Origin of the sequence: Pseudomonas violetae (assembly GCF_023072615.1) — a bacterium.
Taxonomy (GTDB): Bacteria; Pseudomonadota; Gammaproteobacteria; order Pseudomonadales; family Pseudomonadaceae; genus Aquipseudomonas; species Aquipseudomonas violetae.
Genome location: NZ_JAKNRW010000020.1, coordinates 1 through 57671, shown reverse-complemented (window position 1 = coordinate 57671; position 57671 = coordinate 1). Strand labels below are relative to the sequence as shown.

General features: G+C 59.3%; 52 protein-coding genes and 1 pseudogene (1 of these 53 running past the window's edge). 25 read left to right on the top strand and 28 right to left on the bottom strand.

The window, feature by feature from the left end:
- Positions 1-1023, bottom strand: the 5' portion of a protein-coding gene (ettA, locus tag L9059_RS20405; protein WP_247292730.1) for an energy-dependent translational throttle protein EttA. The gene continues 642 nt to the left of window position 1, outside the view; the window shows 1023 of its 1665 coding nt (coding positions 1-1023); the start codon lies at positions 1021-1023; its stop codon lies off the left edge, out of view.
- 288 nt (positions 1024-1311) lie between these two features.
- Here ettA and L9059_RS20400 point away from each other — a divergent pair, with 288 nt between their 5' ends.
- The 6 genes from L9059_RS20400 (at position 1312) to L9059_RS20375 (ending at position 10485) form a co-directional block, all read left to right on the top strand.
- On the top strand, positions 1312-5160 hold the full coding sequence (locus L9059_RS20400; protein ID WP_247292729.1) for a sensor domain-containing protein: 3849 nt from the start codon (positions 1312-1314) through the stop codon (positions 5158-5160).
- A 211-nt stretch (positions 5161-5371) separates the two neighbouring features.
- Positions 5372-6625: a serine hydroxymethyltransferase gene (gene glyA, locus L9059_RS20395; RefSeq protein WP_059182128.1), complete on the top strand. Its 1254-nt coding sequence runs from the start codon at positions 5372-5374 to the stop codon at positions 6623-6625.
- A 246-nt stretch (positions 6626-6871) separates the two neighbouring features.
- On the top strand, positions 6872-7438 hold the full coding sequence (locus tag L9059_RS20390) for a hypothetical protein (RefSeq protein ID WP_247292728.1): 567 nt from the start codon (positions 6872-6874) through the stop codon (positions 7436-7438).
- Between the two features lie 246 nt (positions 7439-7684).
- Positions 7685-8998 (top strand): C4-dicarboxylate transporter DctA, encoded by a 1314-nt coding sequence (locus L9059_RS20385; protein ID WP_247292727.1) that lies wholly within the window; start codon positions 7685-7687, stop codon positions 8996-8998.
- A gap of 67 nt (positions 8999-9065) precedes the next feature.
- Positions 9066-9770, top strand: coding sequence for a FadR/GntR family transcriptional regulator (locus tag L9059_RS20380; protein ID WP_247292726.1), 705 nt, complete (start codon positions 9066-9068; stop codon positions 9768-9770).
- A 25-nt stretch (positions 9771-9795) separates the two neighbouring features.
- On the top strand, positions 9796-10485 hold the full coding sequence (locus tag L9059_RS20375; protein ID WP_247292725.1) for a GntR family transcriptional regulator: 690 nt from the start codon (positions 9796-9798) through the stop codon (positions 10483-10485).
- A gap of 100 nt (positions 10486-10585) precedes the next feature.
- Here the strand turns inward: L9059_RS20375 and yjiA are convergent, their stop codons facing one another.
- The 3 genes from yjiA to L9059_RS20360 form a co-directional block, all read right to left on the bottom strand.
- Complete coding sequence (gene yjiA, locus L9059_RS20370) at positions 10586-11557, bottom strand: GTPase (RefSeq protein ID WP_247292724.1); 972 nt, start codon at positions 11555-11557, stop codon at positions 10586-10588.
- A 136-nt stretch (positions 11558-11693) separates the two neighbouring features.
- Positions 11694-11891 (bottom strand): YbdD/YjiX family protein, encoded by a 198-nt coding sequence (locus L9059_RS20365; RefSeq protein ID WP_007895266.1) that lies wholly within the window; start codon positions 11889-11891, stop codon positions 11694-11696.
- Positions 11892-11906: 15 nt separating this feature from the next.
- The gene (locus L9059_RS20360; protein WP_247292723.1) at positions 11907-13973 is read right to left on the bottom strand and encodes a carbon starvation CstA family protein; all 2067 of its coding nucleotides are present in this window, start codon (positions 13971-13973) and stop codon (positions 11907-11909) included.
- A 159-nt stretch (positions 13974-14132) separates the two neighbouring features.
- On the opposite strand from L9059_RS20360, the gene L9059_RS20355 reads away from it, so the two are divergent.
- Positions 14133-14501, top strand: a complete 369-nt coding sequence (locus L9059_RS20355) for a PilZ domain-containing protein (protein ID WP_247292722.1) — start codon at positions 14133-14135, stop codon at positions 14499-14501.
- Positions 14502-14646: 145 nt separating this feature from the next.
- Here L9059_RS20355 and radA read toward each other — a convergent pair whose 3' ends face one another.
- On the bottom strand, positions 14647-16014 hold the full coding sequence (gene radA, locus L9059_RS20350) for a DNA repair protein RadA (protein WP_045059327.1): 1368 nt from the start codon (positions 16012-16014) through the stop codon (positions 14647-14649).
- Positions 16015-16439: 425 nt separating this feature from the next.
- Here radA and mscL point away from each other — a divergent pair, with 425 nt between their 5' ends.
- The gene (mscL, locus tag L9059_RS20345; RefSeq protein WP_247292721.1) at positions 16440-16865 is read left to right on the top strand and encodes a large-conductance mechanosensitive channel protein MscL; all 426 of its coding nucleotides are present in this window, start codon (positions 16440-16442) and stop codon (positions 16863-16865) included.
- A 33-nt stretch (positions 16866-16898) separates the two neighbouring features.
- Here mscL and L9059_RS20340 read toward each other — a convergent pair whose 3' ends face one another.
- Positions 16899-17675, bottom strand: coding sequence for a ferredoxin--NADP reductase (locus L9059_RS20340; RefSeq protein WP_247292720.1), 777 nt, complete (start codon positions 17673-17675; stop codon positions 16899-16901).
- Between the two features lie 311 nt (positions 17676-17986).
- On the opposite strand from L9059_RS20340, the gene L9059_RS20335 reads away from it, so the two are divergent.
- Both L9059_RS20335 and L9059_RS20330 read left to right on the top strand, forming a co-directional pair.
- Entirely contained in the window at positions 17987-18715 is a 729-nt protein-coding gene (locus tag L9059_RS20335; RefSeq protein WP_247292719.1) for a helix-turn-helix transcriptional regulator, read from the top strand.
- A 157-nt stretch (positions 18716-18872) separates the two neighbouring features.
- On the top strand, positions 18873-19997 hold the full coding sequence (locus L9059_RS20330) for a methyltransferase (RefSeq protein WP_247292718.1): 1125 nt from the start codon (positions 18873-18875) through the stop codon (positions 19995-19997).
- A 48-nt stretch (positions 19998-20045) separates the two neighbouring features.
- Here the strand turns inward: L9059_RS20330 and L9059_RS20325 are convergent, their stop codons facing one another.
- From L9059_RS20325 to L9059_RS20315, 3 genes are all read right to left on the bottom strand, one after another.
- Positions 20046-20213 carry a DUF2474 domain-containing protein gene (locus L9059_RS20325; RefSeq protein WP_247292717.1) on the bottom strand — a complete coding sequence of 56 codons (168 nt, stop codon included), beginning with the start codon at positions 20211-20213 and terminating at the stop codon, positions 20046-20048.
- Between the two features lie 75 nt (positions 20214-20288).
- Positions 20289-21296 (bottom strand): cytochrome d ubiquinol oxidase subunit II, encoded by a 1008-nt coding sequence (gene cydB, locus L9059_RS20320; protein WP_247292716.1) that lies wholly within the window; start codon positions 21294-21296, stop codon positions 20289-20291.
- A gap of 3 nt (positions 21297-21299) precedes the next feature.
- Positions 21300-22733, bottom strand: a complete 1434-nt coding sequence (locus L9059_RS20315) for a cytochrome ubiquinol oxidase subunit I (protein WP_247292715.1) — start codon at positions 22731-22733, stop codon at positions 21300-21302.
- Positions 22734-23214: 481 nt separating this feature from the next.
- Here L9059_RS20315 and L9059_RS20310 point away from each other — a divergent pair, with 481 nt between their 5' ends.
- Positions 23215-24453 carry an MFS transporter gene (locus tag L9059_RS20310; protein ID WP_247292714.1) on the top strand — a complete coding sequence of 413 codons (1239 nt, stop codon included), beginning with the start codon at positions 23215-23217 and terminating at the stop codon, positions 24451-24453.
- On the opposite strand, the gene L9059_RS20305 is transcribed toward L9059_RS20310, so the two are convergent.
- From L9059_RS20305 to L9059_RS20285, 5 genes are all read right to left on the bottom strand, one after another.
- Positions 24450-26651: a xanthine dehydrogenase family protein molybdopterin-binding subunit gene (locus L9059_RS20305; protein ID WP_247292713.1), complete on the bottom strand. Its 2202-nt coding sequence runs from the start codon at positions 26649-26651 to the stop codon at positions 24450-24452. The genes L9059_RS20310 and L9059_RS20305 overlap by 4 nt on opposite strands.
- Positions 26651-27637 (bottom strand): FAD binding domain-containing protein, encoded by a 987-nt coding sequence (locus L9059_RS20300; protein ID WP_247292712.1) that lies wholly within the window; start codon positions 27635-27637, stop codon positions 26651-26653. Before L9059_RS20300 ends, L9059_RS20305 begins: the two co-directional genes overlap by 1 nt.
- Positions 27634-28167: a (2Fe-2S)-binding protein gene (locus L9059_RS20295; protein WP_247292711.1), complete on the bottom strand. Its 534-nt coding sequence runs from the start codon at positions 28165-28167 to the stop codon at positions 27634-27636. The genes L9059_RS20300 and L9059_RS20295 overlap by 4 nt, the downstream gene beginning before the upstream one ends.
- Before the next feature lie 106 nt (positions 28168-28273).
- Entirely contained in the window at positions 28274-28825 is a 552-nt protein-coding gene (locus L9059_RS20290; RefSeq protein WP_247292710.1) for a DJ-1 family glyoxalase III, read from the bottom strand.
- Between the two features lie 66 nt (positions 28826-28891).
- Positions 28892-29338 carry a DUF4879 domain-containing protein gene (locus L9059_RS20285; protein ID WP_247292709.1) on the bottom strand — a complete coding sequence of 149 codons (447 nt, stop codon included), beginning with the start codon at positions 29336-29338 and terminating at the stop codon, positions 28892-28894.
- A gap of 224 nt (positions 29339-29562) precedes the next feature.
- Here L9059_RS20285 and L9059_RS20280 point away from each other — a divergent pair, with 224 nt between their 5' ends.
- From L9059_RS20280 to L9059_RS20260, 5 genes are all read left to right on the top strand, one after another.
- Positions 29563-30858 (top strand): NCS2 family permease, encoded by a 1296-nt coding sequence (locus L9059_RS20280; protein WP_247292708.1) that lies wholly within the window; start codon positions 29563-29565, stop codon positions 30856-30858.
- On the top strand, positions 30855-31934 hold the full coding sequence (gene trmA, locus L9059_RS20275) for a tRNA (uridine(54)-C5)-methyltransferase TrmA (protein ID WP_247292707.1): 1080 nt from the start codon (positions 30855-30857) through the stop codon (positions 31932-31934). The genes L9059_RS20280 and trmA overlap by 4 nt, the downstream gene beginning before the upstream one ends.
- A 117-nt stretch (positions 31935-32051) precedes the next feature.
- The gene (locus L9059_RS20270; protein ID WP_247292706.1) at positions 32052-32963 is read left to right on the top strand and encodes a LysR family transcriptional regulator; all 912 of its coding nucleotides are present in this window, start codon (positions 32052-32054) and stop codon (positions 32961-32963) included.
- A 131-nt stretch (positions 32964-33094) separates the two neighbouring features.
- A complete protein-coding gene (gene aroQ, locus L9059_RS20265) occupies positions 33095-33535 on the top strand; it encodes a type II 3-dehydroquinate dehydratase (protein ID WP_247292705.1) in 441 nt (146 codons plus the stop codon).
- A gap of 5 nt (positions 33536-33540) precedes the next feature.
- Entirely contained in the window at positions 33541-34395 is an 855-nt protein-coding gene (locus L9059_RS20260) for a shikimate dehydrogenase (RefSeq protein ID WP_247292704.1), read from the top strand.
- A gap of 52 nt (positions 34396-34447) precedes the next feature.
- Here L9059_RS20260 and L9059_RS20255 read toward each other — a convergent pair whose 3' ends face one another.
- Together L9059_RS20255 and quiC are read right to left on the bottom strand one after the other, a co-directional pair.
- Positions 34448-35125, bottom strand: coding sequence for a TetR/AcrR family transcriptional regulator (locus tag L9059_RS20255; protein ID WP_247292703.1), 678 nt, complete (start codon positions 35123-35125; stop codon positions 34448-34450).
- A 101-nt stretch (positions 35126-35226) separates the two neighbouring features.
- Positions 35227-37128 (bottom strand): 3-dehydroshikimate dehydratase QuiC, encoded by a 1902-nt coding sequence (gene quiC, locus L9059_RS20250; protein ID WP_247292702.1) that lies wholly within the window; start codon positions 37126-37128, stop codon positions 35227-35229.
- 289 nt (positions 37129-37417) lie between these two features.
- Here quiC and L9059_RS20245 point away from each other — a divergent pair, with 289 nt between their 5' ends.
- Positions 37418-38719 carry an MFS transporter gene (locus tag L9059_RS20245; protein ID WP_247292701.1) on the top strand — a complete coding sequence of 434 codons (1302 nt, stop codon included), beginning with the start codon at positions 37418-37420 and terminating at the stop codon, positions 38717-38719.
- A 41-nt stretch (positions 38720-38760) separates the two neighbouring features.
- Here L9059_RS20245 and L9059_RS20240 read toward each other — a convergent pair whose 3' ends face one another.
- Positions 38761-39645 (bottom strand): DMT family transporter, encoded by an 885-nt coding sequence (locus tag L9059_RS20240; protein ID WP_247292700.1) that lies wholly within the window; start codon positions 39643-39645, stop codon positions 38761-38763.
- A gap of 141 nt (positions 39646-39786) precedes the next feature.
- A complete protein-coding gene (locus L9059_RS20235) occupies positions 39787-40566 on the bottom strand; it encodes an IclR family transcriptional regulator (RefSeq protein ID WP_247292699.1) in 780 nt (259 codons plus the stop codon).
- 182 nt (positions 40567-40748) lie between these two features.
- Between L9059_RS20235 and ypfJ (L9059_RS20230) the strand changes: the two genes are divergently transcribed.
- From ypfJ (L9059_RS20230) to L9059_RS20220, 3 genes are all read left to right on the top strand, one after another.
- A complete protein-coding gene (gene ypfJ, locus L9059_RS20230) occupies positions 40749-41591 on the top strand; it encodes a KPN_02809 family neutral zinc metallopeptidase (protein ID WP_247292766.1) in 843 nt (280 codons plus the stop codon).
- Positions 41592-41741: 150 nt separating this feature from the next.
- Entirely contained in the window at positions 41742-42635 is an 894-nt protein-coding gene (ypfJ, locus tag L9059_RS20225) for a KPN_02809 family neutral zinc metallopeptidase (protein WP_247292698.1), read from the top strand.
- Entirely contained in the window at positions 42636-43595 is a 960-nt protein-coding gene (locus L9059_RS20220) for an alpha/beta hydrolase (protein WP_247292697.1), read from the top strand. It begins immediately after the preceding gene.
- A gap of 26 nt (positions 43596-43621) precedes the next feature.
- On the opposite strand, the gene L9059_RS20215 is transcribed toward L9059_RS20220, so the two are convergent.
- From L9059_RS20215 to L9059_RS20205, 3 genes are all read right to left on the bottom strand, one after another.
- On the bottom strand, positions 43622-44215 hold the full coding sequence (locus tag L9059_RS20215; protein WP_247292696.1) for an HAD family hydrolase: 594 nt from the start codon (positions 44213-44215) through the stop codon (positions 43622-43624).
- Positions 44212-45081 (bottom strand): acyl-CoA thioesterase II, encoded by an 870-nt coding sequence (tesB, locus tag L9059_RS20210; RefSeq protein WP_247292695.1) that lies wholly within the window; start codon positions 45079-45081, stop codon positions 44212-44214. Before tesB ends, L9059_RS20215 begins: the two co-directional genes overlap by 4 nt.
- A gap of 106 nt (positions 45082-45187) precedes the next feature.
- Positions 45188-45757, bottom strand: a complete 570-nt coding sequence (locus L9059_RS20205; RefSeq protein WP_247292694.1) for a GNAT family N-acetyltransferase — start codon at positions 45755-45757, stop codon at positions 45188-45190.
- A gap of 84 nt (positions 45758-45841) precedes the next feature.
- Between L9059_RS20205 and L9059_RS20200 the strand changes: the two genes are divergently transcribed.
- Together L9059_RS20200 and L9059_RS20195 are read left to right on the top strand one after the other, a co-directional pair.
- The gene (locus L9059_RS20200) at positions 45842-46762 is read left to right on the top strand and encodes a histone deacetylase family protein (RefSeq protein WP_247292693.1); all 921 of its coding nucleotides are present in this window, start codon (positions 45842-45844) and stop codon (positions 46760-46762) included.
- Positions 46763-47062: 300 nt separating this feature from the next.
- Positions 47063-48304 (top strand): TIGR03862 family flavoprotein, encoded by a 1242-nt coding sequence (locus tag L9059_RS20195; RefSeq protein WP_247292765.1) that lies wholly within the window; start codon positions 47063-47065, stop codon positions 48302-48304.
- Between the two features lie 128 nt (positions 48305-48432).
- On the opposite strand, the gene rhlE1 is transcribed toward L9059_RS20195, so the two are convergent.
- The 5 genes from rhlE1 to L9059_RS20170 all read right to left on the bottom strand — a co-directional run bounded on the left by rhlE1 (position 48433) and on the right by L9059_RS20170 (position 52958).
- Positions 48433-49767, bottom strand: a complete 1335-nt coding sequence (gene rhlE1 / locus L9059_RS20190) for an RNA helicase RhlE1 (protein ID WP_247292692.1) — start codon at positions 49765-49767, stop codon at positions 48433-48435.
- 65 nt (positions 49768-49832) lie between these two features.
- Positions 49833-50759, bottom strand: coding sequence for a drug/metabolite exporter YedA (gene yedA / locus L9059_RS20185; RefSeq protein ID WP_247292691.1), 927 nt, complete (start codon positions 50757-50759; stop codon positions 49833-49835).
- A 154-nt stretch (positions 50760-50913) separates the two neighbouring features.
- Complete coding sequence (locus tag L9059_RS20180) at positions 50914-51525, bottom strand: 3'-5' exonuclease (protein ID WP_122838954.1); 612 nt, start codon at positions 51523-51525, stop codon at positions 50914-50916.
- A 22-nt stretch (positions 51526-51547) separates the two neighbouring features.
- Positions 51548-52027, bottom strand: coding sequence for a LabA-like NYN domain-containing protein (locus tag L9059_RS20175; RefSeq protein WP_007946629.1), 480 nt, complete (start codon positions 52025-52027; stop codon positions 51548-51550).
- 190 nt (positions 52028-52217) lie between these two features.
- Entirely contained in the window at positions 52218-52958 is a 741-nt protein-coding gene (locus tag L9059_RS20170; RefSeq protein WP_247292690.1) for a DUF2076 domain-containing protein, read from the bottom strand.
- Between the two features lie 178 nt (positions 52959-53136).
- On the opposite strand from L9059_RS20170, the gene L9059_RS20165 reads away from it, so the two are divergent.
- Together L9059_RS20165 and L9059_RS20160 are read left to right on the top strand one after the other, a co-directional pair.
- Complete coding sequence (locus L9059_RS20165) at positions 53137-53811, top strand: YciC family protein (protein WP_247292689.1); 675 nt, start codon at positions 53137-53139, stop codon at positions 53809-53811.
- Between the two features lie 78 nt (positions 53812-53889).
- The gene (locus tag L9059_RS20160) at positions 53890-54966 is read left to right on the top strand and encodes an endonuclease/exonuclease/phosphatase family protein (RefSeq protein ID WP_247292688.1); all 1077 of its coding nucleotides are present in this window, start codon (positions 53890-53892) and stop codon (positions 54964-54966) included.
- 71 nt (positions 54967-55037) lie between these two features.
- On the opposite strand, the pseudogene L9059_RS20155 reads toward L9059_RS20160, so the two are convergent.
- Positions 55038-55502 (bottom strand): annotated as a pseudogene (locus tag L9059_RS20155) (aminotransferase class III-fold pyridoxal phosphate-dependent enzyme); the annotation flags it as partial.
- 369 nt (positions 55503-55871) lie between these two features.
- Between L9059_RS20155 and L9059_RS20150 the strand changes: the two are divergent.
- Positions 55872-56348 carry a hypothetical protein gene (locus tag L9059_RS20150; RefSeq protein WP_247292687.1) on the top strand — a complete coding sequence of 159 codons (477 nt, stop codon included), beginning with the start codon at positions 55872-55874 and terminating at the stop codon, positions 56346-56348.
- A gap of 226 nt (positions 56349-56574) precedes the next feature.
- On the opposite strand, the gene L9059_RS20145 is transcribed toward L9059_RS20150, so the two are convergent.
- On the bottom strand, positions 56575-57671 hold a 1097-nt coding region (locus tag L9059_RS20145), incomplete at its 5' end, for an ATP-dependent helicase C-terminal domain-containing protein (RefSeq protein WP_282615564.1).

Here is a 57671-nt window from a genome sequence, read left to right as displayed (position 1 = left end):
GTTGTCGATCAGCACGCGATCGCCGTAGCCCTTGCTGACGTTCTTGAATTCGATAACCTTGTCACCCAGGCGCGGACCGGCCGGGATGTAGATCTCGTTGGTTTCGCTGCGTTTCTGGAATTCCTGCGACTGCATTTCTTCGAAGCGTTGCAGACGAGCCTTGGATTTGGACTGGCGGGCCTTGGCGCCTTTGCGCACCCACTCCAGTTCTTCCTTCATGGCTTTTTCATGCGCCGACTGCTGCTTGGACTCTGCCGCCAGACGGTCGGACTTGGCTTCGAGCCAACCGGAATAATTGCCTTCGTACGGAATTCCTGCGCCGCGGTCGAGCTCGAGGATCCAGCCCGCCACGTTGTCCAGGAAGTACCGGTCGTGCGTGATCGCTACCACGGTGCCTGGGAAGTCATGGAGGAAGTGCTCCAGCCAGGCGACAGAATCGGCGTCCAGGTGGTTGGTCGGTTCGTCCAGCAGCAACATGTCCGGGGCAGACAACAGCAGGCGGCACAGGGCCACACGTCGTTTTTCACCACCTGAGAGGAATTCGACCTTGGCGTCCCAGGCTGGCAAACGCAGCGCATCGGCCGCCACTTCCAGTTGACGCTCCAGGTTGTGACCGTCGCTGGCCTGCAGGATCGCCTCAAGCTTGGCTTGTTCGGCGGCCAGTTTGTCGAAGTCGGCATCTTCCTCCGCGTAAGCGGCGTAGACCTCGTCCAGGCGAGCCTGGGCGTTCTTGATCACGCTGACCGCTTCCTCGACTACTTCACGCACGGTCTTGGTCGGATCCAGAATCGGTTCCTGCGGCAGGTAGCCGATGTTCAATTCCGGCATCGGCCGGGCTTCGCCCTCGAATTCGGTATCGACGCCAGCCATGATTTTCAGCAGCGTGGACTTACCCGAACCGTTGAGGCCCAGTACGCCGATCTTGGCGCCCGGAAAAAAAGACAGCGAAATGTTTTTCAGGATTTCCCGCTTCGGCGGAACAACTTTTCCCAGCCGATGCATGGTGAAGACGTATTGAGCCATGGAGAACCTTGGGTCAGTGACAGATGAGTGATTGGAGCGCGGGCGAGGCCCGGCCAGACCGTGCGCGCTGACCGCTTGATAGGGACCAATGCGTGCGCGCTGAAGAAAGTCTGATTCTAGGAGCTGGAACGCTCCCACGTAACCGGTAAAGCTACCTTAATGATGGGTGGCAGTCCAGCCGAGCGGGACTGGCACTTTGCCACAACTCAAGGCATGCTAGCCGCCCTCCGGGCGTCCGGCTTATAGTGCGCGTCGCGCCAGTCCAGCCCAACCGCAGGATTACATAGCTTGTCAAACGTGCCTCCACCGTCTTCTGTGAGCGATGCCCGTTCTGCGGCCGGCTCTCCCCTGCGCGGGACGTTGAAAGGCGCCCTGGCCACACTCGTGTTACTGCTGCTGGCCCTGCTGTTCTGGCAACTGCTGGACCAGTTGCGCGAAACTCAGAAAAACCAGCGTCAGTACACCATCGACTTCACCGCCGACCTGGCTTCGCAAGTCAGCCTGAACATGGCGCTGAACGCGCAGATCGCCCTTAACCTGCTACCGATCGTCGAGCAACCACAGACTGGCGAAGAACAGCAGGCCCTGCTGCGTAAAATCCAACAGTCGTTGCCGGATGTCCGCAGCCTGGCGCTGCTCAGTCCGTCTGGAAAAGTGCTCAGCGACAGTGCCGTGGACAGTAATGATGCCGACTACTTGAGCCGGCTGGTTCAGCGCAGCCGCGCCCAGGCGCACTATTTCAGCAATGCCGACGATGGCTCGGTGGTCCACCTGCTGCTGCACCAGGCCAGTGGCAGCACCCGCGGTTACTGGGCACTGCGCCTGTCTCCGACATTTTTCGCATCACTGGCCAAGCAGAATGAAGCCGGCATCCGCCCGCTGTGGCTGGTGGAAAACCGCATCAATCGGAAAATCGTCAGCCGCGATAACACCGTGCCGCTGTCGGAACCTAGTGAACTGACGCCAGAAGACCTGGCCAATAGCGTATTGACCGTGCCCCTGAGCAGCAGCGACTGGCAACTGCGCGGATTGTTCGACCGCCAGCGCGTGATCGAGCACCTGTTGCCGGCATTCATCGGCAAATGCCTGCTCGGGCTGGCCTTTTCCCTGCTGCCTTTCATTGCGCTGCTTAGCATGCGCCGCCGCCAGCGCCAGCTGCATGAAGGTCGTCGACGCTATCAGGACATCTTCGAAGGCACCGGTGTCGCCCTGTGCGTACTGGATCTGTCCGGGCTCAAGAGTGAATTCGATAAGGCACGCATCAACAACACCGAACAGCTGGAAAGCTGGCTGACAGTGCCGGCGCAGCGCGAGCAGCTGCTGCGTGAATTGCGCATCACCGAAGTTAACCTGGTTGCCCTGCAGTTGCTGGAAGTCAATGCCCCGGAGCAGGCCTGGAAGCGACTGATAGACGGCAACCCACTGAACGGCTCGGCCATCGGTACGCCGATACTCGAGGCAGTGTTGCAGCAGCAAAAACAGCTCGAACTGGAGATCCACCTGCAAGACGACAATGGCCGCGATCAGCACTTGTGGCTGGTGCTGCGCCTGCCGGAAGATCAGGGAGACTATAAAGCAGTGATCCTGAGCATTACCGACATCACCAGCCGCAAGCTGATCGAGCTGTCATTGCTGGAGCGTGAAGGTTTCTGGTCCGATGTGGTGCGCACAGTTCCAGATCACCTGTACGTGCAAGACGTCATCAGCCAGCGAATGATCTTCAGCAACCACCATCTGGGCCAGACCCTTGGCTACAACCGCACCGAACTGCACCAGATGGGCGATTACTTCTGGGAAATCCTGCTGCACCCCGATGATGCCGACTTTTATCATCGGTCGCGCCAGAATCAGCGCCAGGGCGGCTATAGCCAACTGATGCAATGCCAGTTGCGCTTTCGCCACCAGGACGGCAAATGGCGCAGGTTCGAGGTGCGCGAACAAGCCCTTGCACGGGACAAACACGACCAAGTGACGCGCATCATCGGCGTGGCCAAAGACATCACCGAGCAGATCGAAGCCAGCGAATCCCTGCGCGACAGTGAGCAGCGTTACCGCATGCTCGCCGAAAGCATCAGCGACGTGATTTTTTCCACCGACAGCACAATGGCACTCAATTACGTCAGCCCCTCGGTGCACGCCGTGCTGGGCTACGAAGTGGAATGGATTTTCCAGAATGGCTGGCAATCGACCATTGCCAACCCGCAACAGCTCACCGGCATCTACAGCCTGATGGACCGGGTCGGCAAAGCGCTGAACAAACCCGAGATGCTGTCGGTACTGCGCGACCAGGTGCAGACCCAACTGTTCCTGTTCGATTGCCTGCGCGCCGACGGCCGCAAGATTCCCATCGAGCTGCGCCTGGTCCTGGTCTGGGATGAACAGGGAGCCTTCGAAGGCGTGCTGGGTGTCGGTCGCGACATCAGTCAGCAACGCCGGGCCGAGAAAGATCTGCGCATGGCGGCCACGGTGTTCGAGCACTCGACCTCGGCGATCCTGATCACAGACCCCGCCGGTTATATCGTGCAGGCCAACGAAGCCTTCAGCCGCGTGAGCGGTTACGCGGTCGAACAAGTACTCGACCAGTTACCGAACATGCTGACCGTGGACGAGCAGCAGGACGCGCACCTGCGCTACGTGCTCAAACAGCTCCACCAGCACAGCACCTGGGAAGGCGAAGTGTGGCTCAAGCGGCGTAATGGTGAGCACTACCCGGCCTGGGTAGGCATCACCGCAGTGCTGGATGACGAAGGAGACCTGGCCAGCTATGTGTGCTTCTTCAGCGACATCAGCGAGCGCAAGGCCAGCGAACAGCGAATCCACCGCCTCGCCTACTACGACGCCCTGACTCACCTGCCCAACCGCACCCTGTTCCAGGATCGCCTGCACACGGCGCTGCAGTCGGCGGAACGGCAGAAAGGCTGGGTGGTGCTGATGTTTCTCGACCTCGACCGGTTCAAGCCAATCAACGACTCCCTGGGCCACGCTGCCGGCGATCGCATGCTCAAGGAGATGGCCACGCGCCTGCTCGGCTGCGTGGACGATGACGACACCGTGGCACGCATGGGTGGCGATGAGTTCACCTTGCTCCTGCAGCCGCGGGTCAACCGCGAGATGGCGTTGAACCGGGCGATTCATGTCGCCGAACAGATTCTTGGCAGCCTGGTGAAACCGTTCGTACTTGAAGGCCGGGAGTTTTTCGTCACCGCCAGTATCGGCATCGCCCTGAGCCCGCAAGACGGCAACGAGCTCAGTCAGCTGATGAAAAACGCCGACACGGCGATGTACCACGCCAAGGAGCGCGGCAAGAACAACTTCCAGTTCTATCAGGCGGACATGAACGCCAGCGCCCTGGAGCGCCTGGAACTTGAGAGCGATTTGCGTCATGCCCTGGAGCAAAACGAATTCGTGTTGTATTACCAACCGCAGTTCAGCGGCGACGGCAAACGACTGACGGGCGCCGAAGCCTTGTTGCGCTGGCGCCACCCTCGACGCGGACTGGTGCCGCCGGGTGATTTCATTCCGGTACTCGAGGAGCTGGGCCTGGTGGTGGATGTCGGCGACTGGGTAATCAGCGAAGCCTGCCGACAGCTCAAGACCTGGCACCAGGCCAAGGTCCGCGTACCGAAAGTGTCAGTGAACATCTCGGCGCGGCAGTTCTCCGATGGCCAATTAGGCACGCGTATCGCCAATATCCTCAGGGACACCGGCCTGCCCCCGGCGTGCCTGGAGTTGGAGCTGACCGAAAGTATCCTGATGCGCGAAGTCAGCGAGGCGATGCAGATCCTCGACGGATTAAAAAATCTCGGCCTGAGCATCGCGGTCGACGACTTCGGCACCGGTTATTCATCGCTCAACTACCTCAAGCAATTCCCAATCGACGTGCTGAAAATCGACCGCACCTTTGTCGATGGCCTGCCGTCCGGCGAACAGGACGCGCAGATTGCCCGGGCCATCATCGCCATGGCCCACAGCCTTAATCTGGCGGTGATCGCCGAGGGCGTGGAAACCCAGGAGCAGCTGGATTTCCTGCGTGAGCATGGTTGCGATGAGGTTCAAGGGTATTTGTTCGGGCGACCGATGCCTGCCAGCGGTTTTGAGGTGCAGTTCAGTCATGAGGCTCTTTTCATGCACGACTGACCAGGAGCTTAAAGCCCAATCAATCGCACATGAAAAGAGCAGCAAGCTTCAAGTGACAAATCGCAAGCCAAGGCATTTGCGCCTTCACTTGCCGCTTGTGGTTTGCATCGTGAAGCCCGCTTATCTACAACCTGACTGTGTTTCATATCCCTTCTAAAAGCGGTTGGGTTAGAATGCCCCCCTTTTCTGCCCCCGATCCTTGAGGACCGCCATGTTCAGCCGTGATTTGACTATTGCCAAGTACGACGCCGATCTCTTTGCCGCCATGGAGCAAGAAGCTCAGCGCCAGGAAGAGCACATTGAGCTGATCGCTTCGGAAAACTACACCAGCCCTGCGGTGATGGAAGCTCAAGGCTCGGTACTGACCAACAAGTATGCCGAAGGCTACCCGGGCAAGCGCTACTACGGTGGCTGCGAGTTCGTCGACGTGGTCGAGCAACTGGCTATCGATCGCGCCAAGGAACTGTTCGGCGCTGATTACGCCAACGTTCAGCCGCACGCCGGTTCCCAGGCCAACAGCGCGGTCTACCTGGCACTGCTGTCTGCTGGCGATACCATCCTGGGCATGAGCCTGGCCCACGGTGGTCACCTGACCCACGGCGCCAGCGTTTCGTCCTCCGGCAAGCTGTATAACGCCATCCAGTACGGCATCGACGCCAATGGCCTGATCGACTACGACGAAGTCGAGCGCCTGGCCGTTGAGCACAAGCCGAAAATGATCGTGGCCGGTTTCTCCGCGTACTCGCAGATCCTCGACTTCCCGCGTTTCCGCGAGATTGCCGACAAGGTTGGCGCCTACCTGTTCGTTGACATGGCCCACGTGGCCGGCCTGGTCGCCGCTGGCGTCTACCCTAACCCGGTGCCTTTCGCCGACGTCGTGACCACCACCACCCACAAGACCCTGCGCGGTCCACGTGGCGGCCTGATCCTGGCTCGCGCCAACGCCGACATCGAGAAGAAGCTCAACTCCGCAGTATTCCCCGGCGCCCAAGGTGGCCCGCTGGAGCACGTGATCGCCGCTAAAGCGATCTGCTTCAAAGAAGCGCTGCAGCCTGAATTCAAGACCTACCAGCAACAAGTGGTGAAAAACGCCAAGGCCATGGCCGGCGTGTTCATCGAGCGCGGTTTTGACGTGGTCTCGGGCGGTACTGAAAACCACCTGTTCCTGCTGTCGCTGATCAAGCAGGAAATCTCCGGTAAAGATGCCGACGCCGCTTTGGGCAAGGCTTTCATCACCGTGAACAAAAACTCCGTACCTAACGATCCACGCTCCCCGTTCGTCACTTCCGGTCTGCGCTTCGGCACTCCGGCCGTGACCACTCGCGGCTTCAAGGAAGCTGAGTGCAAGGAATTGGCCGGCTGGATCTGCGACATCCTGGCAGACCTGAACAACGAAGCGGTGATCGACGCCGTTCGTGAGAAGGTCAAGGCCATCTGCAAGAAGCTGCCGGTTTACGGCGCTTAATCGCGAAATCGTTACCCCGCTATACTGAAGCCCGACCAGAAATGGTTGGGCTTTTTTGTTATTTACGCACTGGATATCCAAGTAACTTATCCCAGCCCATAACAACCAACGCAACTCAGAAACAGCCTGAAAAGCAAGATCCCGCACACGCCACCTACAAGCCTCTATATATAAGAAACGCAAGAACACTACGGCACTACAACTGCCGTCAGAGAATTTCTTATCAGCCGAATATAGAGAAAAAACATGAGTACAAACAGACAAAAGTCCTTCACCGCAACAATTGGCACACCGGGTATGTCCTTGCACTTCTTGAACTTACTGCATGGAGAGAAAACGCTGGTTACCGATACTCTTGGCAGTGGGGGCATGTTTACCGGCAGGCCGCAACAGAGGGACCACTCTCATTTTGTAGGCTTGCGCTCCGGGGCTGAAGTCGAAGCCAGGTCTCGCCTTCAGCTGTACTTCCGGTACACCGGCAGAGACTACCAACTGTATATTCGTACGCTGGGCCCTTACTTCGGAAAATGCCTGAGTATTAGTGAAACGGGTTTACTGGGTGCCTTCCCAAGCCAAGGGGCAGTCACTTTTAACCTGCTCGGTAAAGGCCGCAACATTTTAACCTTGGACGCGATCAGCGACGACAACCCCGAAGTGTACATTCAAGTCAGGGATTCATGGCTACTGCACAAGTACAAAACTCAAAATTCAAAATATACTTATATTGCTGACAAAAATGAAACGCCCTTATTATTCAGTTTGATGATTGATCAAAGAAATGCACCTTATTTGGATTCACCTAACGAAATATAAGACACCACATGCATTTGCATGGACCGACCAGCAATGGTCGGTTTTTCCTGAGTACGCCGCTCTGACACTCGCTTCGCGCCACTGGTCAGACCGGTCTTGCCAATTTCCATGTTGACGCTTGAAATTCAGGAAAAACCCAGCGTAGACTGAGCCTGCACTGGACATACCGGTAAGACCACAATAATTAAGTCCTGAATCTGATGTGCTCACCGCACACCAGCCAGGACACCGACCAGGATTCCTCCCATGCTCAGATGGTGCTCGCGTTCAATCTTCCTCCAAGTGGTTCTCGGACTGGTGCTCGGCATCGTCTGCGGGCTGACCCTCCCTGAATACTCTGCACAGCTCAAACCCTTGGGCGATGGTTTCATCAAACTGATCAAGATGCTCATCGGCTTGATCGTATTCTGCGTGGTTGTCAGTGGCATCAGCGGTGCCGGCGACCTGAAGAAGGTCGGGCGCATTGGCCTGAAATCGGTGATTTACTTTGAAATCCTGACCACCATCGCCCTCGTGATCGGCCTGGTATTCGCCTTTAGCACCGGTATCGGCAGCGGCGCGAACATTCATCTGGATCAGCTTTCCGCCGCCGACATGGGCGATATCGCTCAGCGCGGCCAGCATCTGCACACCACCACGCAGTTCCTGATGGACCTGATTCCCTCCTCGGTGATCGGCGCCTTTGCCGACAACAACATCCTGCAAGTCCTGCTGTTCTCGGTGTTGTTCGGTAGCGCACTCAACCTGGTGGGAGAAGCGGCGTCGGGCATCTCCCGGCTCATCAACGAACTGAGCCATGTGATCTTTCGCATCATGGGCATGATCGTACGCCTGGCACCTATTGGTGTGTTCGGCGCCATCGCGTTCACGACCAGCAAATACGGCCTGGACTCCCTGCAGCATCTGGGCAGCCTGGTGGGTTTGTTCTACCTGACCTGCGTGGCCTTCGTCTCGCTTATTCTCGGCCTGGTGATGCGCGTGTCCGGCCTGCGGATGTGGCCGCTGCTCAAGTACCTGCGTGAAGAACTGATGATCGTCATGGGTACCGCCTCCTCCGACGCCGTGCTGCCACAGATTATGCGCAAGTTGGAGCACCTGGGCATTGGCAGTTCCACGGTCGGCCTGGTGATCCCTACGGGCTACTCGTTCAACCTCGACGGTTTCTCGATCTACCTGACCCTCGCCATCGTCTTCATCGCCAATGCCACCGGCACGCCACTGGCCATGACCGACCTACTGACGATCCTGTTGGTTTCGCTGATCACCTCCAAAGGTGCCCACGGCATTCCCGGCTCGGCGCTGGTGATCCTGGCGGCGACACTCACGGCGATCCCGGCGATTCCGGTGGTGGGCCTGGTACTGGTGCTGGCGGTGGACTGGTTCATGGGGATCGGACGGGCGCTGACCAATCTGATCGGCAATTGCGTCGCGACAGTGGCCATCGCCCGCTGGGAAAAAGACATCGACATCCAGCGCGCAAACAAGGTGCTTTCCGGTCAGGTGGGTTATACCTTCCAGCCGAGAAAACCAGGCGTTCCCTCGCACCAGCAGGAATTTTGAATCGCCGCCGTGCCTGCCAAATGGCGGGCACGGTCATCAACCGTTTTGAATGCTCATGGAGCGAACAGTGATTACCTCGTCGACCGTTGTGAACTCAGTCGTGGAAAAACTTCGGGCCGCTCTGGCCCGCGGCCAGTGGCGCTCTGGCGAAATGCTGCCTGGGCAACGGGAACTGGCCGAACAATTGGGCATCAGCCGCCCGAGCCTGCGTGAAGCAGTAATCGTCCTGGAAACACTCGGGCTGGTGCGTTCCATGCCGGGCAAGGGCGTAGTGGTCCTGGAGGCCAATCTCAGCGACAGCCAGTCCCACGACAGTGCTGTGGCGGGGGCGAGCCTGGAGGATGTGCTACAGCTGCGCTACACCCTTGAGCCGTTCATTGTCGGGCTGGTGGCGCAGTCCATCAGCAGCAAGGAAGTCGGGCAGTTGCGCCTTACGCTTATGGACATGCGCGAAGCCCTGGAAGCGAACGACAGCGAAGCCGGGGTTAATGCCTACATCGCGTTCCACGAAGAACTGTTCACCCTGACCTCGAATCCGATTTTTCAGAGCGTGGTGCAGCAAACCAGCAACGCTCTCAAGCAAAGCGCCGAGGTGCTGCGCAATTCCCCGGAACACCTGGCTGAACGTCTCGAAGAAAACGAAGCCGTGGTGCGAGCAATCCGCAGCAAGAATAGCGCCCAGGCCAGTGCAGAAATGCGTCGTCACATTCTTCGCGAAGGTCAGCGCACGGGCATCGAATTGAATATTCCAGACGACAATCTTCGCGGTTGAACACTCTTGGAACTGGAGACAGGCCATGAACAGCTTCGCTTCACCTCAGACTCTTGCTGCCCTGCCCTACACCCTGCCGATGAATGATCTTTATGCGCGGGTGTTCGATGCCATTCTCGACCAGCGAATCAATGCGGGTAGTCGGTTTACTGAAGACAGCCTGACGCAAATGTTTGGTGCCCGTCGCAGCGACATTCGTGGTGTGCTGGGCTGCCTTTCTCACCAGCAGATCATTATTCTGCGGGCCAACCATCGGCCCCGGGTTGCTGTGCTCGATCGCGAGCAGATCCAGCAGACCTTGCATGCACGACGCTTGACAGAAACCACGCTGGTGCAACTCGCCTGTCAGAACGGTGGCCGCCAGGATTTTGAACGGCTGCGCGCGTTGATTGAACAGGAGCAAGGCTGTACCGAACAGGGTCGGGCCATTCGGTTGTCCGGGGAGTTTCATTTGCAATTGGCAGAAATGGCGGGGAATGCACCGCTGGCGCATTTCCTGGGTAGCTTGGTGCCCTTGACCTCGCTGGCGATTGCGCAGCAGGAAGCGCATCCAGGGGATAGTTGCGAGTGGACTGTGCATGAGGCAATCGTGAATGCAGTGGAGCGTGGTGACGCAGTGGCTGCCCAGGCATTGCTGAATCAGCACCTGGATCACCTGGATGCGGTGCTGCTGAACTCCCAGCCCAACTCGCGAAAGAACCGCGCGGTGGGGTAGATTGCTATCGCGAGCAGGCTCGCTCCCACAAGGGCTGCGCACATGACGCGGCCCCGCCTGCTCGCGATGACGGCATCAGCCCCCGAAAAACTTCCTGAAGCTACTCCGCCGCCACCCGCGCAAACCCTTCCCGAATTTTCTCTTCTGGCAGATCATCCGCGATAAAAACGATGACGCTTTCCCGCGGCTCCTCAGGCGCCCACTCGGTGTCCCAGTCGAAGCCGTATAACTTCAACACCCCCTGAAACACCATCCGCCGCGGTTCGCCCGCAATGTTCAACACACCTTTGTAGCGCAGCAATTGCTTGCCATGATCTTCCAGCAGTTCATTCATGAACTCACTGAGCTTGTCGATATCCAGCGGCTGGTCAGTGCGCAACACCAGGCTGGAAATGCGGTCGATGGAGGGAGCCTTGCTGACCGGGCGCAGGTTCAAGCCACTGCCGAGGTCGGCGTTGAGATTGAAGCCTCGAACGTCGAGCAGTTCCGCCAGGTCAATCCTGCCATGGTCGACCACGCGAATCGGTGCGCGACGATTGATGCGGGTCAGGCGTTCGCTCAACCCGGTGAAAGTGGCCTCGTCCACCAGGTCTCGCTTGCTCACCAGCAGGCGGTCGGCAAAACCGATTTGCGCCTGGGCGATAGTCTGGGCCAGGTGAGTATCGGCATGTGCGGCATCCACCAACGTGATGATGCCGTCGAGAATGTAGCGCTCGCGCAGTTCCTCATCGATGAAAAAGGTTTGGGCGACGGGCGCCGGATCGGCCAGGCCGGTGCATTCGATCACCAGGCGGTCGAAGGCGATCTCGCCGCTGTCCAGGCGTTCGAGCAGCAGGAACAAGGCTTTGGTCAGGTCAGTATGAATAGTGCAGCAGACGCAGCCGTTGGACAGCGTCATCACTTGCACTGGCTCGTCGCCCAACAACTGGGTGTCGATGCCGGCATCGCTGAATTCGTTCTCGATCACGGCGATTTTCAGGCCGTGCTCGGTTTTGAGCAGGTGGCGCAACAGCGTGGTCTTCCCCGCGCCAAGGAAGCCGCTGAGGATTGTGACTGGAATGGGAGAGGACAACTGGAACCTCCTGTTTCACGAAATTGGGAAAGCCATACAAAACAAATGTGGGAACGAACCTGTGTGGGAGCGGGCTTGCTCCCACACAGGTTCGCTCCCACAAGTTTTCCTTCACATCATGATCTGATAACCCAGATCAACAGCACTTTGGCCCACCCTTGCCGCCGTAACGCGCTTCCTGACGCTCCCTGAAGAACATCTCGTAGCTCATCACCGGCTTGTCCGGGTGTTTGGTTTGCATATGCTCTACGTAGTTGTCGTAGTCGGGCATGCCGACCATCAGGCGCGCGGCCTGACCGAGGTATTTACCGAGGCGACTCAGGTCATTGAACATGCTTGCAATCCTCGATTACGCATCCGGCACTGCCTGGAATGGCGCTTCTTTATCCGTACGTTCCTTTTTACCCCAGGCGGCAATACCGACCTTGATGGCATAGAACAGGATGCTGAATACCACGAACAGGAACAACGCCGTCAGTGTTGCGTTGGTGTACGCGTTGTAGATCACGTGCTGCATCTGGTTGATGTCCTTGGCCGGAGCGAGGATCTGCCCATTGGCCAGCGCATCGCTGTATTTTTTCGCCAGGGACAGGAAACCGATTGCAGGGTTGGCATCGAACAGTTTGATGAAACCAGCGGTCACGGTGCAGATCAGCAGCCAAACCGCTGGCAGCATGGTCACCCAGATGTAGCGTTGACGTTTCATTTTAATCAGCACGACCGTCGCCAGCATCAGCGCGATACCCGCCAGCATCTGGTTGGAGATGCCGAACAGCGGCCACAAGGTATTGATGCCACCCAACGGATCAATCACGCCCTGATACAGCAGATAACCCCACATCGCCACGCAACCGGCGGTGGCAACCAGGTTCGCGGTCCAGGACTCTGTACGTTTCAATGCTGGCACGAAGGAACCCAGCAAATCCTGCAGCATGAAGCGTCCGGCACGGGTGCCGGCATCGACGGCCGTCAGGATGAACAGCGCCTCGAACAGAATCGCGAAGTGGTACCAGAACGCCATGGTGTCTTCACCTGGCAGCACACTGTGCAGGATTTGCGCGATACCGACCGCGAGGGTCGGCGCACCACCGGCACGTGCCAGGATGGTGGTTTCACCAATGTCCTTAGCCACCGCCTGCAAGGCTTCCGGGGTGATCGCAAAACCCCAGCTGCTGACCGTCTGCGCAACCGTCACCACATCCCCGCCGACGATTGCCGCCGGGCTGTTCATGGCGAAGTACACACCCGGTTCAATCACCGAAGCAGCCACCATCGCCATGATCGCTACGAAGGACTCCATCAGCATGCCGCCGTAGCCGATGTAACGGGCATGGCTTTCATTGGCCAACAGCTTCGGCGTGGTGCCGGAAGAAATCAGCGCATGGAAACCGGAGACCGCACCACAGGCGATGGTGATGAACAGGAACGGGAACAGACCGCCCTTCCACACCGGGCCGGTGCCATCGATGAACTGGGTCAATGCGGGCATTTTCAGATCAGGCATAGTGACCAGGATGCCGATCGCCAAGGCAATGATGGTGCCGATTTTCAGGAAGGTCGACAGGTAGTCACGGGGTGCGAGAATTAGCCATACCGGCAAGACGGCCGCGACAAAACCATAGCCGATCAACATCCAGGTGATCTGGATCCCGGTAAAGGTAAAGGTTTTGGCCCAGAACGGATCGGCAGCAATCTGCCCGCCGAGCCAGATCGACCCCAGCAGCAACAGCACACCGATGATGGAAATTTCACCGATACGCCCGGGGCGGATATAGCGCATGTAGATGCCCATGAACATCGCAATCGGGATGGTCGCCATTACCGTGAAGATGCCCCACGGGCTCTCGGCCAAGGCTTTCACCACGATCAGCGCCAGCACCGCGAGGATGATGATCATGATCAGGAAGCAGCCGAACAGCGCAATAGTCCCAGGGATGCGGCCCATTTCTTCACGGACCATGTCGCCCAGGGAGCGCCCATTGCGACGGGTGGACAGGAACAGGATCATGAAGTCCTGCACCGCACCGGCCAGCACCACACCGGCGATCAGCCACAGCGTACCGGGCAAATAGCCCATCTGCGCCGCCAGTACCGGACCGACCAGAGGCCCCGCGCCAGCAATGGCTGCGAAGTGGTGACCGAACAGGATGTGTTTGTTGGTAGGGACGTAGTCCAACCCGTCATTGTTGAGTACGGCGGGGGTGGCCCTCCGCGGGTCAAGCTGCATCACATTGTCAGCGATGAACAGGCTGTAGTAACGGTACGCAACCAGATAGATGGCCACTGCCGCGACCACAATCCACAAGGCGTTGATCGCCTCGCCTCGGCGTAATGCCACTACGCCCAGGGCGCACGCTCCTACGATCGCCAGCAGTAGCCAGGGGACGTGGCGTAACAGGCTATTATTATTTTTCATTTTATGATCCCAGCCAGGGTGGACAAGAAAGACAGCCACCCCGAGTTTAGCTGTCCTGACGGCAAAGGCCATACCCGGACATTGGTGTAGAAGCATGTGCCGGCTGGCGGCCGAACACCATGCGGGTCTATAGTCAGCGAACAATTCGAGGATCGCGCCATGAGCCAGCAACCAGCCGAACGCCGCCGCTTCACACGTATTGCGTTCGACGCCAGAACCGAGCTAGGCCAAGGGCAGTCCATCTGGCCGGTGAAGCTGATCGATCTTTCACTCAAGGGATTGCTGATCGAGCGTCCGGAGCCTTGGCTGGGTGATTCGCAACAGGATTTCTTCGTTGAAATTCATCTGAACGATGACGTCGAGATCAAGATGGATGTGCAGCTCACCCATGAAGAGCGCGGGCAACTGGGTTTTGTCTGCCGCCACATCAGCCTGGAATCCATCGAGCGCCTGCGGCGGTTGATCGAGTTCAACCTGGGAGATCCGCAGGAGCTGGAGCGAGAGCTGGGCGCACTGATCGAAGTCTGACGCCCCCCTTTAGGAGCGAGCTTGCTCCGGGCGGCGTTCGGGCGATGGACTTCTACGATTACGCGAGGTGCCTGGATAACTGCAATGTTGTGAAGTTTTTCCTGAGCCGGCTCGCTCCCACAGGGAAGTCCCTAATTCCGAAAGATCACTCGAACAAAGCGTCCAACGCCTGTTCCAGCCGAGTCACTGCGATAATCTGCAACCCAGCCGGTGCCTCCTTGGGTGCATTACCCTTGGGCACGATGGCGCGTTTAAAGCCGTGCTTGGCCGCTTCCTTCAAGCGCTCCTGACCGCTGGGCACCGGACGCACTTCACCGGACAGCCCCACCTCACCGAATACCAACAGGTCATGGGGCAACGGGCGATTGCGCAAGCTGGACATGACCGCCGCCATTAACGCCAGGTCGGATGCGGTTTCCAGCACTTTCACGCCGCCTACCACATTGAGGAACACATCCTGATCGTGGGTTGGAATACCGCCATGGCGGTGCAGCACGGCGAGCAACATCGCGAGCCTGTTCTGATCCAGGCCCAGGGTCACCCGGCGCGGGTTGGCCAGATGGCTATCGTCTACCAGCGCCTGGACTTCCACCAGCATCGGCCGAGTCCCTTCCCATGTCGCCATGACCACGCTGCCCGGCACTTCTTCCTGGGCGCGTGTCAGAAAAATCGCCGAAGGGTTGGAGACTTCCTTGAGGCCCTTGTCAGTCATGCCGAAGACGCCCAACTCGTTGACTGCGCCAAAGCGGTTTTTCACCGCTCGCAACAGGCGCAGGCGCCCATCGGATTCACCCTCGAAATACAGTACGGTGTCGACCATGTGCTCCAGCACACGCGGACCAGCCAGCGCGCCTTCTTTGGTGACGTGGCCAACCAGGAAAATCGCCGTGCCACTCTGCTTGGCATAACGGACCAGCAATGCCGCGCTCTCCCGGACCTGGGACACACCGCCCGGGGCCGACTGCAGTTGCTCGGTGAAAATCGTCTGGATCGAGTCAATCACCATGACCTTGGGTTTTTCCACCCGGGCCGTGGCGATGATGGTTTCGATGCAGGTCTCGGTCATCACGCGTAACTGATCCTGAGGCAATCCCAGGCGCCGGGCACGCATGGCCACTTGCTGCTGCGATTCCTCGCCGGTGACGTACAGCGCCGGCATGCTCTTGGCGAGATTGCACAGGGTCTGCAGGAGGATGGTCGACTTGCCGATACCCGGATCACCGCCGATCAACACCACTGAACCATCGACCAGTCCACCGCCCAGGACTCGATCGAGCTCGCTGGACGCAGTGGAGAATCGCGGGATTTCTTCAACACTGACTTCCGCCAGCGTCTTGATTTGCGCTTGCTGGCCAGTCCACCCGGTGCGACCGCTGGGTGGTGCCGCCCCACCGCTCTCGACCATGGTTTCAGTCAGGGTGTTCCACGCGCCGCACTCGCCGCACTGTCCGGCCCACTTGGGGAAAGTTGAGCCGCACTCGGTGCAGCCGTACATGCGTTTGGCCTTGGCCATCTTGACTCCCGGCAAAAACCGGGATGATAGCGCAGCTGGAACCCATAAGCGCGCGACAATATTGAACAGGTGACCGCCTAAGTTGCCTACGGACAAGTCGTCCTAATGTCATTCAATTGCAATCTACCAACTTGTACAAAACCTTTTTATTAGCATGTTCCGTGTACAACTTAACACTCTAACAACAGTACGAACGCCAACAAGGCAAATGACCATCTATTAGCTCAATCTGCACGTTGAGAAATAGCTCGCTGGGACAGTACTAAGCACCAACAGGTTGGCTGCCCAGCAATCGGGGCTTTTTGTAAACTTTTCGCCAGCGCTCGGGTCGACTACTGGCAAGCTCTAAAGCAGCCGTTTCGAGCAAAATCCGTATGGCTGAATTACACTGCGGCTACCAACCAATCTGTACAAGGAATCAACCAATGGGCGTGATCAGTGAGTTCAAGGCCTTCGCGGTCAAGGGAAATGTGGTCGACATGGCGGTCGGCATCATCATCGGCGCGGCCTTTGGCAAGATAGTTTCGTCGTTCGTCGGCGATGTGATCATGCCGCCGCTCGGCCTGTTGATCGGAGGTGTTGATTTCAGTGACCTGGCCGTCACCCTCAAGGCTGCCGTCGGTGACGCCCCCGCCGTGATGCTGGCGTATGGCAAGTTCATTCAGAGCGTGATCGACTTCATCATCGTCGCCTTCGCGATCTTCATGGGCGTAAAAGCCATCAACCGCCTGAAGCGCGAAGAAGCCGTTGCCCCGTCCCTGCCGCCTGTTCCGAGCAAGGAAGAAATGTTGCTCGGGGAGATTCGTGATCTGTTGAAATTACAGAACGAGCGGCCGCGGAACCTGGAATAAATAGAAAAACGGCGCCCTTTCGGCGCCGTTCTATTACCAGTAGGTTTCCACCGCCACTTGCCCGGGGCGCCGGCTCAGGCTCAGATGCATGCCTCTGTGTTTGAGTAGTTGACGCGTGTCATCAATCATTTGCGGGTTGCCGCAAAGCATCACCCTCGAGTGTTCCGGCTTGAGAGTCAGCCCCGCCGCGCCCTCAAGTTCTCCACTTTCGATCAGTGTCGTGATTCGCCCATTCAGAGCGCCCGCGTGGGACTCACGCGTGACAATGGGGATGAACTGCAGCTTGTGCGCATATTCCGCCAAGTAGTCACGCTGCGCCAACCCGGCGATCAGCTCCTGATACGCCAGCTCTGCGGCTTCTCGTACGCTATAGACCAGGACGATTCGTTCAAACTTCTCCCACACCTCAAAGTCCTGCAGGATCGACAGGAACGGCGCGACGCCGGTGCCGGTTGCCAGTAACCAGAGGTCTCGCCCGTCGACAAAACGATCGAGTGTCAGGTAGCCGAACGCCTGGCGGTCGATCAACAGCGAGTCCCCTTCTACAAGCCGGCTCAGCTCACTGGTGAATTCGCCATTGGGCACCACGATGGAAAAAAATTCGAGAAACTCGTCGTGGGGCGAGGACACCATCGAATACGCACGCCACACCGTGCTGCCGTCGGCCTTAGTCACGCCAAGGCGGGCGAACTGCCCCGCTCCAAAGCGGAACCCGGGATCCCTCGTGGTGCGCAAGGTGAACAGATTCGGAGTCAGGGGTTGAACACTGAGCAAGGTCTGGCGGGTAAATTTTTCTGCACTGGCAGTCATGTGTCGCTCCATTCCACAGAGAGCTTCAGTTTCCCGCAAAGCGGCGCAATTAAACACCGACGATTTGCAATGACTTTAAACGGAACACTAGCAATGTGTTTAACCCGCTGGTTAAACACTCTTCACATGAGGCATGACATTTAATTAACTTGAGAAAACTCCAAACTGTATTAGAACCAATCTAGTTAAATTATGGTCTAATCGCGTCAAAATATTATCGGCATCTCTGAAGGAATAATCCTACACTCTGCAACGTGCCGGATCTCGGATCCAAAAGCCCCCCCTATCCGACTTGTGCCCGGAGATTCACTATGGAACCGTGGAAAGAGTCCCAACTGAAACGACTTACACTGACAACTGAAACCCGGACTGCGTATGACTTGTCGCTGCAATTCATCAACAACATCGGTTTCAAATTTTGTGCCTTTTCAGTCAGTTACTTGAATAGCAAGGCGCCGTCGCAACTGGCCGGCTTTGACAACTATCCAACGAGCTGGAACTTGAGATGCGATCAGGAAGGTGGTGAACATCGCGATCCAATAGTGGCTCATTGCAATCATACAATGTTACCCATGGTCTGGACTGAAGAGCTTTTTTCCCGGACTCCATGGGTATGGGACGCGCTTGAGCACCATGGCCTTCAGCACGGCTGGTCACAGTCGTTCATTGATGAAGAGAACGGACTGTGCAGCACCTTGAGCATGACCCGTAGCCATTACCCCCTCACGGCTTTCGAGCTATACGAGAAAGTTGGCTTCTCGATGTTCATTGGGCGTCATCTGCATACGCTGGTCGCGCAAACCCTCCCAAAGCAGTCTAAGCCGTCATTGCCGCATTTGTCGGTCCGTGAGATCGATGTCCTGCGCCTGGCTGCGGCGGGCAAGACCGCAGGAGAAACCGCACGAATCCTCAACGTGACTGCTCGAACGGTCAATTTTCACGTACAGGCCGCAATGACAAAGCTGGGTGTCAGCAACAAGATTTCCGCAGTGATTGCCGCAATCACAGCGGGGTTCCTCGCGCCTTCAACCGTTAGCTGAAAAATGCCACGAGTAATTCTGAAGAAAAAAAAGTACCATTTGCGGTCCTTCCTGAGTGATGACGTGCAGACCCGCATGGCGCAGTACACTCGGCCGGATCAGCCCGCAACAGGCCCTTGGCGGCGGGAACCCCGTTGATCACCAAGAGCCACGCCCCATGCCTTTGCTCGAAACACCTTTCGCCCGCCTCGACCTGATCCGCCAGCCCGAACAGTCGAACGAACCGTTGCAGGCATTTGATGCCGCTGACGAGTACCTGCTCAATCACTTGGCGCAACTGCAACCGGCTGCGCAGGCGCGGGTCCTGGTACTCAACGACAGCTTCGGGGCGCTGGCTGCAAGCCTGATCGGTAACGTTCAGGTCACCAGCAGCGGCGACTCGTTCCTGGCGTTTCAGGGCCTGGAAAAAAATCTGCTCCGCAATGGTCATGCCTTTGATGCGGTGCCGAAAGTACCGGCCCATCAACCATTTGCCGGCCCGTTCGATCAGGTGCTGATCCGGGTCCCGAAAACCCTGGCCCTGCTGGAAGAGCAACTGATCCGTCTTCAAGGACAGCTGGCACCTGGCGCCCAGGTGGTGGCCGCCGCCATGATCAAGCATCTACCCCGCGCGGCGGGTGATCTGCTCGAACGTTACATTGGCCCGGTACAGGCTTCGTTGGCGGTCAAGAAGGCCCGGCTGCTGGTCGCTACCGCAGAACCCAAGCCACCGGCTGTGTCGCCCTACCCGACCCGTTATCAGATGGATGCGCCGGCTATCGAGCTGCTCAACCACGCCAACGTGTTCTGCCGCGAAGGCCTCGACATCGGTACCCGTGCCTTTCTTGCGCATTTGCCGACGAATCTCGGGACAGCGCGGGTCGCGGACCTGGGCTGTGGCAACGGCGTGTTGGCCATCGCAAGCGCACTGCAAAACCCTGAAGCGCATTACACGCTGGTCGACGAGTCGTTCATGGCAGTGCAATCGGCGAACGAAAACTGGCGTGCGGCGCTGGGTGATCGAGAAGTGATAGTGCGCGCCGGCGATGGCTTGGCCGAACAGGCACCGCAGTCGCTTGATGTGGTGCTGTGCAATCCCCCTTTTCACCAGCAACAAGTCGTCGGGGATTTCCTCGCCTGGCGCATGTTCCAGCAGGCCCGGGAGGCGCTGGTGGTGGGTGGCGCGTTGTACATCGTGGGCAATCGTCACCTGAGCTATCACAGCAAACTGGCGCGGCTGTTCCGCGGAGTCGAACAGGTGGCAGCGACGCCAAAGTTCGTGATTCTCAAAGCGCGCAAATAATCCGGGCAAAAAAAACCTCCACATCAGGAGGTTTTTTTATGCGACGTATCAATGCGTGCTCAAGCCGGCAGCGTTCATGAACATGCGCATCAGGCTTGCGACGATGAACAATGCACCCACGCTACCGACCCAGATCATTGCCAGCCAGCCCAACCTCTGCCATAGCGGCTTCTTCTCCGCCGCTTCGATTTCCTGCAATGAATGTTTACCCGTCATGACTTTAACCCTCCTTCTCAAGGTTGATGGCGCCTTAAACGACGCCATCGCGAGCAAGCTCTGCTCCCACAAGCCCTAGTGATAGCCATCCTCGTGGGTGACCTTGCCGCGGAACACGTAATAGCTCCAGAAGGTGTAGCCCAGGATAAACGGAATGATGAACAGTGTACCCACCAGCATGAAGCCCTGGCTCTGCGGCGGTGCGGCAGCGTCCCAGATCGAGATCGACGGCGGCACGATGTTCGGCCACAGGCTGATTCCCAGACCGCTGTAGCCAAGGAAAATCAGCACCAGCGTCAGCAGGAACGGCATGTAGTTGGCGTTGCGCGCCACAGCACGAATCAATCCGTACATCGTCACCAGTACCAGGATCGGCACCGGCAGGAACCAGAACAGGTTCGGCAAAGTGAACCAGCGCGAGGCGATCTCGGGATGCGCCAGCGGAGTCCAGATGCTGACGATACCGATCACCGCCAGCAGCACGAAAGCCAAGGGGCGCGCGAGGTTGTGCATCTGTTCCTGCAACTTGCCTTCGGTCTTCATGATCAGCCAGGTGCAACCGAGCAGCGCATAAGCGACTACCAGTGCCGCGCCGCAGAACAGGGTGAACGGTGTCAGCCAATCCAGCGAGCCACCGGCGAATTGCCGGTTGACCACCGGCAAACCATCGATGAACGCGCCGAGTGCAACCCCCTGGAAAAACGTTGCCGCCACCGACCCGCCGATGAACGCCTTGTCCCACAGGTGGCGCTTGTGATCCTTGGCCTTGAAACGGAATTCGAACGCTACTCCGCGGAAGATCAGGCCCATCAGCATGAAAATCAGCGGCAGGTACAACGCCGATAACACCACCGAATAGGCCAGTGGAAACGCGCCGAACAACGCTGCGCCGCCCAGAACCAGCCAGGTTTCGTTGCCGTCCCAGACCGGCGCGACGGTGTTCATCATCACGTCGCGGTCGACCTTGCCCGGGATGAAGGGGAAGAGGATGCCGATGCCCAGGTCAAAACCGTCCATGACCACGTACATCATGATGCCGAAGATGATGATCACGGCCCAGATCAGCGGAAGATCAATACCCATGACTCAAATCTCCTTGGTCAGGCTGTGGTCGTTGTCGGCACTGTCGTCAGCTGCCGACAGCGGACGCGCTGGTGTGCGTTGCTTGCCAGGACCACCGTCGTTGGTTTCCTTGCCTTCGTCGATCTTCGGTCCTTTGCGCACCAGGCGCATCATGTAGCCAAGGCCGGCACCGAACAGGGCGAAATACACCACGACGAACATGATCAGGGTGATGCTCATCTGTATGAAGCTGTGGTTTGAGGAGGCATCGGCGGTGCGCATCAAGCCGTAGACCACCCACGGCTGACGGCCAATTTCCGTAGTGAACCAGCCCGCAAGGATCGCGATCAGGCCGGACGGCCCCATCCACAACGCCAGGTAGAGGAACGGACGTGAGGTGTACAGCTTGTCGCGCTTGCGTAACCACAGGCTCCACAAACCGGTGAAGATCATCAGGAAGCCCAGGCCGACCATGATCCGGAACGACCAGAAGACGATGGTTGAATTGGGCCGATCCTCAGGCGGGAAATCCTTGAGCGCCGGGACCTGTTTGTCCAGCGAGTGCGTAAGGATAAGGCTGCCCAGGTAGGGAATCTCGACCGCATATTTGGTTTTCTCGGCTTTCATGTCGGGCCAGCCGAACAGGATCAACGGGGTCGGCTCATCGCCATGGTTTTCCCAGTGTCCTTCAATCGCTGCGATTTTCGCCGGCTGGTGCTTGAGGGTATTGAGGCCATGGAAATCGCCGATCACCGCCTGGATTGGCGCCACGATCAACGCCATCCACATGGCCATCGACAGCATGGTCCGAATGGCCGGGTTGTCCTTGCCGCGCAGCAAATGCCAGGCTGCCGAGGAGCCGACGAAGAAGGCCGTTGCAACGAATGCCGCCGTTGCCATGTGCATCAGGCGGTACGGGAATGACGGGTTGAAGATGACCGCAAACCAGTCGGTAGGAATGACTTGGCCGTTGATGATCTCGAAGCCCTGGGGCGTCTGCATCCAGCTATTGGAGGCGAGGATCCAGAAAGTCGAGATCAGCGTGCCGATGGCCACCATCACCGTCGAGAAGAAGTGCAGGTTGCGCCCGACCTTGTTCCAGCCGAACAGCATCACACCGAGGAACCCGGCTTCGAGGAAGAAGGCGGTGAGCACCTCGTACGTCAGCAAGGGGCCGGTCACGGCACCGGCGAAGTCGGAGAACCGGCTCCAGTTGGTGCCGAACTGATAAGCCATGACCAGCCCGGAGACCACGCCCATACCGAAGTTGACGGCAAATATCTTCGACCAGAAGTGGTACAGATCGCGGTAGGTGTCGTTTTTGGTCTTCAGCCACAAGCCTTCGAGCACCGCCAGGTAACTCGCCAGGCCAATGGTGATGGCCGGGAACAGGATGTGGAATGAGATGGTGAACGCGAACTGAATTCGGGCGAGATCAAGCGCCTCCAAACCGAACATAAGTCTTCCTCTGTCTGGTAATTCCGGCTGAAGGCCTGCGGCCTGCACCCACTGCCCCCACGGATATGGAGTGTGGCGAATTCAAATTCGTTCTTTTTTTACCTGCATCACACGTAGGGAGTCTGGCCAATTGGCCGCCGGATCATTTCCACGAGGGGTTTTGATCTGGATCAAGCATGGTTGAAAGAGTAGTCCCATTTTTGCGGGTGACCGGTGTGGTCTTTTGCCGCGTGACAGGTTGCCTCACCGGCGCTGGTCATGGGTTGTAACAATCCACTGTGTGCAGGCTTGCTTGCGAAAGGGATCCGCCTGTCACCTTGCGGGGGCCTGTGCTGATGCCTTCGCGAGCAAGCCCGCTCCCACAGGGAATATCGGTACTCACGAGATCGGTGTCTAGCTAACAGAATTTTTTAACCCTGCAACTTCTGGTTACATGTTGGTGGTAGTCTCGACGTTCTCCCCGCTCAAGATCCGCCTCCAGATGCCCAGTCAACCGCCTTTGCTGTTACGTCACCATCGCCCTTTCATCGCGTTCTGGCTGGCCCGGATCTTCACCGCCAGCGGCTTCCAGATGCTGACCGTTGCCATCGGCTGGAATCTCTACCAGCTCACCGACAACGTACTTGACCTGGGCCTCGTAGGCTTGGTGGAATTTGCCCCGCGGGTGCTGTTCATGTTGCACACTGGCCATGTGGCCGATCGCTACGACCGTCGCAAGGTAGCTGCCATCTGTCAGTCTCTGCAGGCATTGATCGCCCTGGCGCTGGTCATTGGCAGCGCGACCGAGCATGTCACCCGGGAAATGATCTTTATCCTCGCATTCCTTCTGGGCGCTGCGCGCTCGTTCGAGATGCCCACGACCCAGGCCTTGCTGCCAAGCATCGTGCCCAGCGCGCTGTTTCCCCGCGCGGTGGCCGCAGCCCAGTCGGCGCAACAATCGGCGACCATCGTTGCTCCCGCGCTCGGCGGTTTGCTGTACGCCTTCGGCAGCGCCTGGGTTTATGGTCCCACGGTCATTCTGTACATCGTTGCCTGCTGCCTGATGCTCAACCTGCCGGCCCGGCAGACTCCGCTGAACAAAGGCAAGGCCACGCTGGACTCGCTGTTGGCGGGTATCCGCTTCATTCGCAGTCGACCGGACATCCTCGGGGCTATTTCCCTGGATCTGTTTGCCGTGTTGCTCGGAGGCGCGACCGCGTTGCTGCCGGTATTTGCCAAGGACATCTTGCTGACCGGGCCCTGGGGACTGGGCCTATTGCGTTCGGCGCCGGCGGTCGGCGCACTGCTGATGTCGCTTTGGCTCGCGCGGTTTTCCGTGGATCGCAACGTCGGCCGGGTGATGTTCACTGCGGTGGGAGTATTCGGGGTCGCCACCATCGCCTTCGGCCTGTCTACGTCGTTCTGGTTCTCCCTGGCAGTCCTGGTGGTACTGGGCGCAGCGGACATGATCAGCATGGTCATCAGGGCCTCCTTCGTACAACTTGAAACCCCTGACGAAATGCGCGGCCGGGTCAGCGCCGTGAACGGATTGTTCATCGGCGCCTCGAACCAGCTGGGCGAGTTCGAATCCGGCCTCACCGCTCACTGGTTCGGCACTGTCCCCGCCGTGGTCATGGGCGGAATCGGCACCCTGGTGGTGACCGGGGTCTGGATCAAATTGTTCCCGACCCTGGCCAACCGCGACCGCATGCATGTACCGGCGGAAGAAGCCAAGGCCTAAAGCAGCTTGTCGAGGGTGATGGGAAAGTCCCGCACCCTTTTTCCCGTGGCGTGGTATATCGCGTTGGCCACCGCTGCGGCGACACCCACGATACCGATCTCGCCCACACCCTTAGAACCCAGGGCATTGACGATCTCGTCGCGCTCTTCGACGAACAGCACGTCGATGTCACCGATGTCCGCATTTACCGGGATGTGATATTCGGCGAGGCTGTGGTTCATGTGCCGACCGAGTGCATGATCGGTCTGGGTTTCCTCGTGCAGCGCCATGCCAATTCCCCAGACCACCCCGCCGAGAATCTGGCTGCGGGCCATCTTCGGGTTCACCACCCGGCCGGCGGCGATGGCACTGACCACGCGATTGACCTTCACGGTGCCCAGGTCTTCATCGACCAGCACCTCGACGAACACCGCCGAGTGTGTGGCGGTGGCGTACGCTTCGCGTTTTTTGTCAGGCTCGGCATCCACCTGGACTTCCAGGGTCGCTTCGCCGCTGCTGCGGGCCAGCTCGGCCAGAGACACCCGCAAGTCACCTGAACACAACTGCCCGCCTTCGAACACAGCCTGTTCCGAGGTGACTGCAGCGAATGCCGGATGGGTTTGCCGGGCAACCGCCAACAGTTTTTCCTTCAGCGCTGCACACGCCTGCTGGACCGCTGTGCCGACCGAGGAAACGGTAAAGGAGCCGCCCTGCAGTGGCGCAGTGGGTAGCGACGAGTCACCGAGCACAAAGGTGACGTCCTGCACCGAAACACCGGAGGCCTGGGCGGCAATCTGCGTCATGACGGTGTAGGTCCCGGTACCGATGTCAGTCGTTGCGCTGCTGACCGTCAGTTTGCCGCTATGGTCGAGACTGGCTTTGGCGCTGGCCTTCTTTTGCATGGCTTCCCAGACACCACCGGCCATGCCCCAGCCGACCAACTGCCGGTCATGGCGCATGCTGCGAGGTTCGGGGTTGCGCTGGTTCCAGCCGAAGCGTTCGGCGCCCTGCTCGTAGCAAGCACGCAGTTCCTTGCTCGAGTAAGGTTTATCTTCGTTCTGGTTGCGCTCTGCATAGTTGATCAGCCGCAGTTGTACCGGGTCGATCGCCAGCGCGCACGCCAGCTCGTCCATTGCACACTCCAGGCCGATCAGGCCGAGTGCGGCACCCGGGGCGCGCATGTCCAGCGGCGTGAACACATCCAGCGGCACCAGCTTGTAGGTCAACTGCACGTTATCGCATTGGTAAAGCATGCCGCTCCACTCCACCACATGCTCGGTAAAGTCTTCAAATCGCGAGGTCTGGCCGATCGCAGTGTGCCCCACCGCCAGCAACCGGCCGTTAGCCGCAGCGCCCAACTGTAGACGCTGCAAAGTGCGAGGCCGGTAGCCAAAGGTGAACATCTGCTGACGGGTCAGGGTCACGCGCACCGAACGCTTGAGTTTGAGCGCGGCCATCACGGCGAGTGGTAATTGGTATTGCGGACGCAAGCCGGAACCAAAGGCGCCACCGACAAAGGCCGCGAAAATCCGCACCTGCTCTTTCTCCAGGCCAAAAACTTTTTGCACATAGGACTGGCAGTTCTGCGGTCCCTGGGTCTTATCGTGAATGTGCAAAGTGCCGTCGGGCTGATAGAGCACGGTGCTGGCATGCGGCTCCATCGGGTTGTGATGTTCGATCGCAGTGCTGTAGTGCAAATCGAGACTCAGTGCCGCACCGGCTAACTCGGCCTGAAAATTCCCGCGGGGCTTGGGCAACTCGGCGGGTGCCGGATGAGCTTGACTCTGCATCGCCAGAAGATCGGTTTGATGGGCCTCGCTTTCATATTCGATGCGCACCAGCGACCCCGCGTGCCGCGCCAGTTCCAGATTGTCGGCCACCACCAGCACAAGCGGTTGGCCGCTGTACTGGATTTGATCGTTGTAGAGCGGACGAAACGGTGAGCCTTCGGCGGAGTCCGCGTCCTCGTAATTTTTGTCATAACTGGCTATTGGCGGTCGGCTTGTGTGATCGATCACGGCAACGACGCCGGGCAATGCCAGGGCTGCCGAGGCATCAATGCTCAGTACCCGTCCACGCGCGATATTGCTGGAGACCACACTGCCATGCAGCAGGCCCTGTTCGGGAAACTCGCCGGCATAACGTGCCTGGCCGGTCACCTTGAGATGACCATCGACACGATCCAGCGGTTGGCCCATGGGTTGAGTGAATGTATTCATCAGGCTTGACCTCCCAGCGCGGCATCGCTCAGCGCACGGACAATCGCCCGGCGCGCCAGTTTGACTTTGAAGGCGTTGTGCTCAAGCGGTTCGGCGTTTCGCAGCAACGCATCGGCGGCAGCGGTGAAGGTTTCGCGGCTAACGGTTTTACCCACCAGGGCATTCTCCACTGACTTGTCGCGCCACGGCTTGTGCGCAACGCCTCCCAGCACCAGACGTGCTCCATGAATGACCGGCCCGCTCAGGTCAAGCGCGGCGGCCACTGAAACCAGGGCAAAGGCATAAGAGGCGCGGTCGCGAATCTTGAGGTAATGGCTGTATTCGGCGAAACCGGTGGCAGGCAATTCAATGCTCGTGATCAGCTCATCGTCGGCCAGCTGATTGTCGCGCTCGGGCGCATCGCCCGGCAGGCGATGGAAATCGGCAAACTCGATAGTCCGCGGGCCGCCACGCCCCTGCACATGCACCACGGCTTCGAGTGCCGCCAAAGCCACGCACATATCCGAAGGGTGGGTGGCGACGCACTGGGCGCTGGCACCGAAGATCGCATGAATCCGATTCAAACCGTCCCGCGCCGGACAGCCGCTGCCTGGCTCGCGCTTGTTGCACGGCACGCTGGCATCGTAAAAGTAATAACAGCGCGTGCGTTGCAGCAGGTTGCCACCGGTGCTGGCCATGTTGCGCAGCTGCGGCGATGCACCCGCCAGTATCGCCTGTGATAACAGCGGGTAACGCTGTTCGATCAACGGGTGCCAGGCCAGGTCCGCATTGCTGACCAGGGCGCCGATCATCAGCCCGCCTCCATCAGTTTCGTGCACTTCGCGCAGAGGCAGGCCGGTAATGTCGATCAGGTGCTCGGGACGAGTGACATTTTCCTTCATCAGGTCCAGCAGGTTGGTACCGCCGGCAATGAAGCGTGATGCGGGCCCCGCGAGATGCACCGCGTCCTGTACCGATTCAGGCTTGCTGTAATGAAAGGGATTCATTGGCCACCCCCTTGCCCGGCATTAGCGCGGCAGGCGGGAAGTGCTTCTTCAATGGCATCACGAATATTGCTATAGGCGCCGCAGCGGCACAGATTGCCGCTCATCAACTCTTTGATGTCTGCGGTGGTGCTGGCTCGTCCTTCGTTAGCCAGCCCGACCGCCGAGCATATCTGCCCTGGCGTGCAATACCCACACTGGAAGGCATCGTGTTTGACAAACGCCTGTTGCATCGGATGCAACTGCTCACCCTCGGCAAGGCCTTCGATGGTGGTCAAGTCGGCACCATCGCACATCACCGCCAGCGTCAGGCAGGCATTCACCCGCTTGCCGTTGAGCAACACCGTACAGGCACCACATTGGCCATGGTCACAGCCTTTTTTCGTGCCGATCAGGTCCAGGTGTTCCCGCAGCAAATCCAGCAAGGTGGTCCAGGGCAGGACCTCAAGCTGGCGCGTCTGGCCATTGAGCGTCAAGCCCAGTGGGTGGCGGGCAAAAGACGCTTGCGTGGCGTCGTCGATGGTCGCGCTCATATACACCTCACGATGGGTCGTCTATTCGCGGCGTTTTGGCAAACCGCCGTCACAAGGGGTACGACTTCGCAAGGTGAACAGCGTTCAAGGGGATTGATCTGCGGTGTCAGACCAGCAGTTCTGCCGCCACCGCCGTGCGTACTGCCTTGCCACACAGCTGTTCCACCAGGGCCAGGGCAAATGCCAGCGCGCCGCCCGAACCTTGGGCGGTGATGCAATTGCCGTCGACCACCACCGGCTGATCGACAAAATTGCAGCCCGACAAATGATGACTGATAGAGGGCAGGCAGGTCATGCGTCGCTGTCGCAACACCCCAAAGGTTTGCAGCGCCAGCGCCGGAGATTCGGCGATTGCGGCGAACAGACGACCGGCGGCCGCCTGATCCTTGATCAATTGTTGCAAAGGTTGATGGGCTGCCAGATGCTGCGCGCCCACCGCTCCGCCAGGCAGTGCGATCAGATCGAAGGGTTGCGCGAGCAAATCCACCAGCATGGCATCGGCGGTCAAGCGCGTACCGCGGGCACAGGTCAGCATGCGCCGGCCTTCAATACTGGCCACCACCACTTCCACCTTGGCGCGGCGCAGCACATCGACCAACGTCACTGTTTGCAGATCATCGATGCCCTCGGCGAGGGTAATCAGGGCTCTAAAGGTCATGGGGGACATCCACTGAAAGGTCTTTAAAGCGTAGTCAGCTTTCCCGCCTCCTGTCCGAGCGGGCATTTACTTGATGTAAAGCTGCGTCGACAGCGTATTGCCCGGAGCATTGATTGAGGTATTGCTGAAGGTGAACGTACCTTCCTGCTTGCCCGCCAGATCGAAGACGTAGAGGTAGCCAACGGTTTTCCTGCCGACGGTGCATTCCGTCAGGTTGCCGTTATCAAAGGCGCAGACGGGAGTACGGGTACCGTTGAGGTCGAATCCGTCCAGGCCGACCCGCGCCGCACGTCCATAACCTACTTCCAGCACATACACCTTGATGTTCGGCCCGCTATGATTACAGCGAGTCTGTTCCTGGCCGGGTGCGATGTCTTCGAAGCCACAGGCCGGTGACTCGACCTTGAGCACCTTGACTTGGCTCAGCGCCGGTGCGGCTGCAGCCCACACCGCCTGCCCCCCCGCCAACAAGGCGATAACCATCGCGAATAACCCAGCCAGACGCTTGTTCATGCAAGTCCCATGTCGCCCAAAATGCCAGCTCGCAGTATGGCGCACTTGGCTTGAACGCAAAACATCGACGACGATCGCAGCCATAAGCAGCCACAGCCCCACGCTGCTGGTATGATGCGCGGCTTTTTCCGACCCACAGAAATTGACCAGGCCGCTTTCACGGTCTGTGCTTTGCTGTTGAGGTCGATACATTCACGGCGCCCGGCGCGCCACGGGGAGCAGACATGCTGGAAAGGCTGTTTCAACTCAAGGCACACAACACCAACGTGCGGACCGAGATTCTTGCGGGCATCACGACCTTCCTGGCCATGGCCTACATCCTGTTCGTCAACCCGAGCATTCTCGGCGAGACCGGCATGGACAAGGGCGCGGTGTTCGTCGCGACCTGCCTGGCAGCAGCCATTGGCTCCACCGTGATGGGCCTGATCGCCAACTACCCGATCGCGCTGGCACCGGGCATGGGCCTGAACGCTTTCTTCACCTACACCGTCGTGCTGCACATGGGCCATACCTGGCAAGTAGCGCTGGGTGCAGTATTCATCTCGGCGGTGCTGTTTTTCCTGCTGTCGATCTTCCGCATCCGAGAATGGATCATCAACAGCATCCCGCTGCCATTGCGATCGGCGATTGCAGCCGGCATCGGCTTGTTTCTGGCGTTGATTGCCCTGCATAACGCGGGCATCGTGGTCAGCAACCCGGCGACCATGGTCGGTCTTGGTGACCTGAAGCAACCGGCACCCATTCTCGCCACACTCGGCTTCGCACTGATCGTGGCCCTGGAAGCCCTTAAAATACGCGGTGCCGTGCTGATCGGCATCCTCGTGGTCACCATCGCCTCCATCGCCCTGGGTGTTACCCCCTTTGGTGGCGTGATGTCGATGCCACCGTCCCTGGCGCCAACGTTCCTGCAACTGGATATCAAAGGCGCGCTGGACATCGGTTTGGTCAGCGTAATCTTCGCTTTCCTGTTCGTGGATCTGTTCGACAACTCCGGCACGCTGATTGGCGTCGCCAAGCGGGCGGGCCTGATGGGCAAGGACGGCCACATGCCGAAGATGGGCCGTGCGCTCATCGCCGACAGCACCGCGGCCATGGCCGGTTCGCTGCTGGGTACGTCGACGACTACCAGCTACATCGAATCCGCAGCGGGCGTGAGCGCTGGTGGCCGTACCGGCCTGACTGCAGTCGTGGTGGCGATCCTCTTCCTGCTGGCGCTGTTCTTCTCGCCACTGGCCGCCAGCATTCCGGCGTTCGCAACCGCCCCTGCACTGCTGTTCGTCGCGGTCCTGATGACTTCAGGCCTGGCTGAAATAGACTGGGACGACATCACCGTAGCGGCGCCGGTCGTGGTGACCGCCCTGGCGATGCCATTCACTTATTCCATCGCCAACGGCATCGCCTTCGGTTTCATCTCCTGGACCGCGATCAAGTTGCTGTCCGGGCGTGCCCGTGAGCTCAACCCGGCGCTGGTAATTCTGTCGATTCTGTTCGTGATCAAGTTGGGTTGGTTCAACGCATGACTTTTGATTCCCAGGCCTACGCCGCTCAGCTCGAAGACAAGGTCACGCGCCTGCGTGACCTGCTGGCCCCGTTCGACGCACCCGAACCGACCGTGTTCGACTCGCCGCTGCAGAACTTCCGCCTGCGTGCCGAATTTCGCTTGTGGCGCGAAGCCGGCGAGCGTCATTACGCAATGTTTTCCCAGGAAGACAAACGCACGCCGATTCTGATCGAAGCGTTTCCGATCGCCAGCCTGCGCATCAATCAACTGATGCCGCAACTCAAAGCCGCATGGCAAGCCAGCGCAGCCTTGAGCCACAAATTGTTCCAGGTGGAGTTTTTGACCACTCTGGCCGGCGACGCGATGATCACCCTGTGCTATCACCGCCCGCTGGACGAGCACTGGCACGCGGCTGCGTCGAAACTGGCAGCCGACTTGAATGTCAGCGTGATTGGCCGCTCGAAGGGTAAACGCGAAGTCATCGGCCGCGATTACGTGGTGGAGAAGCTCGACGTGGGCGGTCGAACCTTCAGCTATCGCCAACCCGAAGGCGCGTTCACCCAGCCAAACGGTACCGTGAACCAGAAGATGCTCAACTGGGCGTATGAATCCCTGGGCGATCGCCCGGATGATTTGCTTGAGCTGTATTGCGGCAACGGTAACTTTACCCTGCCCCTCGCAACCCGGGTACGCAATGCACTTGCGACCGAAATCAGCAAGTCTTCAGTCAATGCGGCCCTGAGCAACCTCAGCGAAAACGCAGTGGATAACGTCACCCTGGTGCGCCTGTCTGCCGAAGAGCTGACCGAAGCCTTGAACGAAGTGCGGCCATTCCGCCGTCTGCACGGCATCGACCTCAAGAGTTACGAGTTTGGCAGCGTATTCGTCGATCCGCCCCGCGCGGGCATGGACCCGGACACCTGCGAGCTGACCCGTCGTTTCGACAACATTCTCTATATCTCCTGCAACCCGCAAACCCTGGCAGCCAACATCGCCCAACTGCATGACACGCACCGCATCACCCGTTGCGCAATGTTCGACCAGTTCCCCTGGACCCATCACATGGAATCCGGAGTGATGCTGACCCGGCGCTGAGTTCAACAGCCAGAATCAAAAAAGCCGTCGTTTTGACGGCTTTTTTGTGCCAATCCTTTCACCTCCAAGCGAGATCGGTACAGAATCACCTTCACTTGATCCTCGGTGTAATCAACCATGCAGCGACTCTTCAACGATCTTCAGTTGGGCAGCATTGAGCTGTTTTGCCTGGCTGCCGAGGCTGGCAGTTTTACCGCTGCGGCGCTGGTGGCGGGCGTGACGCCGGCGGCGGTGAGTCGCTCGGTATCGCGCATGGAAGAGCACCTGGGGGTGCGGTTGTTCGCGCGCACCACCCGCAGCGTCAAGCTGACCGACAGCGGCCGGTGTTACTACGAAGAATGTCGTCAGGCGCTGGCACAGTTGGCAGAGGCGCAGCGCGAGGTCATGGGCCAGCAGCAGCAACCTTCAGGTACGTTGCGCATCAGCATTCCCACCACTTATGCCCATCACCGTATCCTGCCGTTGCTGCCGGCCTTCAGGGCGCGCTTTCCCGACGTGAAGGTCGAATCGCACATCAGTAACCGCAATATCGACTTCGTTGGTGAAGGTTATGACATGGCCATCCGCGTACGGGCCATCGCGGACTCCGGCCTGATCGCCCGACAACTCGAAGATGCCGCCCTGGTGATGATCGCCAGTCCCGAATACCTCAAGCAGGCGGGTGTGCCGCAGACGCTGGACGAGCTCACACGGCACGAATGCATTCAGTACGAATTACCCAGCAACGGCCGGCGCATTGCCTGGTTGTTCAATGACAATGGCACGCCTGTCGAGATCCTGGCGCAAGGCAACCTGATTTGCTCCGACGACGTACTGGGCGGCGTGACCTTGGCGAAACACGGTGCGGGGTTGTTTCAGACTTATCGGTTTATCGTTGAAAACGAGTTGGCCGACGGGTCGCTAGTGGAAGTGCTCAAACCCTACAGTGGACGCTCACGACCGTTCACCCTGCTCTATCCCCAGAGTCGCCATGTGCCGCTGCGGCTGAGGGCGTTCATTGATTTTCTGGTTGAACAGTTGCCGCGCTAAAACCGTCCGATCACCGCACACAAATGCCCGCCATGCGGCCTCGCCAATTGACCAAATTAACCATCTAGTACATTTTATCTCCACAGGCTGAAAGCTTAGCCAATGCCAACAATAATAAGTGGAGATACCCCATGGCCCCTATCGTTCTGGTGCTTAACGGCCCGAACCTGAACCTGCTCGGCACCCGCGAACCGGCCACCTATGGCCATGAAACCCTGGCGGACATTTCGGCGCGGTGCGGTCGCGCTGCAGCAGAATTCGGACTGCGAGTGGAGTTCCGCCAGACCAATCATGAAGGTGAATTGCTGGACTGGATTCACGCCGCCCGCGGACGTTGCGCAGGAATCGTGATCAATCCGGCAGCCTGGACCCATACCTCGGTCGCGATCCGTGATGCCCTGGTCGCCAGCGAATTGCCAGTGATCGAGGTTCATCTGTCCAACGTCCATGCTCGTGAACCCTTTCGTCACCACTCGTTCGTCTCCGCCGTGGCCATGGCGGTGATGGCCGGTTTCGGCAGCCATGGTTATCGCCTGGCACTGGAACATTTCAGTCTGCATTTGAAAGGGTGAGCAGCATGAACCAACACAAGGTGGTACTGGCCGGCCTGATCGGCGCTGGCATTCAAGCGTCGCGCACCCCGGCGCTGCACGAGCATGAAGGCGAGGCCCAGGGTTTGCGCTACCTCTATCGCCTGATCGATCTCGACCAGTTGCAACTCGACAGCTGCGCCCTGCCCGACTTGCTGTTGGCCGCCGAGCGCATGAACTTCACAGGGCTGAATATCACGTTCCCCTGCAAGCAGACCATCATCCCGCTGCTCGACGAACTATCGCCGCAAGCCCGGGGAATCGGCGCGGTAAACACGGTGGTGCTGAAGGATGGTAAACGCATCGGTCACAACACCGACTGCCTGGGATTTGCCGAAGGTTTCCGCCGCGGCTTGCAAGACGCCAGTGTCGAGCGCGTGGTGCAAATGGGTGCAGGCGGTGCAGGCGCGGCGGTGGCCCACGCGTTGCTGAGCGAAGGCGTACAACTGCTGAGCATCTTTGACGTGGAGACCCGTCGCGCCCAAGCCCTTGCGGATAATCTCAATCAGTATTTCGGCGCTGGCCGCGCGGCTGCAAGCCAGGATTTGCCAAGCGCCCTGGCAGTTGCAGACGGCCTGGTGAACACCACGCCCATGGGCATGAAAAAACTGCCGGGCATGCCGGTGCCGGTGGAATTGCTGCACAAGGAATTGTGGGTAGCGGAGATTGTTTACTTTCCATTGGAGACTGAACTGCTGCGTAACGCCCGCGCCCTGGGGTGTCGAACACTGGACGGGGGCAATATGGCGGTGTTTCAGGCGGTGAAGGCGTTTGAGCTGTTCAGTGGGGTGGTGCCGGATGCGCAGCGGATGCTGGTGCATTTCCAGGGGATGGTTGAGTAGGAGCCAGAAGATCAGCAGATCGCAGCGTTCGGCAGGGGCTGCGATCCTGGATTCATGCCTTGAGGTAGCGCAGGACCGACTCGCAGATCATTTCCCGATGGCGTTGCTTGATGCCTTCATCCGGCAGGTCGATCTGGAAAATCTCGCCGAAGGTGTGGCGGTTCGACACTCGGTAGAAGCAAAACGAACTCATCAGCAGATGCACGTCCAGCGGATCGAGCCCCGCACGGAACACGCCTTCCTCGGCACCACGACGCAGAATAACGCCCAGTGAGTCGAGCACAGTTGTATTCATGGTCTTGATTGCATCGGACCGCTTCACGTATTCGGCGTTGTGAATGTTCTCGATGCATACGATACGCACGAAATCGACGTTGCGGTCATGGTGGTCAAACGTAAATTCCACCAGGCGCCGGATCGCTTCCAGCGGTGGCAATTCGGTCAGGTACAGACGGTTTTCCGTGGTGCGGATATCGCCGTACAACTTCTCAAGCACTTCGACGTAGAGCTGTTCCTTGCTGCCGAAGTAGTAATAGATCATGCGCTTTGAGGTGTGGATGCGCTCGGCAATAGCGTCGACCCGCGCCCCCGAGAGTCCCTGCTGCACGAACTCGACAATGGCCTCTTGAAGAATGTTCTCGCGGGTCTTTTCAGGGTTGTTTTTGCGGCTCTTGCGCGGCTCGGCAAGGGGTGTGTCAGGCGCTGCGGAGATTTCTGAAATTATTGTCATCGCGGGCTCACGGCCATCACTGCACAGTCGGCGATTATGGGCCGCGCCGCACGACGAAGGAAGCCGCGCGGCACTGGTTTGAATACGTGCTTACCAATTTCCTACAACTTAGCCTGACGGACGGCGCCGCTGCGGGACTTAGCCATGGCCGCCAGACGCACGGCGACATTGGCCGCTCCATATCCCGCGTAGCCGTTCTTGCGCTGGATAATCTCGAAGAAAAATCGCCCTTCAAACGGCTCGGTGTACACGTGAAACAGCTCGCCACCCTGTGCATCACGGTCATACAGCACGTTGAAGTAAGCCAGTTCGCTGAGGAATTCGTCGTCGAAATCAAAGCGCGCAGCCAGATCGTCGTAATAGTTAAGCGGAATATCCAGCAACGGGACCCCGGCCTCTTTCGCTCGACTGACTTGGACAAAAATATCATCGCAGTCAAACGCGATGTGATGCGCACCGGAACCGCGATAGCTCGACAATGCGTGTGAGATGGCGGTGTTACGATTTTCGGAGATATTCAGCGGCAAACGGATCGAGCTGTCACGGCTGCGCAATGCCCGGCTCTTGACCAGGCCATAAGGGTCGGGCAGCACTACTTCATCGTCCGCTTCAAAGTCCAGCAGGCTCTTGTAGAACAGTACCCAGCTATCAAGGCTATCGGCGGGCAGCGCCATGGCCATATGGTCGATACACTTTAGACCACCGCTGGCCTGGGCTACCGGCTGCAGGTTGAAGTCGATGCCATAGACATCGGCATCCTGGTCGACCAGGTAGATCAGGCTGCCATCCGGCGCGCGCACTGCGGCCAGTTCCAACTCGTTGGGCCCCACCAGTCCACGATAGGGCTGGCCCTTGTAGGCAACCGCGCGGGCCAGTGCACTGACGCTGTCTTTCACCCGCACGGCGGTGGCGCACAGCGAAGGACCGTGGGCTTCAAAAAAACTGTGGGCGAAGGAGTAAGGCTCGGAGTTAAGGATCAGGTTGATGTCGCCTTGACGGAACAAGCTCACGCTCTTGGAGCGATGCTGCCCGGCCTTGACGAAGCCCAGTCGCTCCAGCCAATGGGAGAGCTTGGCGCCAAGGCTTTCGTCCACGGCGAACTCGAGGAATTCGATACCGTTGTACTCGCTGGCTGCCGGTGTTTCGAAGAGTATCTCGGGGCTGGCCGCTGGTCTGGCCTCCTGCGCCAGCCGCTCGCGGGTTTTTTCTTCAAGATACAGCAGCGAGCGCAGGCCATCGGCGGCGTTGGCCCGAGGTGGCGCGGCGCGAAAGCCGTCATTGAAGATTTCCAACGATAGTGGCCCGGCATAGCCGCTCTTGATGATCGGTGCGAGAAAGCCAGGAAGATCGAATTCACCCTGGCCGGGGAAGCAACGAAAATGCCGACTCCACTCCAGCACGTCCATGGACAGGATCGGCGCGTCGGCCATCTGCACGAAGAAGATCTTCTCGCCGGGAATCTCGGCGATTGCCGCAGGATCGCCCTTGAGCGACAAGGTGTGGAAGCTATCGAGCAGCACGCCGAGACTGGGATGATCGGCCTGGCGGACAATGCTCCAGACCTGCTGCCAAGTGTTGACGTGCCGCCCCCAGGCGAGCGCCTCGTAACCGATGCGCAGGCCTCGGGCACCTGCGCGCTCGGCCAGCATGCGCAAGTCGTCGACCAGAATCTGTTCGTCACCCAAGGAATCGACCGAGGCGTTACTGCACACCAGCACCAGGTCGGTACCCAGTTCCTGCATCAGGTCAAACTTGCGCTCGGCCCGTTCCAGGTTGCGCGGCAGGCGGTCGCGGCGGCATCCCTCGAAGTCGCGAAAAGGCTGAAACAGTGTGATCGCGATACCGAGATCGGCACACATCTGTTTAATTTCCCGCGGACTGCCGTCGTAGTAGAGAAGGTCGTTCTCGAAAATTTCCACCCCGTCAAAGCCTGCGGCGGCAATGGCTTCGAGTTTTTCCGGCAGGGTACCGCTCAAGGAAACGGTGGCAATGGAACGCTGCATATTTCGACTCCCGGTTTTGTTGGGGGCTGCTTAGGAGCTCCTGCGGGAATTATTGGCCTGGCTGTCTCGTACAGCAATTCAAAGTGTACTATCCAGTTAGTTTTATGTGCGATTATCGAACAAAATGCCGATTGGCGAATTGACGATTTTTCGTCCACTGCCCACCATCGACTACACATTGGGTCCGGTCTTACTTAGGCCCCGGTGACCATAGATTCAAAACACCACATAAAAATAATCGGTGGCTTAAATGACTCCTTCTCAAAGCTCTTCCGTGGAGCGCTCCTCCATGATTCCTGCTACCGGTGGCATTGGCGACAAGGTTCGAGGCGCCATGGCAGTCGGCAAGACCCGCTGGGGCATGCTGGCACTGGTGTTTTTCGCCACTACCCTGAACTACATCGACCGCGCCGCACTGGGCGTCATGCAGCCGATCCTGGCCAAGGAGATGAGCTGGACGGCGATGGATTACGCCAACATCAACTTCTGGTTCCAGGTCGGCTACGCCATTGGATTTGTTTTGCAGGGCCGGCTGATTGATCGAGTCGGCGTGAAACGGGTGTTCTTCTGCGCCGTCCTGCTGTGGAGCCTGGCGACCGGCGCGCACGGCCTGGCCACATCGGCAGTCGGTTTCATGGTCTGCCGGTTCATTCTCGGGCTGACCGAAGCCGCCAACTATCCGGCCTGCGTCAAGACTACCCGGCTATGGTTCCCCGCCGGGGAACGCGCCGTGGCCACCGGGATCTTCAACGCCGGGACCAACGTTGGCGCGATGTTTACCCCGATGCTGCTGCCGCTGATTCTCCACGTGTGGGGCTGGCAGGCCGCCTTCCTGTGCATGTCGTCACTGGGCGGAATCTGGCTGTTGTTCTGGGGTTTGAAGTACTTCAACCCGGAAGATCATCCGAGCGTCAGACAATCGGAACTGGACTACATCCAGCAGGAAGTCGAGCCCGAACAATCCCGCGTGCCCTTCTCGAAAATCTTGCGTATGCGCGGCACCTGGGCGTTTGCCCTCGCTTACTCGATGACCGCGCCGGTGTTCTGGTTCTACCTGTACTGGCTGCCACCTTTCCTCAACCAGCAATACAACCTGGGGATCAACGTGACCCAGATGGGCATCCCGCTGATCATCATCTATGTAACGGCTGACTTCGGTAGCGTCGGCGGCGGGATTCTGTCTTCGTTCCTGATTGGCCGGGGGATCAATCCGATCAAGGCGCGATTGATGTCCATGTTCCTGTTTGCCTGCTGCATCATTGGCGTGATCATGGCGGCGGGCTCCAGCAGTCTCTGGGTCGCCGTTGCTGCCATCTCCCTGGCCATCGGCGCGCACCAGGCCTGGACCGCGAACATCTGGAGCCTGGTGATGGACTACACGCCCAAGCACATGATGAGTACCGTGTTCGGTTTCGGCGGCATGTGCGCCGCGATTGGCGGGATGTTCATGACCCAACTGGTCGGCCACATCCTGACCGTCACCCACAATAACTACACCGTGCTGTTCACCATGATTCCGGCAATGTACTTCATCGCGCTGATCTGGATGTACTTCATGGCCCCGCGCAAGATCCCCTCCGCTATCGACTGAAATCTCCCGCGGCAGGCCCGATTCCAGGTCTGCCCAACCCTCTATCGACGACTCTGCTGCCACACCGCTGCCAACCCGCTGCAGCAGATCACCGCAATCCCGACAATCGTGGTCAGGGTCGGCGTGTGGGAAAACAGCAGCCAGCCCAGCAACCCTGCGAAGACAATCTGGCAATAACCAAAAGGCGCCAGCAACGCCGGGGCTGCGTAGCGGAACGCTTGGGTCAGGAACAAGTGCGCGGTCATCCCGCAAGCACCCAACGCCACCATGAGCAGGCCATGGCCCAGGGTTGGCACCTGCCAGAAAAACGGTACCAGCGCGCTCATCACCAGGGTGTTGCACAAACCGGCGAAGAAGTTACTGGTAGTCGGGCTGTCAATGTCGCTGAGTTTGCGGGTCAGCAGCTGGTAAAAACAGAAGAACAGCGCCGAGCACAAGGGCAGCAGCACCGCAGGCGTGAACAGTTCACCGCCTGGGTGAACGATGATTAACACGCCGATAAACCCGCAGATCACCGCGATCCACTGACCGCGGGTCACGTGCTCGCGCAACAGTGGCACCGACAGTGCCGTTACCAGCACCGGGGCCAGAAAATTGACTGCGGTGGCTTCAGCCAGGGGGATGTACTGCAGGCCGGTGGTGAAAAACAGACTAGTGCCGAGCAGGCACAAGGCCCTGATCAGCTGGAGCAGCGGTCGCTTGGTACGCAGCACGCGCAAGCCCGACTGCGGCAGGAAGATCCCCGCCATCAACAGGGTGTGCACCACATAGCGGGCCCACACCACCATGACGATTGGATAGAAGCCCGAAAGGTATTTCGACAACGCATCGTGACTGGAAAACAGGAAGGTCGCCACAACGATCAGCAAGATACCCTTGAAGGGTTGGTTGACGCCGGAGAGCGGAGTGCTGATACGTGACGTCAAGGCGGTACGCTCTGAAAGGAATAACAAGCCAACGGATCAATATTCTAGAACCTTGTTCCATTTTTTAAAACGAATAGACCGAGAAAACGTGCGAACAGCGTACAGTTTTTCCATCACGGCCATTGCGCTCGTCTCGAACAATCAACCATTGAAGAACTCCGATGCCTGGCTGGCAGCCGACAGTTCTTCGGTGAACGCCAGCAGCAGTGGCGCCAGTTCGTGTAATCGCGCACCCGGCAACCGAGCGCTGGGGCCGGCGATACTCAGCACGCCTATTACTCGCGCGTCCAGCGGATGCCGCACCACTGCGGCAATGGCCGAGGTACCCACCGCCGAACTCTCCTCAACCCAGGCATAGCCCTGTTCACGCCCCTGGCGAAGACGCTCCAGCAGTTCAATGTTGGAGCGCGGCGCATTCGGCCCCGGGGCAGGTAATGTATCGCCGGCCTGATGCTCGACCCGCGACAGAGCTTCGGCATCGGACAGGCTCGCGAGCCACGCATGCCCCGAGGCGGTATAGAACAGGGGGGCATCGCGGCCCATGTCAGGGTCGTAACGCAGGCCGGAACGGGCGCCTTGGGATTTGGCGATCCAGGTCAGCCGCTCCCCCGAGATCACACCCAGGCGAACCAGTTCGCCGGTTTCTTCGGCCAGACGATCCAGCACCGGCTGGACGATGTCGCCTCCGCTGCGAGACAGGTAGCGAAAGCCCATGGCCACCAGCTTGGTCGACAAGTGATAGCGCAGATTATCCGGATTCTGTCGCACATAACCCAAGCGAATCAGCTCGGCGAGCAGCCGGTGAGTGGCACTCTTTGGAATCCCCAACTGCTCGGCCAATACCTGCATCGGTACGCCCTGGGGTTCACCGGTAAGGCTTTCCAGCACGCTGAAAACTCGTTCGATCTGACTGCCGGCCATGAGACGTTCCACGCAAAAGGTTTTATCGATTCTAAAAGACAATGCTGCGAATGCAAAATCTGGAACTGACCCTGTCCCTGGCCTTACCTCTGCTCACACATTCGCCTCACACCAATCCGACAGCAGCGTTATTCATAGAAGAGGCGATACCCGCCTCTATCAATCCACTCGGGAACATCTATATGTTATGGAAGAAGGCAAGACAGAGCAGTAACGTCGACGACATAAGAGAGGGCAAGGACGCCCGTCAATCCACAGGGCTAATGCTTGGAGCGGGCTTGGTACTCGCGCTGGCGGGTGCTGGAGCGTATTCGGTGCGGAGTCCAGCACCGGATTCACCGCAAAGGCAGGACAGCGTCGAGGTCTCCGCACCCGCCGTCGATACTTCACTGCAATTCATACAGGCCATTCTGGGCGACACCGAAGACACCTGGAAACAACTCTTCGCCCGAACTGGCCAGCTCTATCCCGAACCCATATTGACCCTGTTCGGCAATGGCTTGAGCTCCGGCTGCGGTTACGTCGGCTCAGGCGGGGGACCGTTCTATTGCCCGGCGAACAAGCAGGTCTATCTCGATCCCGGTTTTTTCCAAACCATCGCCGAACGCTATGCGGTCGTGGGGGATTTTGCCCAGGCCTACATCATTGCCCACGAGGTCGGCCATCATGTACAGATCGAATTAGGCCTGTCGCAACCCCTGGATGAGGCCCTGGCCCGGCAGCAAACAGTCAAAGGTGAAAATGGCCTGCAAGTGCGGGGCGAACTGCAGGCCGACTGCCTGGCGGGCGTCTGGGCGCATAATGCGCAGCAACGCCTGGACTGGCTGGAACCCGGCGATGTGGAGGAGGCCCTGAACGCCGCCGCCACCTTTGGCGACGACTACCTGCAATATGCACAAAAAGGCACGATCACTCCGGAGACGTTCAGCCATGGCACGGCGGAGCAACGCAGGCACTGGTTCACGCAGGGTTTCACCCAAGGCACCATCGGCACCTGCGACACCTTCAGCCCCGTCGTACCATGATGTACGTTGATCGGCGTTTCAATTGATCTCCCCCTCCCATAGAACCGCCGCGCCATAAGGCTGTCAGACGACCGGACTGGCGCGGCTCCTGCACACAAGCAACACTCATCACCACGCATTTTCATTAAATTAAGGAAAGAGGGCACCCCCATGCTATGGAAAAAAGGTCGACGCAGCGACAACGTGGTCGATGCCCGTGGAGATGACGTCGGCGGCGGTGGCGGTGGGATGCGCTTTGGTGGCGGCAAGGGGCTGAGCCTGACGGCGATCATCCTGATCGTCGGTATCGGCTGGATCACCGGCCAGGACCCGCTGCAGATTCTCGGGCAACTGACCGGGCAGATGAGCGAACAGTCGGCGCCCACCACCCAGCAGAGCCGCAAGGCGCCACCGGCCAATGACGAAAGCGCCGAGTTCGTGCGCTCGATCCTCGGTGACACCGAAGACACTTGGGGCCAGATATTCCAGCAGGCCGGCCGGCAGTATAAGGATCCGACCTTGGTGATGTTCAGCGGCAGAGTCAACTCCGCCTGCGGGATGGCCACCTCGGCCACCGGCCCGTTCTATTGCCCGGCGGACCAGAAGGTCTACCTGGACACCAGCTTCTTCCAGGAAATGGCGCAGCGTTTTTCCGCAGCCGGTGATTTTGCGCAGGCCTACGTGATCGCTCACGAGGTTGGCCACCACGTGCAGACGCTGCTCGGCGTCTCGGCAAAAATCCAGGCTGCTCGCCAACAAGGTCGCCAAATGGAAGGCGATGGCGGCTTGCTGGTCCGTCAGGAACTTCAGGCCGATTGCCTGGCCGGTGTCTGGGCCAATAATGCACAGCAACGCCTGAATTGGCTTGAACCCGGTGACATCGAAGAAGCCCTGAATGCCGCCAACGCCATCGGCGACGATCGCCTGCAACAGCGCGGTCAGGGTCGCGTGGTTCCGGACTCGTTTACCCATGGCACGTCGGCACAACGGGTACGCTGGTTCAAGACCGGGTTCGCTCAGGGCCAGATCAGCCAGTGCGACACCTTCGCTGCGAAAAACCTGTAGATGAACAAGTGGTGGCTGTTCCTGTTGATCACCTGCGCCAGCACCCAAGCTGCCGAACACGCTGTGGAGGAGATCAGCCCCGGTCGCCTGTTGTTGAAGGAAGGTGAAATGGCTGTCGGTATCGGCTCGGCACCGGCGACCATCGAACGGGTACTGATCATCATCCACGGCCGCCTGCGCAACGCCGAAACCTACCGCCAAACCGCTGAACGCGCGGCCGAACAGGCAGGACAGGTGTCGACCACACTGGTGATCGCCCCGCAATTCCTCAATGAAACCGACCTCGCGCGCCATCCATTGCCCGACACGGTTTTGCGTTGGCAGGGCAATGAATGGATGGCCGGTGGATTATCCACAGCGCCTTTTGCCCTCAGTTCGTACGGTGCACTGGACCAGATCATCGGCCGGTTTGCTGACCGGCAACAGTTTCCGGCGCTCAAGGAAGTCGTGATCGCCGGACATTCTGGCGGGGCGCAGGTGGTCCAGCGTTATGCGCTGCTGGGTCATGATCAACCTGAACTTCAAGCCGCAGGCGTTCGGGTGCGCTATGTGATTGCCAACCCATCTTCCTACGCCTATTTCGATGAGCGCCGGCCGGTGGCGTTCAGCCACGCCGGCTGTCCGGATTACAATCGCTGGAAATACGGGCTGGCGGACCTGCCCGCATATGCACAAGCGCAGACGCCAGCAACCCTGGAGGCCAATTACGTCAAGCGCGACATCGTTTATCTGCTGGGCCAACAGGATATCGATCCAAATCATCCAGCCCTGGATAAAAGCTGCGAAGCGAAAGCCCAAGGTGCAAATCGGTTGGCGCGCGGGCGCAATTATTTCGACTATTTGAAGCGCGACCATCCCCAGGGGCTGAACCAGCAGATGATCGAGGTGCCCGGCGTCGGGCACGATGGGGATGGGATGTTCACCTCACCTGAGGGGCGCAGGGAGTTGTTTGGGCAGTAGGCGTTTGGTGCCTGGCAATGGGTCCCTCAAGCCGACAGCATGCCCCGCAACGCCACACAATCCACCGCATGCCAATCGGTCAACTCCGGCCACGGGTTATCCGGCAAGTTCACCAGTACCGTCCGCGCTCCAGCCGCTCTCCCGCAATCCAGGTCAAAACGGTAATCCCCGACCATCACCATCTCGCTCGGCGGAACGTTCCAAGCATCGGCCAGTTTCAGCAAGCCACCTGGATGGGGTTTCGGCGGCGCTTCGTCGCGCCCCAGCACATCCTCGACCGCAAAGCAGTCCGCCAGGCCGATCGCCTCCAGCGTGACGTGCGCCAGTTCGCGGGCATTGCGCGTCAAGATGCCCAGGCGATAACCACGTCCGGCCAGCTCACGCACCAGCTCCACGGCACCCGGCGCCGGTTTCGAGCCCAGCGCCAGGTCGCGCTCGTGCTCCAGCAACCACGCGTGCTTGGCCGCGGCCTCAGGGGCCGGCAGCGCTGCGAGATGAATCAGGATATCGTCCTCGGCGGGGATGGCCAACGTCGCACGAATAGCCGCGAAGTCATGCACCGCCACCGTCAGGGTGCCGTCCATGTCGAACACCCAGTGCCGCACCTCCGCCAGGCTCATGCCCAGTCCTTGCGGTGTCGGATCAGGCCTTCCTGGGTGACCGAAGCCACCAGTTGCCCGGCGCGATTGAACACGCTGCCCCGGGTAAAACCACGGGAATTACCCGCCCATGGGCTGTCCATCGCGTAAAGCAGCCAGTCATCGGCACGCAGATCCGCGTGGAACCACAGTGCGTGATCAAGGCTGGCCACCTGCATGTCCTGATGCCACACCGACTTGCCATGGGGCTGCATCGAGGTGGTCAACAAGCCGAAATCCGAGGCGTAGGCGAGCAGGTATTTATGCAGCGCCGGAGTGTCCGCCAAGGCACCGTCGGCGCGAAACCAGACGTACTTGATGGGCTCTGACGGTTGCGGGTTGTAGGGATCGATCGCGGTGACCGGGCGGAATTCGATCGGCTTCGGGCACAGTAATTTTTCGCGCATCTGTTCCGGAATCAGATGAGCGCGCTGTTGGGCGAGTTCGAGCTCCGATGGCAGGTTTTCCGGGCCGACCACGACCGGCATTTGTGCCTGATGCTCGAAGCCCTTTTCGTCGTACTGGAAGGACGCGCTGCAGGTGAAGATCGGATTGCCCTTCTGGATAGCCGTCACTCGACGGGTGCTGAAGCTGCCGCCATCGCGCACTCGATCGACCTGATACACCACCGGCAACGCAGAGTCGCCCGGACGCAGGAAGTAACCGTGCATCGAGTGCACATGGCGCGCCTCTTCCACTGTCTGACTGGCTGCCGAAAGGGACTGACCGATGACCTGGCCGCCGAACAACTGGCGAAAACCCAAATCCTGGCTGCGGCCGCGAAACAGGTTTTCTTCGATCGGTTCCAGGGTCAACAGATCGACCAGATCATCCAACACTTGGCTCATTCAGACTCTCCTAACACAACACAATGCCGCGCAGTCTTGGCTGCAACGATCAATTCAATTTCTGGCCAGCGCCATCATGGGAGCCATTGTAAACGTCCGCGCCGGCTTAGCCATGCAGGGTTTGTAGCCATTGTTCACGGCTGATGCGATACAACACATGGTGCCGCAGCGGATGACCGGCCGCGAGCTTGGGATGATCGAAGTCATCGGCTGAATCATGGTGCATTCCAATGGCTTGCATGACTTTCTCCGACGGCAGATTGGATTGCGCGGTAAACGCCACCACCTCGTTCAGCCCAAGGCGATCAAAGCCGCAGCGCAGAGCGGTCCAGGCCGCTTCGCTGGCATAGCCAAGCCCCCAATGCTCGCGAGCCAGGCGCCAGCCGATCTCGACCGCCGGAGTAAAAGGCGCGTCGAAACCCACGACCCCCAGCCCGGTAAAGCCGATAAACGCACCGGTGTCCTTGCGCTGCAGTGCCCACAGACCGAACCCATACTCGGCAAAGTGGCCACGAATGCGACCAATCAACGATGCGCTCTCCAGGCGGCTCAACGGCGCCGGAAAATAGCGCATCACCTGCGGATCGGCGCACATGGCCGAAAACTCAGGCAAATCCGCGTCGCTCCATTGTCGCAACAACAGTCGCGCGCTCTCGAGTTCCAGTATCGGCTCCATCGTGCTCCCCCTTTCCATGTCGCAAGTCTAGATCGCTGGTAGGATCCTTGATTCTTTCCTGCGTTCCTTCCAGATAAAACTGCCATGCCGCTGCCGTTGATCTACCACGAAGACTACAGTCCCGACTTCCCGGCGGACCACCGCTTCCCCATGGACAAGTTCCGCCTGCTGCGCGACCACCTGGTGGACAGCGGCCTCACCCGGGACACCGACCTGTTGCGCCCGCAACTTTGCCCGCCAGAGATTCTCGCCCTGGCACATGACCCCGGTTATATCGCACGCTACATGGGCGGCGAGTTGTCCCGCGAAGACCAGCGCCGCCTGGGTCTGCCATGGAGCGAAGCCCTGGCCCGACGCACCGTGCGGGCGGTTGGTGGCTCGCTGCTGGCGGCGGAGCAGGCGCTGGAACACGGACTCGCCTGTCACCTGGCAGGTGGCACCCACCATGCGCATTACGATTATCCGGCCGGATTCTGCATTTTTAACGATTTGGCGGTCATCAGCCGTTATCTGCTGGAGAGCGGCCGGGTGAATCGGGTACTGATCTTCGATTGCGACGTGCACCAGGGCGACGGGACTGCACGAATTCTGTACAACACCCCGGACGCGGTGACTGTTTCCCTGCACTGCGAAAAGAATTTTCCTGCACGCAAAGCCGAAAGTGACTGGGATATTCCATTGCCGATGGGCATGGGCGATTCCGCTTACCTGAAGGTCGTGGACGATGCGCTCAATTATCTGCTGCCGCTCTATCAGCCGGATCTGGTGCTGTATGACGCGGGGGTCGATGTGCACAAGGATGACGCCCTCGGTTACCTCAAGCTGACCGACGAAGGCGTCGCAGCCCGCGACGAAAGCGTGATGCGCCACTGCCTGGGCCGGGACATTCCCGTGGTCGGCGTCATTGGTGGGGGCTACAGCAAAGACCGCAAGGCCCTGGCGCGGCGCCACGGGATTTTGCATCACAGCGCCCAGCGTGTCTGGCAGTCATCAGGTTGTCACTGAGTTGTGGCTGGTTACCCACAATGCCTGTGGAACTGCCTGTGGATAACCTGAGTGAAAGGCGCTGCAGGCCATACTGGCTATGGCGTGCAAAGCACTGGTTGTTTTTTGACCAGCTCTCGGACACACAATAAATCGCCTGTAGGGGCGGGCTTGCTCGCGAAGGCAATTTAACATTCGACAATGATGGTGACTGACCCACCGCTTTCGTCGGAACGCCGCCCGGACCAAGCCCGCGCCCACAAGAGATTGTATCGGGCTGGTAGAATGCCCGCCCTACTCCGCCACTGCGCAGCGTTGATGATGACCCAACCCTCGACCACCCTCCCCCCTCAAGTCGCCATCATCGGCGGCGGCCCCGCCGGCTTGATGGCCGCCGAAGTGTTGAGCCGGGCCGGTTGCAAGGTCGACCTGTACGACGGCATGCCGTCGGTGGGGCGAAAATTCCTGCTGGCCGGGGTCGGTGGCATGAACATCACCCATTCCGAAGCCTATCCGGCCTTTCTTTCGCGCTACGGCGAACGCGCACCGCAGATCGCGCCACTGCTGCGCTCATTTGGCGCCGACGCGCTGTGCCAATGGATACATGACTTGGGCATCGAGACCTTTGTCGGCAGTTCCGGCCGTGTGTTTCCCACCGACATGAAAGCCGCCCCGCTGCTGCGGGCCTGGCTCAAACGCCTGCGCGAGGCCGGCGTAGTTATCCACACCCGCCACCGCTGGCTCGGTTGGGACGCGCTGGGTGGATCGCGCATCGACAGTTCCGAAGGCGAAAAAACCATCAGGCCCGACGCTACGCTGCTGGCTTTGGGCGGTGGCAGTTGGTCGAGGCTCGGTTCGGACGGCGCCTGGATGCTGCCCCTGGAGCAGAGCGGAGTGGAACTGGCGCCCTTGCAACCGAGCAATTGCGGCTTCGAGGTGCATGCCTGGAGCGATTTGATGGTCAGCAAATTCGCGGGTGCCCCGCTGAAAAACATCGCCATCGGCCTGGATGACGACGTACCGCGCTTGGGCGAATGTGTGATCACCGCGACCGGAATTGAAGGCAGCTTGATCTATGCCCTCTCGGCACCCATTCGCCAGGCCATCAATCAGCACGGGGCTGCCACTGTGCATATCGATCTGCTGCCGGGCCGGCCTGTGGATAAAATTCAGGCTGCATTGGATAAACCTCGCGGCTCGCGCTCCATGTCCAAGCACCTGCACAGTCAGTTGGGGATCGATGGGGTGAAAGCAGCGTTACTGCGAGAGCGGGTTGCGGCGGCGGATTTTGCGGATACCGCGCGACTGGCCAAAGCGATCAAGGCGTTGCCTTTGCTCCTGGTGAAAACTCGCCCGCTGGACGAGGCTATCAGCAGCGCGGGTGGCGTGCGGTTCGAAGCGCTGGATGAGCGACTGATGCTCAAGCAACTCCCAGGGGTGTTTTGCGCCGGTGAGATGCTGGACTGGGAGGCACCGACTGGCGGCTACCTGCTGACGGGGTGTTTCGCCAGTGGCCGCGCGGCGGGGTTGGGGATGGTGGAGTGGTTACAGAGCAAAGATTGAAGACTGAGGCGCGTTCTTCGCGAGCAAGCCCGCTTGTGATCTTGGGTGTTCACAAATGATGTGTTCACAGAAAATCCAGTGTGGGAGCGGGTTTGCTCGCGAAGGCGGTCTGCCAGGCAACGCTTGAATCAAGGTTTTTTCTTGCGCGGCCCGGTGTTGAATACTGGCACCTTGCGCACAGGTTTGATCGAAGGCTCCGGCGCCGATGCTTCTCCGCTCTCGACCCACTTGCCCAGATTGCGTTTGCCACCGCCGGACGTCTTCGGCTTCTTCGGTTTTTTCGGCTTTTTCACTACCTGGCCGCTGGCATCGGTGTCGGGCACCCGATGCTCAGGCTCGAAATCATGCTCCATTTGCCGAGGCAGCGTCTGACGCGTCAACGTCTCGATAGCCGACAGCAAATTCACTTCATCGGCGCAAACCAGGGAAATGGCCTGCCCCGTCGCACCCGCTCGGCCGGTACGACCGATACGGTGAATATAGTCTTCAGCGACGATTGGCAGGTCGAAATTGACCACCAATGGCAGGTCTTCGATGTCCAGGCCACGGGCCGCTACATCAGTGGCCACCAGGATCTGCACTTCGCTGGCCTTGAAGCGGTCCAGCGCACGCTGGCGGGTCGCTTGCGGTTTGTCGCCGTGGATACCATCGGCGTTGACGCCAAGGCCCTGGAGTTTTTCCACCAGTGCGTCCACGCCGTTACGGGTCTTGGCGAACACCAGCACCTGCTTCCATTTGCCCTTGCGCAGCAAATGGATGAACAGCTCCGGTTTGCGCTTCTTGTCGACCGTCACCACCCATTGCTTGACCGTGTTGGCCGCCACGTTGCGCGGGCTGACTTCGATGAGCAGCGGGTCGTTGAGCATTTGCCCGGCCAGGGTGCGAATTGCATCCGAGAAGGTCGCGGAGAACAGCAGCGTCTGGCGCTTCTTCGGCAACGCTTTGTAGATATTGCCCAGCTCCTCGGAAAAGCCGAGGTCGAGCATGCGATCGGCTTCATCCAGCACCAGGGTTTGCAGCTGGTTGAACTTGAGCGCGTTCTGGCGAAACAGGTCAAGCAAACGGCCCGGCGTTGCGACCAACAGGTCCACGCCTTTGCGCAGCTTCATCATCTGCGGGTTGATGCTGACGCCGCCGTACACGGCATAAGTGCTCAACGGCAGGTTTTCAGCGTACTGACGCACGGCCTCGTGAACCTGTTCCGCCAGTTCGCGAGTCGGCACCAGGATCAGCGCGCGTACCGAGTTGGCCGTGACTTTCGGCCCTTCCATGGCCAGCAGTTGCAGAAGCGGCAAGGCGAAACCAGCCGTTTTGCCAGTGCCGGTCTGGGCCGCAGCCATCAGGTCGCGACCGGCCAGCACCGCCGGAATGGCTTGCGCCTGAACCGGCGTCGGGGTCTGGTAGCCGAGCGTCTCTAGAGAGCGCAGCAAGGGTTCGATCAGGCCAAGGGAGGCGAAAGTCATGGGATTACCGTAGGAAAATTCAGCGCGGTTGTGCAAAACAAGTGTGCAATGCCGCGCAGTTTACCCTAATTCACTCGGGATTCTGTCGGCACCGCTGCAGTGGGTTTGACTGGGGGGCGGCGCCACTGCGGCAAGCCGATCAATACCACCGCACTGATGATCACGGCCATCGCCAGCGCCTCCTCTATTCCGATGGTCTCGCCGACAAACACGATCCCCAGCAACACAGCGACTGCCGGGTTGACGTAGGCGTAACTGGTGGCGGCGGCCGGACGGACGTTTTTCAACAGGTACATGTAGGCGTTAAAAGCGATGATCGAGCCGAATAACGTCAGGTAGGCCAGCGCGGCCCAGCCTTCAATGGGCGGTACGCTGTCCAGATGCTCACCGCTGAGCGCACTGCCAATCAACAACGCCACGCCGCCGACCAGCATTTCCACGGCGCTGGCCATCGCCCCCTGGGGCAACGGCAAATGCTTGCTCCACACCGAGCCGAAGGCCCAGGCAGACGCCGCGAAGATCAGCAAGGCGGCGCCCAGAGGGCTCGATTGCAGGTTGGAGCCCAGATTCAACATGGCGATGCCGATCAGCCCGAGCACGATCCCGGCCCATTCGAGGCGAGTGTTACGCGCGCCCCAGAAATAGCCACACAGCAAGGTAAACAACGGCACCGTCGCCACCGCCAGGGCCGCCACACCCGAGGCGACACCGGTGTGCTCGGCGACACTGACCGCACCATTACCGCAGGTCAGCAGCAAAACCCCGATGATCCCCGCCGCTTTCCACTGCGCCCACGTTGGAGCAGGCGCCCCACGCCAACGCAGAAAGGCGTACATCAGCGTGCCGGCAATGACGAAGCGGATCCCCGCAAGCAGAAGGGGCGGCCAATACTCCACGCCGATGCGAATCACCAAATAGGTCGAACCCCAAATCACGTACAACGCGAAAAAGGCGGCGATCAACGGCAAGGAAAAGCGACGGGGGCCAGGCATGGGGAAGCTCGCGGGCAAGACAGGAGAACAGGCATTCTAGGAAAGCGAGCAGGTAAAAATAAGTTACAAAAGCGATTTTTAGCGCCGGTACACTTTCAAAAAATGAGTGTGCGTAGGCGCCGGAGAGGAGCTGTACGGGGAATCCGTGCTGTTCTTAGAACCCGCGATGGCGCTTGAGGTGCTCATTGATCTTCGCCGCTGGCACCTTTTGCAAGCTCACCAGCAAATCATGGGATAACTCCCGCAGGCCATGCTTTTGCCGCAACTCCTGCGCCAGGTGGGCCGTCAGGTTGGCGGCCATTTCGGCGTCGGCCATGGCCCGGTGAGCCTGGCCGGTGTGGGGCAGTTGGGCGAAGGTGGTGAGCGTGCCCAGTTTATGATTAGGCGCAGCGGGCATCAGGCGGCGGGCCAACAAGAGCGAACAGGCGAAGTTCTGCAGGCGGGTACGCTTGATGCGCCCCAACTCGAAGTCCCAGAACTTCTGGTCGAACGCGGCATTGTGCGCCAGCAAGGGCGTGATGCCGACGAACTCGTTGACCTCGTTCATCACTTTTTCCGCCGATGGCGCAGTGCGCAACATGGCGTTGCTGATGCCGGTCAGTTGTTCGATGAAGGGCGGTACTCTTACGCCGGCATTCATCAGGCTTTGGTAACGCTCGACGATGCGCCCCTGCTCAAGGATCACTACGGCAATTTCCGTGGCCCGGCAGCTGCTGCTCGGCGAGATCCCGGTGGTTTCAAAGTCGATGACTGCTATGCGTTCCAAACCTGTTTCAACTCCGTAAAGGTCAATTCTTGAGCAGCAACGCGCCTTCGATCGGCACGTAGCGGCTTGCGGCGCGGATCAGCGAGTTGGCGGTCAACCCCGGTACACCATAAGCCACTGCTTGCACGCCATGTTTGCTGATGATGCGCTCCAGCAACATATCGAAATCACCGTCACCGGACGCCAGCACCACCTCGTCGACATGATCGGCAGCGTCCATGATGTCCAGCGTGATCCCCACATCCCAGTCGCCCTTGGCCGAGCCGTCGCTGCGCTGGATATAAGGCTTGAGCTTCACGGTGAAGCCGAGGTTGCGCAAGATCTGCTGGAACTGCTGCTGCTTGCTGTCGCCTCGATCGATGGCGTAGGCATAGGCTTCGACTATCTCGCCTTGCTTACTGATATCAGCCCACAACGCGGCGTAGTTGAAATGGCAACCATAAGCCTGGCGCACGGTGTAGTAGAGGTTCTGGACATCGGCGAACACTGCGATTTTTTTCACCGGGCATCCTCGTTCGCGCACAGAGGCGCGGGCTGGATCGGGCAGCAGGCCCGAAAGGTCGCCCAGTATGCCAGCCCGGAGGAGTATTCCGCGAATAATCGGCCATGTGGCGAGCGAGACTGCCTCGCCCGCCCGGGCATCAAACCTGGAGGGGTCTGCTGCGCAGTCCAGCGCAAGCAAGCTTAGGGTGTCAGACGAAGGAGTCGTCGTCGCCGAAGAAAGACGAGCTGTCGTCACTGTAGTCGGCGTCGGTGAAGCCGCCCTGATCGTTGTTGTCAGCCACCCGCTGTTCATCGCCCCAGCCGTTGTCGCTATCGCTTTGATCGTTGACCTGGCCCGGTTCTTCCTTGATCACTTCAACCACTTCAGGTTGCTGGTTGTGATGAAACAGGCTGCTGAGACCTTGCGCCAGCATTACACCACCTGCCACACCCGCTGCCGTTTTCAGGGCGCCACCGAGAAAACTGTTGCCCGCAGGCTGCTGCCCGCCGTAGTTCTGCTGAGGCGGTGCCGCACCGACGTTCTGCTGTGACGGTTGCGCGCTGAAGGACGGCCGGGCCGGCTCGCGCCAACCGCCACCACTGTTGGCAGGCGCCGATTGTGCCGGCTGTGGATCGCGGGAAGCGCCGCCAAAAATGCTCGACAAAAACCCACCGCTGGCCGGCGCCGAAGTCTGCGCTTTGGCCGACTGCAGTTCAGCCTGTAATTGCTGCACTTGCTGGGTCAGTTCTTTATTCTGCTGGTCGAGGCTCTTGATCGCTGCCTCCTGCACCAGAATCGACTGGGCCATGTAATACCCCGCCGCCGGCTGGCGAACCAGGTGATCCTTGATCCGCGCCTCGGCCTGGGCGTCACGCGGGGCAGATTGCGCTTGGGCCTGTTGCAGCCGGGAAAACAGGCCATCGATCAGGGTTTGTTCTTCGCTGTTCATGGCGACCTCTTAGATTGCCGGGAATTTCATCGTCCTCATCCACAGTGGATGGGGGGCCTGACGGTAATGGAGGCTGATGCAGGATGTTTCAATGCCCTTTACTGAACGTTTACGTTTGCGCCGCTAAGCGCATCATCGGTTAAAGTGGGCCACTGCTTTCTACCTGCGATACCGACTGATGAATTCCTTCGATGTACTGCGTGACTCTCTGTACTTCTTCAAGCGCAATCTGGGCCAGATCGTGCAACTGTGCCTGCCCTTGGTGATCTTCGAAGCGCTGCTGCAGCAAGTGGTCGGCCACTCCACCGAGCCGGACAGTTTCCCGGGCATCAGCGTGATTGTCGGCCTGTTGATCTACCCGCTCTACACCGCCGCCCTGATTCTGTTTCTCGACGCGCGCAGTCGGGGCGAATCACCACGCACTCGCGACCTGATCGCCATGTCCGCGACCCTGTGGCCGCGTTTTGCGCTGCTCACCGCGCTAAACACCTTGTTGATCCTGCTCGGCCTGTCGCTGTATTTCCTACCGGGAATCTGGCTGATGGTGACCCTGGCGTTCGGCGAGTACCTGCTGGTGCTGCGCGGCCTGGCGCCACTGGCTGCAATGAAGGAAAGCCTGCGCCTGACCCGCGGCCATTTCCTGCGCATCCTGGTGTGCATCCTGTGCGTGATGGGCCCTTTGTGGATCCTCAAGGGCGCGACCCTCGCGGTCTATCCCGAACCGCAGAACCCGGTGTTTTCACTTATCATCGACAGTGCCCACAGCTTCCTGCAACTGTTCACCAGCGTGGTGCTGTTCCGCTTGTTCATGCTGATCAGCGATGTACCGGAAAAAATCGATGGGCCGCTCTGACTGTCGCGGCCCTTGGGGTTACCTCCTGCGCTCGGTTATGCTCGGGCTCATCTTATGTAACGCGATAAAAGTCGAGCCATGACCCGTCTACTGCGCTACACCCTGCTGGGCCTGCTGCTGTTGATCGGCCTGGCCGCCCTGATTACCAACCTGACCTGGCGCCCCGATGCCAAGGAAGTGTTGCCGGTCAGCTGCAACGCCCAACCCCCGGCGCTGGTGCCAGGTCAGGCGCTGAAGGTGATGACCTGGAACGTCCAGTACCTGGCGGGAAAACGCTACGTTTTCTGGGACGACTTGGCCCAGGGCGAAGACGAAAGCCCGACGCCGGAAGACATGGCCTTCAGCCTCGATGAGGTGGCACGGGTGATTCGCGACGAGCTTCCGGATGTCGTGCTGTTGCAAGAACTGGACGATGGCGCCAAAGCCAGTGATTACCAAAACCAGCTCAAAATGCTTCAGGAACGACTTGCCGATTTGTACCCCTGCAGCGCCCACGCCTTCGACTGGAAAGCCGAATTTGTTCCCGACCCGCATGTGTTCGGCAGCGTTGGCCGCCAACTTGCGACCCTCAGCCGCTACCAGATCGAGCACGCCGAACGCCTGCAATTGCCCACCGCGCCCGACAATTTCATCAGCCGCCAATTCAAGCCTAAAAACGCCCTACTATTGACTTATCTGCCGCTCAGCGATGGTGGTCAGATCGCTGTGTTCAACACGCATCTGGACCGCGCCAGCCAGCCCGATGAAACGCTGCAGAACCAAGTCACCGCCGTGGTCAAGGTGCTCGACCGCTACGAAAGCCGAGGCACTCCGTGGCTGCTCGGCGGTGATTTCAACCTGCTGCCGCTGGGTCAATTCCAGCGCCTGCCCGACGAGCAACGTACTCCCTATTCCGCCGACAGCGCGCTGCACACGCTGTGGGACAAATATCCGATGATCCCAACCAACAACGAGGCCAGTGGGGCTGACCGGGCACTCTGGCTGACCCATTACCCTAATGATCCGGGCCTGAACGGGCCGGACCGCACGGTTGATTACCTGTTCTACAGCCCTCGGATCAAAAGGGTCGAAGCAACGGTGCGACAGAACGATACGCTGCGCATCTCCGATCACTTGCCGGTGATTGCGCGGTTCCTGCTGCCCGCTGCGCCGTAAGCCAAACCTGGACACAGAACCTGTGGGAGCGAGCCTGCTCGCGATCAGGTCCGCAGGACCTGGCAGAGCTATCAGAGCACGCCATATTCCTGGGCGGTCCGATCCACTGCCTTGAGAGTTTTGCCCACCCGTTCATCCACCTCCTCACGACTGGCAACCAACGCCGGCGCCATGATCATCCGCCCCAACGCCGAGCGAAGGATGACCCCTTCCTCAAAGCCGATCGTGCGGCAACGCCAGGCAATATCGTTCTCGTTGGCAAAGCGTTTGCGGCTGGTCTTGTCCTCGGCCAATTGCAAGGCCGCCACCATGCCCACGCCCTGGATATCCCCCACCAGCGGATGATTGCCGAACACCTCACGCAAACACTGGTGCAGATAAGGCCCGATATCGCCCTTCACTCGCGTCACCACACCCTCATCGCGCAGCGCCTTGAGATTGGCGATCGCCACTGCGGCCGCTACCAGATGCCCGGAATAGGTCAAGCCGTGGGCAAATACTCCGCCCTGATCTACCAGCACCCGGGCCATTTTTTCGACAGGATCAAACCCGCGAGACCTTGCCGATATACGGCATCAACCCTGCGGTTTCAAAACAACGTTTCTGGCAGTGCGGATAAACATCCGGCCCCCAAAAGCCGTATCGACGCGGCATATTTAAAATGCCAAAGGCGTTGATTCGTCATCGATCAAATTCCGATTTGTTATAAAAAACCGTCAATTGTGACAGTACATAACTTTGAAAGTATCGATGAAAATCAACTCGCTCCACGTTTAAATTTCCAACAACCCTCATGACAAATAAAAGTAGTGCGAATAGGTATTTTTCCGAAGTCAATTTGAAACTCTCGAACTCGACTCGTGCGAACACCTGATTAACTTATTCATCAGCAAGCGGATAAAACCATGCCCACAATCCTTACGAAGCCTCTGTTCCCCTTTATATTCGCCTGTACTGCATTGTTAGGCGTATATCAACAAGCCGCCGCACAGACGCCCATTAAAGAAACTATGACACAAACGACGGCCGATCCTGGAACACCCCCTGATAATGCACAAAAGATGGTCTATGGATGCGATTTTGCACATGAAAACCAATCCATCACTGCGGAGGTCAGCGAATGGCGCGCCCCCATTACCGGCAAACTCCATACGCGCGTCACAAGGGTTCACCTGACGAAGTATCCAAATTCTTCCACCGCGTCAGCCAACTTGATTATAAGTGCCCCCAGCGCCACAACTCAAACTCACTCTAATATCCCTATGGACGGAAACTGGCACGCCTCGCCCATTTATGTCGTTGGCGACGGTGGCGCGAGTCTCCAGGGCAATATGGAGAGACCCTATCAAAACGGATGTATTTTGTACGAAAAGAAAAAGTGACGGTAGCCGCCCTGCAAGTACTCATGGAAGAGAGAGGAAATCTTTCGGTTCGGCGAACGTTACCCGTCACTGCGGATCGTAACTGTAGTTTCAGCATACTGACCCTACGGTAATCCCATTGATGGCGTGGGGCCTGAGGTGGGCGGCATTTCTCATATCCAAGGGAGTCCCACCGCAGGTTACAGTATTTCCCTGCCGCCACTTTGAAGCCCGACCTGATACGACGTCAGGATTTTCTCGGCTTCGCCCGCGCAGTGGCTTCGGCCACCAACGGATCATCCGGCCAGTAATGCTTGGGATAGCGCCCCTTCAAATCCTTCTTCACCTCGGCATAGGTACTGCGCCAGAAGTTCGCCAGGTCCTGGGTCACCTGCACCGGTCGGCGCGCCGGCGATAGCAGGTGCAGTTTCACCACCTGCCGGCCGCCGGCGATGCGCGGGGTGTCCGACAGACCGAACAATTCCTGCAAGCGTACCGCCAGAATCGGAGGCTGCTCGCTGTAATCCAGACGGATCGACGAGCCCGACGGCACACTCAGGTGATGCGGCGCCTGCTCGTCAAGTCGTTGCGGCAGTGGCCAGGGCAATAGGTTGTGGACGATGCTGGACAGGTCAAGGTTGCCGAAATGGCTGAGCCGTGAAACCTTGCCCAGGTAAGGCATCAGCCAGTGTTCAAGGCTTTTGAGCAACGCGGCGTCGCTGACGTCCGGCCATTCGCTGTCGCCCTTCGCCGCCAGATCCAGTTGGCGTAACAGCGCCACGCGAGCCTGCCACTGCCGCAGCTCCGGGGTCCAGGGCAACAGCTCCAAGCCCTTGCGCCGCACCAGGTTGACCAGCGCCTGACTGCGGGCGTTTTCATCCAGGCCGGTCAACGGTTCGCGGCAGAGGATCAGTTCCCCGACCTTGCGTTGGCGCTCTGCGCGCAACACGCCCTCGCGCTCATCCCAATCAAGCTGGTCGACCACCCGCACTTGCTCGGACAGCACGGAATCGAACAGCGCCGGATCAAAATCCGCCGCCAGGTAAATCCGTTCTTCCCGCTGGCCCTGGCGACTGCCCAGGTCGGCGATCACCAGCCATGCTTGCTTCATCAGGCTGTCCGCTTCGGCGAACAGCGCTGCCCGGCCGTTGGCCAGACGATACTCGGCGCCACCGGCACGGCGTTGCTGCGCCACCCGGTCGGGATAGGCCAACGCCAACAAGGCGCCCAGCCAGCGCGGATGTTCGGGATCACTGACTGGCTGCGTCGCCTTGCCCCGTAGATAACCGCGATACTGTCGGGCCAACTGCCTGGCACGCTGGACGCCGCCCTGCGCCCCACGAC

What these genes read in the sequence shown, in the direction of transcription:
- glyA (WP_059182128.1), top strand. Translation starts at nt 5,372, where the DNA reads ATGTTCAGCCGTGATTTGACTATTGCCAAGTACGACGCCGATCTCTTT.
- L9059_RS20390 (WP_247292728.1), top strand. Translation starts at nt 6,872, where the DNA reads ATGAGTACAAACAGACAAAAGTCCTTCACCGCAACAATTGGCACACCG.
- L9059_RS20385 (WP_247292727.1), top strand. Translation starts at nt 7,685, where the DNA reads ATGCTCAGATGGTGCTCGCGTTCAATCTTCCTCCAAGTGGTTCTCGGA.
- L9059_RS20375 (WP_247292725.1), top strand. Translation starts at nt 9,796, where the DNA reads ATGAACAGCTTCGCTTCACCTCAGACTCTTGCTGCCCTGCCCTACACC.
- L9059_RS20365 (WP_007895266.1), bottom strand. Translation starts at nt 11,891, where the DNA reads ATGTTCAATGACCTGAGTCGCCTCGGTAAATACCTCGGTCAGGCCGCG.
- L9059_RS20360 (WP_247292723.1), bottom strand. Translation starts at nt 13,973, where the DNA reads ATGAAAAATAATAATAGCCTGTTACGCCACGTCCCCTGGCTACTGCTG.
- L9059_RS20355 (WP_247292722.1), top strand. Translation starts at nt 14,133, where the DNA reads ATGAGCCAGCAACCAGCCGAACGCCGCCGCTTCACACGTATTGCGTTC.
- radA (WP_045059327.1), bottom strand. Translation starts at nt 16,014, where the DNA reads ATGGCCAAGGCCAAACGCATGTACGGCTGCACCGAGTGCGGCTCAACT.
- mscL (WP_247292721.1), top strand. Translation starts at nt 16,440, where the DNA reads ATGGGCGTGATCAGTGAGTTCAAGGCCTTCGCGGTCAAGGGAAATGTG.
- L9059_RS20340 (WP_247292720.1), bottom strand. Translation starts at nt 17,675, where the DNA reads ATGACTGCCAGTGCAGAAAAATTTACCCGCCAGACCTTGCTCAGTGTT.
- L9059_RS20335 (WP_247292719.1), top strand. Translation starts at nt 17,987, where the DNA reads ATGGAACCGTGGAAAGAGTCCCAACTGAAACGACTTACACTGACAACT.
- L9059_RS20330 (WP_247292718.1), top strand. Translation starts at nt 18,873, where the DNA reads ATGCCTTTGCTCGAAACACCTTTCGCCCGCCTCGACCTGATCCGCCAG.
- L9059_RS20325 (WP_247292717.1), bottom strand. Translation starts at nt 20,213, where the DNA reads ATGACGGGTAAACATTCATTGCAGGAAATCGAAGCGGCGGAGAAGAAG.
- cydB (WP_247292716.1), bottom strand. Translation starts at nt 21,296, where the DNA reads ATGGGTATTGATCTTCCGCTGATCTGGGCCGTGATCATCATCTTCGGC.
- L9059_RS20315 (WP_247292715.1), bottom strand. Translation starts at nt 22,733, where the DNA reads ATGTTCGGTTTGGAGGCGCTTGATCTCGCCCGAATTCAGTTCGCGTTC.
- L9059_RS20310 (WP_247292714.1), top strand. Translation starts at nt 23,215, where the DNA reads ATGCCCAGTCAACCGCCTTTGCTGTTACGTCACCATCGCCCTTTCATC.
- L9059_RS20305 (WP_247292713.1), bottom strand. Translation starts at nt 26,651, where the DNA reads ATGAATACATTCACTCAACCCATGGGCCAACCGCTGGATCGTGTCGAT.
- L9059_RS20300 (WP_247292712.1), bottom strand. Translation starts at nt 27,637, where the DNA reads ATGAATCCCTTTCATTACAGCAAGCCTGAATCGGTACAGGACGCGGTG.
- L9059_RS20295 (WP_247292711.1), bottom strand. Translation starts at nt 28,167, where the DNA reads ATGAGCGCGACCATCGACGACGCCACGCAAGCGTCTTTTGCCCGCCAC.
- L9059_RS20290 (WP_247292710.1), bottom strand. Translation starts at nt 28,825, where the DNA reads ATGACCTTTAGAGCCCTGATTACCCTCGCCGAGGGCATCGATGATCTG.
- L9059_RS20285 (WP_247292709.1), bottom strand. Translation starts at nt 29,338, where the DNA reads ATGAACAAGCGTCTGGCTGGGTTATTCGCGATGGTTATCGCCTTGTTG.
- L9059_RS20280 (WP_247292708.1), top strand. Translation starts at nt 29,563, where the DNA reads ATGCTGGAAAGGCTGTTTCAACTCAAGGCACACAACACCAACGTGCGG.
- trmA (WP_247292707.1), top strand. Translation starts at nt 30,855, where the DNA reads ATGACTTTTGATTCCCAGGCCTACGCCGCTCAGCTCGAAGACAAGGTC.
- L9059_RS20270 (WP_247292706.1), top strand. Translation starts at nt 32,052, where the DNA reads ATGCAGCGACTCTTCAACGATCTTCAGTTGGGCAGCATTGAGCTGTTT.
- aroQ (WP_247292705.1), top strand. Translation starts at nt 33,095, where the DNA reads ATGGCCCCTATCGTTCTGGTGCTTAACGGCCCGAACCTGAACCTGCTC.
- L9059_RS20260 (WP_247292704.1), top strand. Translation starts at nt 33,541, where the DNA reads ATGAACCAACACAAGGTGGTACTGGCCGGCCTGATCGGCGCTGGCATT.
- L9059_RS20255 (WP_247292703.1), bottom strand. Translation starts at nt 35,125, where the DNA reads ATGACAATAATTTCAGAAATCTCCGCAGCGCCTGACACACCCCTTGCC.
- quiC (WP_247292702.1), bottom strand. Translation starts at nt 37,128, where the DNA reads ATGCAGCGTTCCATTGCCACCGTTTCCTTGAGCGGTACCCTGCCGGAA.
- L9059_RS20245 (WP_247292701.1), top strand. Translation starts at nt 37,418, where the DNA reads ATGATTCCTGCTACCGGTGGCATTGGCGACAAGGTTCGAGGCGCCATG.
- L9059_RS20235 (WP_247292699.1), bottom strand. Translation starts at nt 40,566, where the DNA reads ATGGCCGGCAGTCAGATCGAACGAGTTTTCAGCGTGCTGGAAAGCCTT.
- ypfJ (WP_247292766.1), top strand. Translation starts at nt 40,749, where the DNA reads ATGTTATGGAAGAAGGCAAGACAGAGCAGTAACGTCGACGACATAAGA.
- ypfJ (WP_247292698.1), top strand. Translation starts at nt 41,742, where the DNA reads ATGCTATGGAAAAAAGGTCGACGCAGCGACAACGTGGTCGATGCCCGT.
- L9059_RS20220 (WP_247292697.1), top strand. Translation starts at nt 42,636, where the DNA reads ATGAACAAGTGGTGGCTGTTCCTGTTGATCACCTGCGCCAGCACCCAA.
- L9059_RS20215 (WP_247292696.1), bottom strand. Translation starts at nt 44,215, where the DNA reads ATGAGCCTGGCGGAGGTGCGGCACTGGGTGTTCGACATGGACGGCACC.
- tesB (WP_247292695.1), bottom strand. Translation starts at nt 45,081, where the DNA reads ATGAGCCAAGTGTTGGATGATCTGGTCGATCTGTTGACCCTGGAACCG.
- L9059_RS20205 (WP_247292694.1), bottom strand. Translation starts at nt 45,757, where the DNA reads ATGGAGCCGATACTGGAACTCGAGAGCGCGCGACTGTTGTTGCGACAA.
- L9059_RS20200 (WP_247292693.1), top strand. Translation starts at nt 45,842, where the DNA reads ATGCCGCTGCCGTTGATCTACCACGAAGACTACAGTCCCGACTTCCCG.
- L9059_RS20195 (WP_247292765.1), top strand. Translation starts at nt 47,063, where the DNA reads ATGACCCAACCCTCGACCACCCTCCCCCCTCAAGTCGCCATCATCGGC.
- rhlE1 (WP_247292692.1), bottom strand. Translation starts at nt 49,767, where the DNA reads ATGACTTTCGCCTCCCTTGGCCTGATCGAACCCTTGCTGCGCTCTCTA.
- yedA (WP_247292691.1), bottom strand. Translation starts at nt 50,759, where the DNA reads ATGCCTGGCCCCCGTCGCTTTTCCTTGCCGTTGATCGCCGCCTTTTTC.
- L9059_RS20170 (WP_247292690.1), bottom strand. Translation starts at nt 52,958, where the DNA reads ATGAACAGCGAAGAACAAACCCTGATCGATGGCCTGTTTTCCCGGCTG.
- L9059_RS20165 (WP_247292689.1), top strand. Translation starts at nt 53,137, where the DNA reads ATGAATTCCTTCGATGTACTGCGTGACTCTCTGTACTTCTTCAAGCGC.
- L9059_RS20160 (WP_247292688.1), top strand. Translation starts at nt 53,890, where the DNA reads ATGACCCGTCTACTGCGCTACACCCTGCTGGGCCTGCTGCTGTTGATC.
- L9059_RS20150 (WP_247292687.1), top strand. Translation starts at nt 55,872, where the DNA reads ATGCCCACAATCCTTACGAAGCCTCTGTTCCCCTTTATATTCGCCTGT.